General features: G+C 61.8%; 39 protein-coding genes (1 of these 39 running past the window's edge). 14 read left to right on the forward strand and 25 right to left on the reverse strand.

The window, feature by feature from the left end; genetic code table 11:
* Nucleotides 1–207: 207 nt before the first annotated feature.
* Nucleotides 208–1,671, reverse strand: coding sequence for a pyruvate kinase (pyk, locus tag HMPREF2749_RS03195; protein ID WP_049342096.1), 1,464 nt, complete (start codon nucleotides 1,669–1,671; stop codon nucleotides 208–210).
* A 521-nt stretch (nucleotides 1,672–2,192) separates the two neighbouring features.
* Here pyk and HMPREF2749_RS03200 point away from each other — a divergent pair.
* On the forward strand, nucleotides 2,193–2,765 hold the full coding sequence (locus tag HMPREF2749_RS03200; protein WP_049327782.1) for a flavodoxin domain-containing protein: 573 nt from the start codon (nucleotides 2,193–2,195) through the stop codon (nucleotides 2,763–2,765).
* A gap of 629 nt (nucleotides 2,766–3,394) precedes the next feature.
* The gene (locus HMPREF2749_RS03205; protein WP_070593409.1) at nucleotides 3,395–5,341 is read left to right on the forward strand and encodes a GH25 family lysozyme; all 1,947 of its coding nucleotides are present in this window, start codon (nucleotides 3,395–3,397) and stop codon (nucleotides 5,339–5,341) included.
* Between the two features lie 947 nt (nucleotides 5,342–6,288).
* Here the strand turns inward: HMPREF2749_RS03205 and adhP are convergent.
* The 6 genes from adhP to HMPREF2749_RS03235 form a co-directional block, all read right to left on the reverse strand.
* The gene (adhP, locus tag HMPREF2749_RS03210; RefSeq protein ID WP_049349127.1) at nucleotides 6,289–7,314 is read right to left on the reverse strand and encodes an alcohol dehydrogenase AdhP; all 1,026 of its coding nucleotides are present in this window, start codon (nucleotides 7,312–7,314) and stop codon (nucleotides 6,289–6,291) included.
* Nucleotides 7,315–7,765: 451 nt separating this feature from the next.
* Nucleotides 7,766–9,148, reverse strand: a complete 1,383-nt coding sequence (locus HMPREF2749_RS03215; protein ID WP_070593410.1) for a phosphoenolpyruvate synthase — start codon at nucleotides 9,146–9,148, stop codon at nucleotides 7,766–7,768.
* 323 nt (nucleotides 9,149–9,471) lie between these two features.
* A complete protein-coding gene (gene lgt, locus HMPREF2749_RS03220; RefSeq protein WP_070593411.1) occupies nucleotides 9,472–10,500 on the reverse strand; it encodes a prolipoprotein diacylglyceryl transferase in 1,029 nt (342 codons plus the stop codon).
* The gene (gene trpA / locus HMPREF2749_RS03225; protein WP_070593412.1) at nucleotides 10,500–11,354 is read right to left on the reverse strand and encodes a tryptophan synthase subunit alpha; all 855 of its coding nucleotides are present in this window, start codon (nucleotides 11,352–11,354) and stop codon (nucleotides 10,500–10,502) included. The genes lgt and trpA overlap by 1 nt, the downstream gene beginning before the upstream one ends.
* The gene (trpB, locus tag HMPREF2749_RS03230; protein ID WP_049342101.1) at nucleotides 11,354–12,688 is read right to left on the reverse strand and encodes a tryptophan synthase subunit beta; all 1,335 of its coding nucleotides are present in this window, start codon (nucleotides 12,686–12,688) and stop codon (nucleotides 11,354–11,356) included. The genes trpA and trpB overlap by 1 nt, the downstream gene beginning before the upstream one ends.
* 326 nt (nucleotides 12,689–13,014) lie before the next feature.
* Nucleotides 13,015–16,329, reverse strand: a complete 3,315-nt coding sequence (locus tag HMPREF2749_RS03235; protein WP_083301082.1) for a chromosome segregation SMC family protein — start codon at nucleotides 16,327–16,329, stop codon at nucleotides 13,015–13,017.
* 321 nt (nucleotides 16,330–16,650) lie between these two features.
* On the opposite strand from HMPREF2749_RS03235, the gene HMPREF2749_RS03240 reads away from it, so the two are divergent.
* The 3 genes from HMPREF2749_RS03240 (at nucleotide 16,651) to HMPREF2749_RS03250 (ending at nucleotide 22,069) form a co-directional block, all read left to right on the forward strand.
* On the forward strand, nucleotides 16,651–17,703 hold the full coding sequence (locus HMPREF2749_RS03240; protein WP_049342102.1) for a 3-oxoacyl-ACP synthase III: 1,053 nt from the start codon (nucleotides 16,651–16,653) through the stop codon (nucleotides 17,701–17,703).
* 85 nt (nucleotides 17,704–17,788) lie between these two features.
* Entirely contained in the window at nucleotides 17,789–20,779 is a 2,991-nt protein-coding gene (locus HMPREF2749_RS03245) for an alpha/beta fold hydrolase (protein WP_049342103.1), read from the forward strand.
* Between the two features lie 33 nt (nucleotides 20,780–20,812).
* Complete coding sequence (locus HMPREF2749_RS03250) at nucleotides 20,813–22,069, forward strand: NAD-dependent epimerase/dehydratase family protein (protein ID WP_049342104.1); 1,257 nt, start codon at nucleotides 20,813–20,815, stop codon at nucleotides 22,067–22,069.
* A 207-nt stretch (nucleotides 22,070–22,276) separates the two neighbouring features.
* On the opposite strand, the gene mutM is transcribed toward HMPREF2749_RS03250, so the two are convergent.
* The 14 genes from mutM to murA form a co-directional block, all read right to left on the reverse strand.
* On the reverse strand, nucleotides 22,277–23,341 hold the full coding sequence (mutM, locus tag HMPREF2749_RS03255; protein ID WP_049342105.1) for a bifunctional DNA-formamidopyrimidine glycosylase/DNA-(apurinic or apyrimidinic site) lyase: 1,065 nt from the start codon (nucleotides 23,339–23,341) through the stop codon (nucleotides 22,277–22,279).
* 75 nt (nucleotides 23,342–23,416) lie between these two features.
* Nucleotides 23,417–24,106: a ribonuclease III gene (gene rnc, locus HMPREF2749_RS03260; protein ID WP_070593414.1), complete on the reverse strand. Its 690-nt coding sequence runs from the start codon at nucleotides 24,104–24,106 to the stop codon at nucleotides 23,417–23,419.
* A 16-nt stretch (nucleotides 24,107–24,122) separates the two neighbouring features.
* A complete protein-coding gene (gene rpmF, locus HMPREF2749_RS03265; RefSeq protein ID WP_005505656.1) occupies nucleotides 24,123–24,326 on the reverse strand; it encodes a 50S ribosomal protein L32 in 204 nt (67 codons plus the stop codon).
* A gap of 30 nt (nucleotides 24,327–24,356) precedes the next feature.
* Nucleotides 24,357–24,965: a YceD family protein gene (locus HMPREF2749_RS03270; RefSeq protein WP_012903341.1), complete on the reverse strand. Its 609-nt coding sequence runs from the start codon at nucleotides 24,963–24,965 to the stop codon at nucleotides 24,357–24,359.
* Between the two features lie 239 nt (nucleotides 24,966–25,204).
* The gene (coaD, locus tag HMPREF2749_RS03275) at nucleotides 25,205–25,681 is read right to left on the reverse strand and encodes a pantetheine-phosphate adenylyltransferase (RefSeq protein ID WP_049349056.1); all 477 of its coding nucleotides are present in this window, start codon (nucleotides 25,679–25,681) and stop codon (nucleotides 25,205–25,207) included.
* A 110-nt stretch (nucleotides 25,682–25,791) separates the two neighbouring features.
* Complete coding sequence (gene rsmD / locus HMPREF2749_RS03280) at nucleotides 25,792–26,457, reverse strand: 16S rRNA (guanine(966)-N(2))-methyltransferase RsmD (RefSeq protein WP_049349054.1); 666 nt, start codon at nucleotides 26,455–26,457, stop codon at nucleotides 25,792–25,794.
* 110 nt (nucleotides 26,458–26,567) lie between these two features.
* A complete protein-coding gene (locus HMPREF2749_RS03285; protein ID WP_083301079.1) occupies nucleotides 26,568–30,185 on the reverse strand; it encodes an ATP-dependent DNA helicase RecG in 3,618 nt (1,205 codons plus the stop codon).
* Nucleotides 30,182–31,522 carry a DAK2 domain-containing protein gene (locus HMPREF2749_RS03290; RefSeq protein WP_070593415.1) on the reverse strand — a complete coding sequence of 447 codons (1,341 nt, stop codon included), beginning with the start codon at nucleotides 31,520–31,522 and terminating at the stop codon, nucleotides 30,182–30,184. The genes HMPREF2749_RS03285 and HMPREF2749_RS03290 overlap by 4 nt, the downstream gene beginning before the upstream one ends.
* Before the next feature lie 254 nt (nucleotides 31,523–31,776).
* Nucleotides 31,777–33,144: a thiamine-phosphate kinase gene (locus HMPREF2749_RS03295; protein WP_070593416.1), complete on the reverse strand. Its 1,368-nt coding sequence runs from the start codon at nucleotides 33,142–33,144 to the stop codon at nucleotides 31,777–31,779.
* A gap of 78 nt (nucleotides 33,145–33,222) precedes the next feature.
* Nucleotides 33,223–34,788 carry a PT domain-containing protein gene (locus HMPREF2749_RS03300; RefSeq protein WP_246823493.1) on the reverse strand — a complete coding sequence of 522 codons (1,566 nt, stop codon included), beginning with the start codon at nucleotides 34,786–34,788 and terminating at the stop codon, nucleotides 33,223–33,225.
* Nucleotides 34,789–35,448: 660 nt separating this feature from the next.
* Nucleotides 35,449–36,567 carry a D-alanine--D-alanine ligase family protein gene (locus tag HMPREF2749_RS03305; protein ID WP_070593418.1) on the reverse strand — a complete coding sequence of 373 codons (1,119 nt, stop codon included), beginning with the start codon at nucleotides 36,565–36,567 and terminating at the stop codon, nucleotides 35,449–35,451.
* A gap of 225 nt (nucleotides 36,568–36,792) precedes the next feature.
* Nucleotides 36,793–37,911: an NAD(P)H-dependent glycerol-3-phosphate dehydrogenase gene (locus HMPREF2749_RS03310; RefSeq protein WP_070593419.1), complete on the reverse strand. Its 1,119-nt coding sequence runs from the start codon at nucleotides 37,909–37,911 to the stop codon at nucleotides 36,793–36,795.
* A 110-nt stretch (nucleotides 37,912–38,021) separates the two neighbouring features.
* The gene (locus HMPREF2749_RS03315; protein WP_070593420.1) at nucleotides 38,022–38,879 is read right to left on the reverse strand and encodes a lysophospholipid acyltransferase family protein; all 858 of its coding nucleotides are present in this window, start codon (nucleotides 38,877–38,879) and stop codon (nucleotides 38,022–38,024) included.
* A complete protein-coding gene (gene murA / locus HMPREF2749_RS03320; RefSeq protein ID WP_049349036.1) occupies nucleotides 38,879–40,312 on the reverse strand; it encodes a UDP-N-acetylglucosamine 1-carboxyvinyltransferase in 1,434 nt (477 codons plus the stop codon). Before murA ends, HMPREF2749_RS03315 begins: the two co-directional genes overlap by 1 nt.
* A gap of 691 nt (nucleotides 40,313–41,003) precedes the next feature.
* On the opposite strand from murA, the gene HMPREF2749_RS03325 reads away from it, so the two are divergent.
* Nucleotides 41,004–42,455 carry a transcriptional initiation protein Tat gene (locus HMPREF2749_RS03325; RefSeq protein ID WP_070593421.1) on the forward strand — a complete coding sequence of 484 codons (1,452 nt, stop codon included), beginning with the start codon at nucleotides 41,004–41,006 and terminating at the stop codon, nucleotides 42,453–42,455.
* Nucleotides 42,456–42,614: 159 nt separating this feature from the next.
* Here the strand turns inward: HMPREF2749_RS03325 and leuD are convergent, their stop codons facing one another.
* Nucleotides 42,615–43,208 (reverse strand): 3-isopropylmalate dehydratase small subunit, encoded by a 594-nt coding sequence (gene leuD / locus HMPREF2749_RS03330; RefSeq protein WP_070593422.1) that lies wholly within the window; start codon nucleotides 43,206–43,208, stop codon nucleotides 42,615–42,617.
* A 26-nt stretch (nucleotides 43,209–43,234) separates the two neighbouring features.
* Nucleotides 43,235–44,677 (reverse strand): 3-isopropylmalate dehydratase large subunit, encoded by a 1,443-nt coding sequence (leuC, locus tag HMPREF2749_RS03335; RefSeq protein WP_049356655.1) that lies wholly within the window; start codon nucleotides 44,675–44,677, stop codon nucleotides 43,235–43,237.
* 410 nt (nucleotides 44,678–45,087) lie between these two features.
* On the opposite strand from leuC, the gene HMPREF2749_RS03340 reads away from it, so the two are divergent.
* Nucleotides 45,088–45,984 (forward strand): IclR family transcriptional regulator, encoded by an 897-nt coding sequence (locus tag HMPREF2749_RS03340; RefSeq protein ID WP_371325931.1) that lies wholly within the window; start codon nucleotides 45,088–45,090, stop codon nucleotides 45,982–45,984.
* Between the two features lie 112 nt (nucleotides 45,985–46,096).
* Here the strand turns inward: HMPREF2749_RS03340 and HMPREF2749_RS03345 are convergent, their stop codons facing one another.
* A complete protein-coding gene (locus HMPREF2749_RS03345; RefSeq protein ID WP_070593423.1) occupies nucleotides 46,097–47,974 on the reverse strand; it encodes a GTPase in 1,878 nt (625 codons plus the stop codon).
* 48 nt (nucleotides 47,975–48,022) lie between these two features.
* Nucleotides 48,023–49,978 (reverse strand): dynamin family protein, encoded by a 1,956-nt coding sequence (locus HMPREF2749_RS03350; RefSeq protein WP_070593424.1) that lies wholly within the window; start codon nucleotides 49,976–49,978, stop codon nucleotides 48,023–48,025.
* A 651-nt stretch (nucleotides 49,979–50,629) separates the two neighbouring features.
* Between HMPREF2749_RS03350 and HMPREF2749_RS03355 the strand changes: the two genes are divergently transcribed.
* The 7 genes from HMPREF2749_RS03355 to epsC all read left to right on the forward strand — a co-directional run.
* On the forward strand, nucleotides 50,630–51,451 hold the full coding sequence (locus tag HMPREF2749_RS03355) for a DUF6318 family protein (protein WP_246823494.1): 822 nt from the start codon (nucleotides 50,630–50,632) through the stop codon (nucleotides 51,449–51,451).
* Nucleotides 51,452–51,719: 268 nt separating this feature from the next.
* On the forward strand, nucleotides 51,720–52,922 hold the full coding sequence (locus HMPREF2749_RS03360) for a DUF6318 family protein (protein ID WP_070593426.1): 1,203 nt from the start codon (nucleotides 51,720–51,722) through the stop codon (nucleotides 52,920–52,922).
* 267 nt (nucleotides 52,923–53,189) lie between these two features.
* A complete protein-coding gene (locus tag HMPREF2749_RS03365) occupies nucleotides 53,190–54,032 on the forward strand; it encodes a DUF6318 family protein (protein WP_070593427.1) in 843 nt (280 codons plus the stop codon).
* Nucleotides 54,033–54,132: 100 nt separating this feature from the next.
* The gene (locus HMPREF2749_RS03370; protein ID WP_070593428.1) at nucleotides 54,133–55,113 is read left to right on the forward strand and encodes a DUF6318 family protein; all 981 of its coding nucleotides are present in this window, start codon (nucleotides 54,133–54,135) and stop codon (nucleotides 55,111–55,113) included.
* A 117-nt stretch (nucleotides 55,114–55,230) separates the two neighbouring features.
* Entirely contained in the window at nucleotides 55,231–56,007 is a 777-nt protein-coding gene (locus HMPREF2749_RS03375; RefSeq protein WP_012903318.1) for a DUF6318 family protein, read from the forward strand.
* 401 nt (nucleotides 56,008–56,408) lie between these two features.
* Nucleotides 56,409–57,344, forward strand: coding sequence for a cysteine synthase A (gene cysK, locus HMPREF2749_RS03380; RefSeq protein WP_005505601.1), 936 nt, complete (start codon nucleotides 56,409–56,411; stop codon nucleotides 57,342–57,344).
* Between the two features lie 298 nt (nucleotides 57,345–57,642).
* Nucleotides 57,643–57,671: the 5' portion of a serine O-acetyltransferase EpsC gene (gene epsC / locus HMPREF2749_RS03385; protein ID WP_005505599.1), read on the forward strand. 556 nt of this gene lie beyond the right edge of the window; only the first 29 of its 585 coding nucleotides appear in the window; its start codon is at nucleotides 57,643–57,645; its stop codon lies off the right edge, out of view.

Consider the following 57,671-nt stretch of genomic DNA (forward strand, 5'->3'; position numbering starts at 1 on the left):
GCGGGAAAGTTTGAAGCTTTCCCGCCGCTTTTCTGTATCCGCTTCTATACCCTTTGTACCCCACCCGCGCATCGGATGCGGCAACAATAAAGGCACAAGAAACCGCCGCCCGGCCGTGAGAGTTCACGACCGGGCGGCGGTTCTATATACCGGGCGTACAGGCGAAGGATTACCCTCAGCTACGCATCGGAAAGATTGGTAAACGGCTTAGCGCTTGACCTCGTTCTCCTCGTAAGGACGCAGAGCCTCGCGCTCGCCCTCAGCACCGTAGACGCGGTGTACCTGAACCATGTTGGTGGTACCTGCGCGGCCTGCGGGAGCACCGGCAGCAACGACGACCAGGTCGCCAGCTTCTGCCAGACCGTTCTTCAGCAGGTACTCGTCCACGAAGTGGAACAGACCTTCCTGATCGGTAATCATCTCAACCTGCTCAGCCTCAACGCCCCACAGCATGGACAGGAAGGAGCGAACCTTCGAGCTGGTGGTGAACGCGACAATCGGGGTCTCGGGACGCAGACGTGCCAGACGACGTGCGGAGTCACCGGACTGGGTGAAAGTAACGATGAGCTTTGCATCCAGCTGGTCAGCAATGTTCACAGCTGCGCGGGTGATTGCGCCACCGCGGGTGCGGGGCTTGCGGTCCAGCTCGGGCACGCGGTACAGACCGCCCTTTTCGGTATCCTGAACGATTGCAGCCATAGCCTGCAGGGTCAGGATCGGGTACTTACCGACCGAGGTCTCACCGGAGAGCATCACAGCGTCTGCGCCGTCGAGGATTGCGTTAGCGCAGTCAGAAACCTCTGCACGGGTGGGGACGGGGTTGTCGGTCATGGACTCAAGCACCTGGGTTGCCACGATGACGGGCTTTGCCCAGCGACGTGCCATGTCGATTGCCTTCTTCTGGACGAGGGGAACCTCGGAGAAGGGCAGTTCAACACCGAGGTCACCACGAGCGACCATGATGCCGTCGAACTTGTCGATGATGTCCTGCAGGTTCTCAACTGCCTGGGGCTTCTCGATCTTGGCAATGACGGGTACGCGAATACCCTCTTCGTCCATGATCTTGTGGACGGGCTCAACGTCTGCACCGGTACGGACGAAGGAGAGTGCAATGATGTCTGCACCCATCTTCAGTGCGAAGCGCAGGTCGTTTGCGTCCTTCTCGGTCAGTGCGGGCAGGGAGACTGCAGCGCCGGGCAGGTTGATGCCCTTGTTGTTGGAGATGGGGCCACCCACGATGACGCGGGTGCGCACGCGGGTGGGGGTCACCTCGATAGCCTCGAGGCGGATCTTGCCATCGTCGAGCAGGAGCTTGTCGCCGAGCTTTACGTCGCCGGGCAGGCCCTTGTAGGTGGTGCCACAGATTTCTGCGGTACCTTCAACGTCTTCGGAGGTGATGGTGAAGTCTGCGCCGGGCTCAAGGTATTCCTTGCCGTTTGCGAAACGCTCGAGGCGAATCTTGGGGCCCTGCAGGTCGGCGAGGATAGCAACGTCCTTACCGAGCTTTGCAGACTGGTCACGGATGGTGTCGTAGCGTGCCTGGTGCTCGGCGTGGTCACCGTGGCTCATGTTCAGACGGGCGACGTTCAGGCCAGCCTTGATTGCCTCGGAGATCTTCTCGGGGGACTCGATTGCCGGACCGATGGTTGCAACGATTTTTGCGCGCCTCATGTACCTAACCTTTGTGTGTTGTTTTGTGTGACCCCTGAGGGTTCACACTGATTTTCCGGGGAAGACTAACGTCAAATTCCCAATTATTCCCACGTGCTCCAACATGTAGCCACGTGCCGGATGCGTGGGTTTCTTATCTAATTATAGGGGTTTTAGTGTCATTTGGGTATGCTTCTCCCGCCCCTTTCAGTCAGAAGAATAGTGTTTCAGGTCGCATTTTGAGTACAACTTCTCCCCATCAATCGCATCCCAAGAATCCAATTTTTACCCCCACCACCTCCAACTCGCCCGGAAAGTAAATTAGGGTGCTTTTTACCCATATCTAGCCAGTACTGCGCAATATTTAGTCTCGTTCGAGAACATTCGAGCATATTTCAAAAACATAGAGACACTCAGAGTGGGCTATGAGAAGATAGATGGGGCATCCAAAAGCTGGGCGATTTCACATTTTCGCGCGCCTAGCCTATATTGGAACCCATAATTAGTATTTGAAATGCGAAATATATCTGGAAGGTTCACAGATGACTACTCGCGTGCTGATTATCTTCGGCTCCACCTACGGCTACACCGAACAGTACGCCACCTGGCTGGCAGAAGATCTGCGTGCACTCCCGCAGGCCCCCGAGGTTGAGACTGTCCCCGCCTCCAAGGTCACCCCCGAGCAGGCTGAGGCATTCGACGCTTTCGTCATTGCCGGCAGCGACTACGGTGGATTCCTCAACGGCGCACCGGCACTTCGCAAGAAGATTCTGCCGATTATTGCGCCCAAGAAGAACCGCACCGCATTCTTCACCGTCTCCTTCACCGGTGAATACTCCAAGAAGCTGCTGGACAAGGCCGTCGCCAAGAGCTACACCCCCGAACTGACCGAAGGTCGCCCCGTCTACCACCTGCGTGGCGGCATCGACTTCGACAAGATTTCGCTGGCTCACAAGACCGCCCTGAAGGGCCCGGTGCGCGCATGGCTCATGGCTAACCCGCACCCGAACGAGGGTATTCAGCAGATGCTCGAATGCTACAAGACCGGCAAGGCTGAGTACATCGATCGCGAGACCCTCAAGCCGCTGGTCGAGGACATCGCAAAGTTCCTCTAAGCCTTTCGGGAAACACAAGCTTTCGCCTCTTCCCACCCGTCTCTTTCAGCCGGACATCAGAACCTGAAGGAGCGGGCGGGAAGAGCCGAGATAAACGTGCCAACAGGCACCATATACGTGGTCGATGACTCTTCATCTCTCCTGCATCGACCATGCAACTCCGGGTGCCGGTGCGAGGCCGCGCCAGATACAGTACCCGGAACATGAGGGGTGGGTCTTTGTGTGTGCGGCCCACCCCTTTCCTTATGCCCGCAAGCCAAAGCCCCTGCAGCGTCCCCTCCGACAGAGCAGTCCACAGAATGAAATTCACAACGCTCCGGCGTGTCGCGCACCTAAAATTTTTCACAAAAAACTGAGCCCATAAATGCACCGACAAGCCACAAAACAAAACAGGTCCCCCAAAGACGCCGATTTACTGTGCACTCCGTGGAAATTATGCCGCCAGGATGACACCCCAAATCATTGCGCACAGCGGTGCAGGTACCGTAGGCTGATAGCTGTGCCGGTCGCTTGACGCGGCAACAATTGACACATAAACCTCACCCAACTGCCCCACTATTCACTCGTGCCAGAAGCCCCCACACAGGGCCACATCGACACATCCACCTCTCAAACACAGGCAAAAACCTATGAAGAAACTCCAGACTGCCGCGCGCTCTGCGGCAGCCCGCTCCATCATGGCGTCCGCAGGTGCACTCTCCCTCGTCGCCGCATCCCTCACCTCCGTTCCCGCCGCATTTGCCGCCCCCAGCGCAAGCGCAGCCGCAGAGGTCAACCTCGGCGCATCCTACGAGGAGCTCAGCTACGCTCCCGCCCCGGATGCGTCCCTGGTCGAACGCTCCAACCCCGCCATGGGTGCGGGCGAGCGCGAACGCCTGGGCACCGCCAATGCACGCACCGGTGCCATCTCCCCCGCTTCTACCGCAACTCTGAGCGGTATTTCCGCGACCCAGAGCTCCGCGCAGGGTCTGGGAGCTGGTCGAGCTCCGGCAGCCGGTCAGGCACTGGTACCCGGTCAAGCGCTGGCACAGGGCCGCTCCGCATGGACCCCCTCCGGCGGCACCCTCGGTATGGACGTCTCCTCGCACCAGCAGAACGTGGACTGGGCGAGCGCCTACGCCGCAGGTTCCCGCTTCGCCTACGTGAAGGCGACCGAGGGCGGCTACTACACCAACCCCTACTTCGGTCAGCAGTACAACGGCTCCGCCGAGTCAGGCATGGTGCGCGGCGCCTACCACTTCGCGAACCCCCGCACCTCCTCGGGTGCCGATCAGGCACGCTACTTCGTGCAGAATGGTGGCGCGTGGACTGCCGACGGCAAGACCCTGCCCGGTCTGCTGGACATCGAGTTCAATCCCTACCCCGCCTACGGCAACACCTGCTACAACATGACCCCGGCGCAGCTGACCGCCTGGACCCGCGACTTTGTGGACACCTACCGTTCACTGACCGGTCGCGCCCCGATGGTGTACACCGCAACCTCCTGGTGGTCGCACTGCGTGGGTTCGCCGCAGTTCGGCGCTCTGCCGCTACACCTGGCAAGCTACTCGACCGTGGTCGGTGCGATTCCGGCGGGTTGGAGCGGCTACGACATTTGGCAGTTCACTGACTCGGGCCCGTTCGTGGGTGACTCGAACTTCTTCCCCGGCACCGTGAACGATCTGAAGGTTCTGGCAAAGAACCCCAACGCGGTGCACCGCAACTGGTCGAACGGCCAGGATCGCGCAGCGGAAGACCGTTCGGCAGAAGACCGCGCGGTACAGGATTCGAACGTGGTGACCACCGCGACCGGTTCCATTGATATTCGCACCGGCATCGGTAACTTCTGGAATAAGAATCGTTCCTTCTACGGCAACCCGATTGGCACCGAGTACACCCTGACCAACGGCGTGTACGCGCAGAAGTTCACCAACGGCAAGACCATCTACTGGACGAACTCCCACGGCTCGCACTGGCTGGTCACCAACGGCGGCCTGGACCAGAAGTTCCGCTCTGATATTGCGCGATTCCGCGGTCTGACCACCAACGAGGAAACCCGCTCCGACACCATCGCGGTATCCTTCGCCAACGGTGAGGGCGCCTACTGGTCCAACGCCTACGGCACCCACATTATCAACGAGCGCGGCTCCATCTACGCGACCTGGCGTGCAGCTGGCATGAGGGGTGTGCCCACCACCGATGAGCAGAACCTGGGCAACGGCCTCATCAAGCAGGAGTTCACCGGCAGCACCACCTACGTGTGGTCCGCGCAGACCGGCACCCACCGCATGCACACCGGCGGCGCGTTCTACCACCGCTTCCTGCAGCACCGCGGCGCCTGGGGTGCACCGGTGACCGACGAGACTGTCACCTCCACGGGTGCTCAGATTCAGTTCGCCTCGGGTAAGGTACTGCTCTGGTCGGATGCGTACGGTGCGTACGAAACCAACGGTAACGGCGCGATTTTCAAGCATTGGGAGAAGAATAGCGCCCGCTACGGTGCGGCACGCGGCGACGAATCCTACGTGAACGGCGTGTACTACATGGACTTTGAGCGCGGCACGATCCGCTGGACCGCGCAGCGTGGAATCTACTAAACAGCGTGGAATCTACTCAACAGCACGGCAGCTAATAAACACTACAACGTGCATATAAAAACGAGGGGCACCTGGCAGAGGTGCCCCTCGTTCTTTTGCTACAGGAAGCATCTTCTGAACAACACAAAAATCAAGATGCGTTCTGCAGCGGGTGGGTTACCGAGTGAGTAGAGAACCCGGCTATGTTACCCGTGCCGGCAGGTAAATTTATGGCGTGGCGGGCGTGCCGCCTCGAAGTCATGCAATGTCCTAAAAGCCCCGGATTAGTGTGGCGGACATAGTCCCCATTGACTATGTCCGTGGGGCCCACACTAATCGTTGGTGAGACCTCAATCCGAAGGTGTCTAAAGGGGCGCCTGGCCGGAATTAAGGACTCAACGGTGAATAACGGCACGGTACGAAGATGCTGAAATTCACCCGGGTATGGCGTTCCGGGAGAAGGAATCGATATCTAGGAGGGCCGAAACCTTCACACGTCATATCCCGTTACATCTAGGGTAGGTGTAGGCGCACGCGAAACCTATCTCTTCGGCAAATATTACGCCTCAACCAGTGGTTGAATGTTTACAATACAAGTATGCATTTTGAGGCCTATAGATGTCAAACAAGATACTCTATTGAACTAATTTAGTGAGAATTTTGAGATATTCCCCGAATATTTCAAAAATAAATTCCTGCGTATATTACGTTTAGGTGCCTAGTACTCACAGAGATTTTCGGCTCCATACGATAACGGCTCTCAAAAACCCGGCACTAAAACATCTAGTTAAAAAACACTAGTTAAAACACTAAGGCGCACCCCGCGTCGTATGCACAGCAGAAAGAGTACCCATACTCCCCCGCCACACGGGATGCGCCCTAGGCGCTATAACCATCGAAACTACCGGCAAGACCCCAGTCGAGTGAGACCTTGAAGCCCTACCGGGCGCCTCGAACCATCCGCCAGCTTAGAGGCTAGCGAAGTCCAGAACCATACGGCCGGTAATCTTACCAGCAGTCATTTCCTCGAAGACAGCCGGTGCCTCGTCAACCTCACGCAACTGAACCACCGGAACCACGAGGCCGTCAGCACCGAACTGGAACGCCTCCGCCAAATCCTGACGGGTGCCCACCAGGGAACCCACCACGCGGATACCGTCCAGAACGATCTTCACAATGGACAGCTCCATCATCTCCGAAGGCAGACCAACAGCCACCACGGAACCGCCCGCACGAACCGACTCGATAGCCTGGTTGAACGCAACCTTCGACACAGCGGTCACCACAGCAGCGTGAGCGCCGCCGCCGGTCAGCTCGCGAATACGAGCCGGAACGTCCTCAACCTCACGGCCGTTGATGACGTGATCAGCACCGACCTTACGAGCCAGAGCCAGCTTGTCGTCGTTGATATCAACAGCGATAACCTTGGCACCGAAAACCTTCTTAGCGTACTGAACAGCCAGGTTGCCCAGACCGCCAGCGCCGTAAGCGACCAGCCACTGACCCGGGCGAACCAGCGACTCCTTGGTTGCCTTGTAGGTGGTCACACCAGCGCAGGTAATGGAGCTAGCCTGCGCCGGGTCAAGGCCCTCGGGAACCTTCACAGCATAATCAGCGGGCACCAGGGTGTACTCGCTCATGGCGCCGTCGACGGTGTAGCCGGCGTTCTTGACCGAACGGCACAGGGTCTCACGACCCGAGGTGCAGTACTCGCAGTGGCCGCAGCCCTCAAAGAACCAAGCCACCGACACGCGGTCGCCTTCCTTCAGGGACTCAACACCCTCGCCGACCTTGACGACACGACCAACGCCCTCGTGGCCCAGAATACGGCCCGGAAGCTCACCGAAATCACCGGCAGCCACGTGCAGGTCAGTGTGGCACACGCCCGAGTACTCAATCTTCACGAGCGCCTGGCCGTGACCAACCTCCGGAACGGGGACCTCACGGACAACAACCGAACCGTCAACCTTCTCAGGGACAACAACAGCCTTCATGGTTTCCTTGCACATGATCTAAACTCCTTTGTCATTGGTAGCCGCACTCAAGCCGCAAGCTGCAAGCTGCAATCTGCAATCTGCGCTTTGCAACCTAGCGGGGTGGGCGCGCATATTCTTTACATTTCCACAGTACAATGATGAGCTGCCAGTCTAAAGGTTTACCCCCGAATATGACAGAGAGGTTAGATAGAGGCGTTCTCACGAGCAAGGATGAGCTTTCGATAAGGTCCATTCCGACCAATGCGCTAAACCGCCAAAGGTTGATATGACGCTATGACGAAACAACACAGAAGATGAGAATGCCTCCCAAACAAGCGGCTTGGGAGGCACTCAGAAAAAATTTAAATATTAAGTTTGAGGCGCATACCACCCTAAAGAAAGGGTTCAATCTGCACCTATACGATTCCTACAGGCTCACAGGAACTCTTAGCCGATGAGACTTAGCTGCCTAGAAGCAGAAAGCAACCTCAATATAACCAGCACCGCGCTCACCCGGACCATTCGGAGCATTCAACGCCCAACCCAGATCCATGATGCGCACCGTAGAATCCATGAACGTACCGCCGCCAGCGCCACCGCCAGCCAGCTGCACCGAACCCACCGCATAGCGGGCACGAGCCGAATCGTTATTCCACTTCTGCGACACCACACGAGCCGAAACGCTCAACGCAGCGCCGGAACCGCCGCCGCCATAACCGGCGCCACCGCCTCCAGAAACCACAGACTGGTAGCCGTTAAACAGCTCGCCAGCGTTCGACGGGCGGTTATCGGCACCCTCCGGAGTCTGATCCCACTGGTACGAATAGCTCGCCACACCATCGGCGCCCTTCGCACGGAAACCGCTCGCACCCGCCGCACCGGCAGTCGCAGTGCTCACCAGCTTCTGGGTGGAGGTGCTCGAAAAACCAATCACCGAACCATCAACAGCCGGCGGGTTCAGCTTCTCACCGCCGGCACCGCCCACACCACCGGCGGCACCCGAACCCGGGTTCACCGTCAGAATCGGATCAGACTGCGCCTCGTACGAGGTGAAACCAACAAAACCGGGCGAACCGTCGCCGTCACCTGAACCAGCGCCACCACCGGTGCTGAACTGGTGCTCGCCACCGGAGCTATCGAGCGAATAGTGCGCGGTCGGGCGCACAGCACCCGCATTCGCGGGATTCGGCAGAACCGTCGCATACGACGCCAGCACACCGGCACCGCCGCCGCCACCGGCAACAATCATGGGCACACCATCCACCTCAATAGCGGAGGAACCACCGCCGGACGCCGAATACAGCACAGCGCTCATGCCGCCGCGACCGGTCACACCGCCAGAAATGCGGGTCAAATCATTAATCGCAGAAACAACGTTTGCGGGAACCGGCGAAGAAGCCTTCGAGGAGCCACCCACACCGTAGCCGTCGCCGCCCTCAGCGGGCTTCAGCTCACCATTACCAATACCGCCCGAACCGGCCGTCAGAGTAATAGTCTGGCCGCCGCGCACAGCCATAGAACCCTCCACCATGGCACCGGAACCGGCATCAGCCACAGTGTAGTTCGTGCCACCGGCACCGCCCACAGCGGTAAAACGCATACGCTTAGCGCCCGCAGGAACCGTCAGCACGGCTACCTTCTTCACGCCGTCACCGGCAGTGATCATCGTCGAATCCTCGTAAGGTCCGGTGCACTCGCCTTCCTCATCAGACGCCGCATACGCCGGAATCACCGATGACGCCACAACAACCGGGGCAGCCCACGCCGCACCAGCCACCAGACGACGACGGGTCAGACCCGGACGAGAAGAAGGAGAAATGGGGCGCGAAGAATCGCCGGCAGAAGAGCTCACGATAAAAATCCTGTACGTTGAGTGGGTGTTTCTAAACGCAGACGCGACGGGCGTTCGAAGAGCCTCATACTCCTTACACGGAGCCTCATACTCCTTACGTGGGTGCCCGCCACACGCAATACCTCTATTATGCCTTCTCAACAGCCCAAATCCACGCAGGGTCCCGGCACATGCCACCATGAGAACATCCACCAGCAAGAAACAGACAGCAAGCACAAATAGCGGGCACAAAAAACCGCCGGACAGGGGCGCTCCCCCATCCGGCGGTTTTTCTATGAAATTTAGATGGAGCTAGAAGATGAAAGCTAGGAGCCCTTTGTCAGCTAGGAGCCCTTCGTCGAAGACTCAGAAGAGTCAGAATCCTCGGCGGGCTCTGCCTTCTCAGATGCCTTCTCGGATGCCTTCTCGGATGCCTTCTCCTCAGCGCCCTCTACAGACTCATCTGCGGCAGGCTTCGGAGCGAACTCCGCCGGAGCCGGCTCAATACCCGCAGCAGCCTTCGCCGCAGCACGACGACCAGCCACCACAAAACCAGCAGCACCCAGCAGAACCAGCAGCAGAGCAGTCCACACGTGAATACGAACGCCCCAGAGCATCTCCGAGGTATCAATACGCAAGAACATCTCAATGAAGAGGCGACCCACACCGTAGTAGAACACGTACAGCCACAGGGTCTGACCCAGCTTCAGCACGCCCTTACGGCCCAGCCACAGCAGCAACGCCACACCCAGCAGGTTCCACAGCGACTCGTACAGGAACGTCGGATGGAACAGCGTACCCGCCGGATACTGCGACGGGAAATTACCGCTCGACGCGCTAATCTCCAAGCCCCACGGCAGAGTCGTCGGCTTGCCGAACAGCTCCTGGTTGAACCAGTTACCCCAGCGGCCAAACGCCTGAGCCAGCAGAATACCCGGCGCTACCGCATCCGCAAAAGCAGGGAAATTCATGCCATAGCGGCGGCAACCATACCAGGCGCCCAACGCACCAACCGACACGGCACCCATAATGCCGATGCCGCCCTCCCAAATCTTCAGGAAAGCCCACGGATCAGCAACATTCGGACCGAAATAGCTACCCGGGTCAGTAATCAGCACATGGTAGGCGCGGGCACCAATAATACCCGCCGGAATAGCCCACATCGCCACGTCAAAAACGCGCTCAGGGGTACCACCCGCCGCCTTCCAACGGCGAGAACCCAGCCACAAGCACACCGCCATACCCGCAAGAATACACAGGGCATAGAAATGCACACGGAACGGGCCCAGCTGCAGGTACGAAACGCTCGGAGAGGGAATCGAAGCCAGCACGTTAGCTACCGGCACGCTCGCCAGCGACAGCACATCAGACATTAGCCTTCACGCCCCGCCAGCTCACGGGTCAGCTTAGCCACCGCCTCAACACCGCCAGAAGCCAAAGCCTTCACTAGCGCAGTACCGACAATCACGCCGTCCGCATACTCGCCAATCTCCTCAACGTGGGCACGAGTCGAAACGCCCAGACCCACGCACGCACGAGGCGCACCGGCAGCCTTAATGTCCGCAACCAGGGTGCGAGCCGCCTCCGACACGGAGGTGCGGGCACCGGTCACGCCCATCACCGACACGGCGTACACGAAGCCGCTCGACGCCTTCGCAATAGTCGCCAGACGCTCCGGCGAAGAAGACAGAGCAGCCAAGAAAATACGGTCCAGACCGTACTCATCAGAAGCTTCAAACCACGACGACGCCTCATCAGGCACCAGGTCCGGGGTAATCATGCCCGCGCCGCCGGCAGCCGCCAAATCACCCGCAAAATTCTTCACACCGTACGCCAGAACCGGGTTCCAGTAGGTCATCACAACAACCACCGCGTCGGTAGCCTCGGTAATGCGGCGGACCGCCTCAAACAGCTGAGGAAGCTTGAAACCGTTCTCCAGCGCCACGCCGGTAGCCTTCTGAATCACCGGGCCATCCATGACCGGATCAGAATAAGGCACGCCCAGCTCAATAATGTCCGCGCCGTTATTGCCCAGAGCAATCGCCGCGTCAATCGACTCGTCCAGGGTCGGGAAGCCCACCGGCAGGTAGCCAATCAGCGCCGCACGGCCCTGCTTCTCGCACTCAGCCAAACGAGCCGCCAGAGGCGACTGCGCATTCGGAGCGGGGAAAGAACCATCCAGCACCGTAAAAGGTGCCGACTGAGAAATAGCGTCCTGGTAGCTCATTACTTAGCCTCACTTTCAGCCTGTGCGTTCTGTGTAGCGGATGCGGCAGCTTCCTTATTACCGGTCATCAGGGTCGAGGACGGAATCGCCTTACCCAGGCCGAACCACTTCAGCGCGGTCTCCATGTCTTTATCGCCACGACCGGACAGGCAGACAATCATCGTCTTCTCGCGTGCCGCCTCCGGATCCTCAGCAACCCAACGCTGGCACACGCGCAACGCGCCCGCCAGAGCGTGCGAGGACTCAATCGCCGGGATAATACCCTCGGTGCGGCAGAGCAGACGCAGAGCGTCCATCGCCTCGGTGTCAGTCACCGGCTCGTAGGTCACGCGACCAATATCGGACAGGTAGGAGTGCTCAGGACCCACGCCCGGGTAATCCAGACCAGCAGAAATCGAATGGGACTCAATGGTCTGGCCGTCCTCATCCTGCATCAGGTAGGTCATCGCGCCGTGCAGCATGCCCGGGCGGCCCAGAGTAATGGTCGCCGCGTGACGGCCGGTCTCCACGCCGTCGCCGCCAGCCTCGAAACCGTAAATCTCGACCGAAGAATCATCCAAGAACGCGTGGAACAGACCAATCGCGTTCGAACCGCCACCCACGCAGGCAGCAATACCATCGGGCAGGCGGCCGGTCTCAGCCAGAATCTGCTCGCGCGCCTCCGAACCAATAGCGTCGTGGAAGAAACGCACCATCGCCGGGAACGGGTGCGCACCCGCCGCGGTACCCAGCAGGTAGTGGGTGTTCTCAACGTTCGCAACCCAGTCGCGCAGCGCCTCATTAATGGCGTCCTTGAGGGTGCGGGAACCGTTCTGAACCGCAATCACCTTCGCGCCCAGCAGCTGCATACGAGCCACGTTCAGCGACTGACGCTCAGTGTCTTCCTCACCCATGTAGACCACGCACTCCATACCGAAGAGCGCAGCCGCAGTCGCAGTCGCAACACCGTGCTGACCCGCACCGGTCTCAGCAATCAGACGGGTCTTACCCATACGCTTAGCCAGCAGAGCCTGACCAATCACGTTATTAATCTTGTGGCTACCCGTGTGGTTCAGGTCCTCACGCTTGAGGAACACACGCGCACCAGCATGCTCAGAGAACTTCGGAACCTCAGTCAGTAGCGACGGACGGTTCGAATACTCAGCAGAAAGACGCTGGAACTCAGCAATGAACTCGGGGTCGTTCTTCGCCTCGTTAAAGGTTGCCTCCAGCTCATCCATGGCGGCAATCAGCGACTCGGGCATCCACCGCCCGCCGTACTCACCAAAATAGGGGCCGGGGGCATTCTTCAACGACTCGCCGTTGAGGAAAGCATCTGCCAGGTTCTCGCTCATCACTATTCCTTCCCTGGATGGTTGCCGCCGGATGCGCGCCGCGGGTAGGGCGGGGCATCAGGCCTGATCACAGCGAAACACCACGCCAACCGTGAATAGGTGGACGGTGTTCGCACATATCCCCCTATAGTACCCGGGTGCAGGCGGTGACCTGTACCCCGGAGTGCACATGACCATTCCTAGGACATGTGACGTTCGCCGGGGTGGGTGTGCTCGCGGGTATGGGCGGCTCGCATGGGAAGGTTTAAACGCTGGGAAGAAGCGGCGAGGCAGGGGCGCTCGGCTGGGTCTGGCCGGGTCGGGCAGGGTCTGGCAAGCGCGGCGGGCTACAGCAGCTCGCGCAACTCCTCCATCTGCTGAGAAAGCACCGTCGACACACCACCGCGCATCGACACCCCGTACAGGGTCTCCGCAATCTGCATCGTGCGCTTCTGATGCGTCACCACAATCAGCTGCGAACGCTCCCCCAACTCACCAATCACCTGCAGCAGGCGCGAGAGGTTGCGGTCATCCAGCGCCGCCTCAACCTCATCCAGGGCGTAGAACGGCGACGGGCGAGACATATAAATCGCAATCAACAGCGCCAGCGAAGCAAGCGAACGCTCACCGCCAGATAGCAACGACAGGCGCTTAACCTTCTTACCTGCCGGGCGCGCGTGAATCTCCACACCCGAATTCAGCGGATCGGACGGATCGTCCAGCTCCAGGTGGCCCTCGCCTCCCGGGAACAGGGTCTCAAAGATGCGGCGGTAGTGGGTGTTAATGTCCTCCATCGCGGCGGTGAACACCTCCGCAATGTGGCTGCTGACCTCGTCCATGACCGTGTTCAGGTCGCGGCGGGTCGCCTTCAAATCCTCAATCTGCTGGTTCAGGTAGGCGTGGCGTTCGGACAGCGCCTCGTACTCCTCCAGCGCCAGGGGGTTAATGGCGCCCAGCGCCTCCAGTTCGGCGCGGGTTGCCTTGAGGCGAGCGCGCACGCTCTCGGTGGAAGCTTCGGTAGTCTCTGATGCCGTTTCGGTAGCAGTATTTTCGGAAGCGGCGTTTTCGGAGGCTACGTTTTCGGAAGCCTCCTCAGCGGGCACATCAACCGGCAGCTGCTCGGAGTACTCCTCCTCCAGCTGCTCCAGGGTCAAACCGGTCATCAGGCGGGCACGCTCAGCCAGCGCCTGCACGCGCTCCTGCACACGTGCCGCCTCCGTCTGGGTGCGCGCCAGCAGGGTCAGCGCCGCCGCGTGCGCTGCCTGCAAATCCTGCGCCTCCTCGTTCGTGCTGGTCAGACCCTCCTGGGCGTTCTTCAGGGCGCCGCTCAGCTCGTGCAGCTGCTGCTCACGCTCGCCCACCTGCTCGGCAAGCACCTCACCCAGACGCTGGGCGCGGTGCTCAATCTTTGCTGCGGGAGCCTGCTCCCCCGTGCCCGCCAGGTAGGAATCCTCGCGGGTGCGCGCCGATTCGTAGGCGGTGCGCGCTTCGGCTACGGATTCCTCCGCGGCGGTGAGGCGCTCGTTCAGTCGGGCACGCTCGTTCTGAATGTTCTGTGCGGAGGCTTCCAGGGACTCCGCCTGGGCACGGGCGCGGGCATGCTCGGCGCTCGCCACGCCCGCCGCCTTCGCTGCCTCACGTTCTGCTTCGACCGCCGATTCTGCCGCGGTCTGAGCCTGCTGAACGGTCTGTTCGGCTTCATCCAGTTCGGCGCGGGTGCGGGTCACGACCTGGGAGGCGGCGCGGTATGCAGCGGCAAGTTCCAGGGGGCTGGCACCCTCAGCCGGGTAGAGCAGGCTGTAGCGGGTGTGCTCGGTGCCTGCGGGGTCAAAAATACGCCAGATAGTGCGCTGACCTGCGAGGGTATTCTCTGCGAGCAGGTGCAGGGCTTGCTCTGCGGAGGCGGCATCCGGCGCGAACAGCACACCCGCCAGGCGCTCACCCAGCGCCGCGGTGACGCGTGCCAAGGCGTGCTCGTCGATGCCGGCGAGCGCGGCAGCGTCCTCGTTGAGCGGTTCAATCATCTCGGTTGCGGGACGGATACCCAGCTCGTGCAGCTCGGTGGCGCAGGATTCGGGCAGGGTGGTTTCGGGCAGTTCTGTTAAAAGTTCCGTCGCGGCAGATTCGCTGCTTTCGTCCCCCTTATCACCGCGCAGCTGCGACACCTCGGCGCCCTCAACCGGCGCGCTCAACGCCGCGGTCGCCAGCGAGGTCAGCGCCGCAGAAGCCGCACGCGCATACTCGGGGTCAATCTGCACGGCATCCAGCACGCGCAGCAGGCTCGTGCCCTCGCTCGAAGAATCCATGAGCTCGCCGGTCTCGGGGTCGAACACCGCCTCTGCAGATTCAGTGTCCAGTTCGGCGGGTGCTTCGCCCAGGCTCTGACCCAGCGCCTCACGCAGGGTTGCGGCACGCTCAGCCGCCGCCGCGTAGGCGCGGGTCGCCTCCACCACAGCGGCGCGGGCGGCATCCAGCTGAGCCTGCGCGCGGGCACGAGACTGCGCCGCCTCACCCGAGGCGCGCTCAGTCTGCGCCACCTCGGACGCTGCCTTCTCAACGTTCTTCAGCGCCGCATCGTAGCGTTCCTCAAAGCTGGCGTAGCTTTCCACCGCGCGCTCTGCCTCTTCGCGGCGCTCCTCCAGCAGTTCCAGGGCGCGTTCGTATCCGGCGCGGGCGGCGGCGGTTGCCTCGGTCAGTTCCACGCGGTAGGTGCGCACGCGCTCGGCGGCGATGGACTGCACGGTGCGCACGCGCGCGGCGGACTCGCGCAGGGTCGACACGGCCTTCTGACAGGCGGTGACCTCGGCGTTCAGGCGGTTCTGCTCCTGCTGATGCTTCGCGGATGCGGCACGCGCCGCCTCCAGCTGTTCTTTCAGGGCTTCGGCGCGGCGGGTACCTTCCGCCTCGGAGGCGAGAGCCTGCGTCTGCTCAGCCTGCAGAATACCCAGCTGACGGGTCAAAAGCACCGCCTCCAGCTGGCGGATGCGCGCCTGCAGCTGGCGCGCGGTCGCGGCGGATTCTGCCTGCTCGCTCAGCGGCTGCAACTGCGAATCCAGCTCGGCAACCAGGTCGCTCAGGCGGGTAACGTTCGATGCCACAGACTCCAGCTTGCGGCTGGTCTTCTCCTGGCGGCGGCGGTACTTGACCACGCCCGCCGCCTGCTCGATCATGTCGCGGCGCTGCTGCGCGGTGGCGTGCAGGACCGCATCCAGCTGACCCTGGCCGACGAGCACGTGCATCTGCTGACCCAGACCCGCCTCCGAGAGCAGGTCCTGAATGTCGGCAAGGCGCGCCGGGGAGCCGTTAATCTCGTACTCGCTGCCGCCGGAGCGGAACATGGTGCGCGAAATCTGCACCCGATCAGCGGGAATGCTGAGGGTGCCATCAGAATTATCGAAAGTCAGGGTGACTTTGGCGCGGCCCAGGGGTGCACGCTGGGCGCCGTCGCCCGAACCAGCCTCACCGGAGCCCGCGAAGATAACGTCCTTCATGCTGCCGCCGCGCAGGCTCTTAGCGCCCTGCTTACCCATGACCCAGGCGAGCGCATCCAGCACGTTGGACTTGCCGGAGCCGTTGGGGCCGACCACCGCGTTAATGCCGGGGGTGAACTCAAAAGTGGTTGCGGAGGCGAAAGACTTGAACCCGCGCAGGGTCAGCGACATCAGGTGCACAAGGGGCCTTTCTGCAGAAGAACTGGTGTGTGCCGGGCACGTTCTGTGGTGCGTGGCGGCATCCCTCTAGTGTACGCGGTGCGGCGGGCGGGCGGCGTGAACGTGCACGGGGTGAAGGGGGTTCAAAGTTCCTCATTCTGCATCATCTTACGCGCGGGGTGAACGGGCGCGTTCATATTGGGTCTACGGATACGGGTTCGCCCGGTCGGTGCGGTAGATTGGAATGAGCATCACGAATTCTGCGGGGCCGCTGTGCGCATCCCCGCCGTCTTTGTATCCCACTGACTTCTATTTACAAGGGCCACACCATTGATGAATGCATCCGCCGATAAGGTCGGCACAAACTCTGACATTCGCCACGCTAACGCAGCTCTGCTGTCTATTACCCATGAGCTGCCTCCGGAGGTCGTCACGAGCGACTACTTCGATGAGCAGCTGGCCCAAACCTACAAGCGTCTGCGCATGCCGAAGGGCCTGCTGGAGCGTCTTGCCGGTATTAGCACTCGCCGCGGTTGGGCTGAGGGCCAGACCTTCGAGGACGGCGTTGTTGCCGCAGCCGAGAAGGCTATCGAGCAGGCGGGTATTGACCGCTCCCAGATTGGCCTGCTGATTAACGCTTCGGTGACTCGCGATAACTTTGAGCCCGCCGTTTCGGTGGGTGTGCACGACCGTCTGGACCTGCCGCGTCACGCCCTGAACTTCGATATTACGAACGCCTGCCTGGGCTTTGTGAACGCGATGACTGTCGCCTCCACCATGATTGATGCGGGCGCTATCGACTACGCCCTGATTGTCGCTGGCGAGGACCCCTCCCCGTGGCACCGTACCGCGGTGCGCATCCTGAACAACCCCGATTCGACCCGCGAGGATGTGCTGGCTCAGTTCGCGACCCTGACCCTCGGTTCGGGTGCGGCAGCGGCTGTGATTGGTCGCGCTGACCGCCACCCGGAAGGCCACCGCATCGTCGGTTCGGTGTCCCGCGCGGGCACTGAGCACCGCAACCTGTGCATCGGTGGCGAGGCGGATCAGGGCATGAACACTGACGCCGAGGGCCTGCTCAAGCACGGCCTGGAGCTGGTGGCGCAGGCGTGGGAGCAGGCGCATCAGGACGGCTGGGAGTGGAACGATATGACCTCCTACGTGACCCATCAGATTTCTAACGCCCACACAAACGCCATTATTGAGGCGGTCGGTATTGAGCGTGAGCGCATCCCCATGACCTTCCCGAAGTGGGGCAATGTGGCTGCGGCGGCTCTGCCGATGACTCTCGCCGAGTGCGCGCCGACCTACAAGGAGGGCGACCGTATTCTGTGCATGGGTGTGGGTTCTGGCCTGAACACTGCCCTGCTTGAGATTCAGTGGTAACCCGTTAGCCAGCAACCTTTAGCCGGTAACCCGTTAGCTTTTGCGGTAGACATTCACCGATTCGATCCGGAAGGATTCCCCCAGCATGCGCCATTTGAACTTCCCTAAGGCTCAGCCCCCGTATAACCCGGAGGAATGGGCGGGCGTGAACCCGCGCTACTCCCACCTTCTGGAGGTGCCCACCTCCGCCCCCATTGAGCAGCGGGCGCAGCAGGCTGGCGCGCGCCGTTGGCACTACCTGGATAACCTTCCGGTGCTGGTCGAGCAGGGTTTGGAGCCGATTGGCACGATTCTGTGCGTGCACGGTAACCCGACCTGGTCGTACCTGTGGCGTACCGTGCTGGATGCGGGCGTGAATGAGCGCGCCCCGTGGCGTGTGGTTGCGGTTGATCAGATTGATATGGGCTATTCGGAGCGCACTCACCTGGATTTGGAGGGTGAGCGCCGCAGCCTGGAGGACCGTATCGCTGACCTGGGTGATTTCACGAAGGCGCTCGGTCTGGATGAGACCGACAAGCCGGTCGTGACCCTCGCTCACGACTGGGGTGGCCTGGTGTCCTTCGGTTGGGCGCTGGAGCATCGTGAGATTCTTTCGGGCGTGATGCTGACGAACACCGCGGTCTACCATGACGGCATTGAGAATATCCCTGCCGCCCTGCGCCTGGCGTTGGGTGTGCACGAGTGGGGTACTCACGATTCGACCGCATTTATTGATGTGACCTTGGGTTTGGCTCAGAATGAGGGTCGCCTGCCCGCGCCGGGTTCTGCCGGTGCCGGGGCGCTTGATGGTGCCCTGCCGCAGCCGGTGGGTCAGCAGCCCAAGCGCCTGTACCCGAGCCCTCTGAACGAGGCGATTTACCGTACGTACCGTGCGCCGTACGCTCATTCGGCGTGGCGTGAGGGTGTGCGTAATTTTGTGGGCGATATTCCGACCGGCGCCGACGTTCCCTCCTATGCGCCCATGCAGCGTATTGCCGAGCAGATTCGCGGTCTGGATGTGCCCGCGTTCTTCCAGTGGGGTACGAAGGACCCGGTGTTCCAGCGCCGCTACCTGTTCGACCTGATGGAGCGCATGCCGCAGGCGAAGGTGCACCGCTACGAGAAGGCGTCGCACCTGGTCATCGAGGATTACGATATTGCCTCCCCCATGATTTCGTGGCTTGCGCAGACCTTCGGCACAAGGGAGGATGGCGCTCTGGTGCCCCCGCACAACGTTGAGGCGGAGCATCGTGCCGCCCGCGCGCGCCGCCACAGTCTGACTACCGGCGAGGGCGCTACCGCTGAGGGCGCTGTTCCCGCGGCGTTCCGCCCCATGCTCGCAGCCCTCACCGAACGCGCCAATGACGCCTCCACCGCCGTGGTGGACATGGACCCCAAGGGCGACGGCACCTCCGTTTCTGTGACCCTGACCTGGGCTGAGCTGAACCAGCAGGTCAACGCCGCCGCAACCCGCCTACACGCCCTGGGTGTGCGTCCGGGCGACCGCGTGAACCTGATGGTACCTCCGGGTGCCCGCCTGACCACCCTGATTTACGCCTGCATGAAGCTGGGCGCTGTCATTGTGGTGGCTGATACCGGTCTGGGTATTCCGGGTCTGACTCGCGCGTTGAAGGGCGCTAACCCGAGCTTCCTGGTGGGTATTCCCGCCGCGCTCAGTGCCGCCCGTACCCTGCTGTGGCCGGGTGTGCGTATTTCTGTGGAGCCGCTGGGTTCGGTGCAGGAGAAGCTGTTGGGCGTTGCCGGTTCGGTGTTTACCGCGCCCTCCGCTGACGGTACTCCGGGTGCGCCGGTGCCCACCCCGACCGTGGTGGAGTTCCCCTCCCCCGTGCCGGATGCTGATGCGGCGGTGCTGTACACCTCCGGTTCGACCGGCCCGGCTAAGGGTGTGGTGTACACGCAGCGTCAGCTGGCGGGTATGCGCGACGCCATTGCGAATACGTACGGTTTTGCACCCGGTAGCGGCCTGGTGGCTGGCTTCGCGCCGTTTGCGCTGTTGGGCCCGGCGCTGGGTGCTACCAGCGTGACCCCGACGATGGATGTGACCCGCCCGAAGACCCTGACGGCTTCTGCTTTGGCATCGGCTGCGGCGGCTATTGATGCGTCGGTCGTGTTTGCATCCCCCGCCGCCCTGGTAAATGTGGTGGCGACCGCCGATGAGCTGAACGCTGAGCAGCGTGCGGCGTTGGCTAAGGTTCAGACCGTGCTGAGTGCTGGCGCGCCGATTCCCGTGCCGCTGCTGGAGGCGCTCTCCGCCCTGGTGCCGAACGCCTCCCTGCACACCCCGTACGGCATGACCGAGGGTCTGCCGGTGACCGATGTATCTTTCGAGATGATTCGCCAGGCGATTGCTGAGGGCACCCCGAACGCCGCCGGTGAGGTGCTCGACCCGTTCGCCCGTGACGGCGTGTGCGTTGGTTTTGCGGTGTACGGTGCGGCGGTGGCCATTGCCCCGCTGTTGCAGGACGGTTCAGTGGCGGATGAGCTGACCCATGAGCCGGGTGTGACCGGTGAGATTCTGGTCTCGGCACCCCACGTGAAGGACCGCTACGACACCCTGTGGGTGACCGAGGAGCAGTCCATTAGCACTCCGGGTTGGCATCACACCGGTGATGTCGGTCATCTGGACGCTTCGGGTCGCCTGTGGGTTGAGGGTCGCCTCGCCCACGTACTGCTGACCTCGCAGGGCGTGCTGACCCCGGTTGCGGCTGAGCAGTCCGCCGAGTCCCTGCCCGAGGTGCGCCGCGCCGCCCTGGTCGCGGTGGGTCCTGCCGGTACTGCCGCCCCGGTGCTGGTCATTGAGGCTTCCGCGAACACCGCCGCCCTGGAGGCGCGCCAGTCCGCATCCGCGTTCAAGCGCGCCCTGCTCGATCGCGTGCCCGGCCGCTTCCCCATTGCGGAGGGTGTGGCGCCCTTCGAGCTGTCCCAGCTGGTGCGTCAGAAGGTTGCCGAGGATACCGGCGTGGAGCTTGCCGCCGTGCTGGTGGTGCACGAGCATCCGACCGATATTCGCCATAATTCGAAGATTGACCGCCCCGCCCTGGGTGAGTGGGCGTCGAAGGTCCTTGCGGGGGCGTAAGCGCCTGCCGGATCCCTAAGTCTAAGGAGTATGATGTCCCCTCATTCTTCGCGTGAGTCCTCTTCCCACGAGCCCGCACCCCGCCAGTCTGCGTCCCGCCCGTCTGGGTCCCGCCTGTCAACTTCGCATGCGGTGAGCTCCCCGACGGCTCGGTTCCGCAAGCCTGCACAGCCGCTAGCGGCACGCTACACCGACCCCGCCCCGCGTTCCCTGCGCGCCGTCGAGGAGTCGGACTTCGCGCCGCGTATTGGCGAGCGCATCCTCTTTACCGGCGCGAGCGGTCTGCTGGGTCGTGAGAGCGTGCTGGCGCTGCTGCGTGCCGGCTATGATGTGCGCGTTTTTCAGCGTGGCGATTCGGGTATTGCGGCGCTTCTGCCCGATTCGATTCGCCCGCGTTTTGAGCAGGTGCGCGGCGATATTACGAACGCGCAGGCTGTTGATTTGGCGATGACCGGCGTGAACGGCGTGGTGCATGCCGCGGCGAAGGTTTCGGTCAGTGGCGAGTGGGCTGATTATGAGCGCATCAATATTGAGGGCACCCGCACCCTGTTGCAGGTGGCACTGAACCATTCGGTGGGTTCGTTCCTGTATATTTCTTCGCCGTCGGTGGCTCATGCCGGTGCGGCGATTGTGGGTGACGGTGCCGGCGTGGCGTCCCCGGAGCATGCGCGCGGCAACTATGCGCGTTCGAAGGCTGCCGCTGAGCTCCTTGCCCTGGAGGCGAACGGCACTCCCCTGCCCGGTGGCGGGGTTTTGCGCGTGGGTGCGTTGCGTCCGCACCTGATGTGGGGTCCGGGTGATACTCAGCTGGTGGAGCGTATTCTGGAGCGTTCCGCCGCGGGCCGTCTGCCGCTGCTCTCTGGCGGTACGGGCCTGATTGATACGCTCTACATTGATAACGCCGCGGACGCCGTGGTGCGCGGATATCAGCGCCTCGACGCTTTTGCGGGCAAGGCGCTGGTGGTGACAAACGGTCAGCCGCGCACTATCGCTGAGCTACTGGGTGGTTTCTGTGAGGCGGTGGGCGTTCCCGCCCCGCGTTTCTCGGTTCCGGCGAAGGTTGCGGCTCTGGCGGGTAAGGTCATTGAGCGCGTCTGGGAGCGTCTGCCAAAGAACGTGACTGCCGGTGATGAGCCGCCGATGACGGAGTTCCTCGCCGAGCAGCTGTCGACCGCACACTGGTTTGATCAGCGCCGCACCCGTGAGCTTCTGCAGTGGGAACCCGCCGTGTCGATTGAGGAAGGCTACGAGCGTCTGGGCTTGTTCTACGGCGATAGGTACAGCCGCTAGGTGCAGGCGATAGGTACAGCCATCAGTTGCTTCTTGTCGGGGTGGCTTTCGGGTTGACTCCCCCGCCCCCGGTTTATACAACTGAGGTTTAAACGAATGACGGCGTAGCTACATCCCCCGTACGGGAGGAACGTAGCTACGCCGTCATTCGCATATCTAGCGTGAGCTTGTGCCTATCGTAAGCCTTTACCGACCGAGAGCCTTTATCTAGCGAGAACGCGGCGCCCGCTGGCAGTGCGGGCAACGGTAGGACGAACGGTTCTGGAACGGTTCGCGCACCATCAGGGAGGTTCGGCCCGCCTCCGCGCAACGGTGGCAGGGCTTCCCGGCACGACCGTAGGCGTTCAGCGAGCGCTCAAAGTAGCCAGACTCGCCCAGCACGTTCACGTACAGGGCATCGAAGCTCGTGCCGCCAGCCGCCAGGGACTCGCGCAGCACCTGCGTGACCGCCTCCAGCAGTTCGCGGGTTTGCGCGGCGCTGAGGGTGCGTGCGGGCTTCGCGTAGTGCAACCGCGCACGCCACAGCGCCTCGTCGGCGTAGATATTGCCCACGCCGGAGATGACCGACTGGTCCAGCAGCACCTTCTTAATGCCGCTGGAGGTGCGCAGGAACTTTCGGCGCACCGCCGCGGGGTCGAAGAATTCGTCCAGCGGGTCGCGGGCAATGTGCTTGACCGCTTCCGGTACTAGAAAACGCTCCGGTACTTCACCCGCCGCAGCTTCATTCACTGCAACTGCCGCGGGTACGTCCGGCACCAGCCGGCTAAGGAACATGCCGCCGAAGATGCGCTGGTCCACGAAGAGCAACCGCTGCCCGGTGCTCGCCCGGTCGGTACTCGCCCGGTTGGTGCTCGCCGCGCTACCGGTAGCTCCCGCCGGTCCTAGCTCGAGCGCCACGCGCAGGTGCCGCGGCTGCTCATCAAAGGCCGCGCGAGCCTCCGACTCACTGCCCGAGTCGCTGCCGGAATCACCGCCCGGTTCATCGCCCGGTTCATCGCGCACGAGCAGCTGACCGCTCATGCCCAGATGCACCACGAGCGCCTCGTCGGCAAGCGTGCCATCCGACTCGCTCAGGGTCAGCCACAGGTATTTGCCGCGGCGGTATGCACCGCGCAACGTCCTGCCGGTGAGTGCCGCCTCAAAGTGGGCGGGACCGGGCAGGTGCCTGAGCAGCGAACGGGCATCGACCACGCGCACCGCCTGCACGGGCCGACCCAACGAATGGTCGGCTAGACCTGCGCGAACGGTTTCCACCTCGGGCAGTTCGGGCATGGTTCCCTCCAATCAGCGGGGCTGCAGAATCAAGAGCCCGCAGAGCTAACAGACCTGCAGGATGCTTGATTGAGCCTAAACCAGGATGCGGTACGCCTGCTCAGCGGCAAGGCGCTCCGCCTCCTTCTTGCTCGGACCCACACCGGTACCGGCCTGCTGGTTCGCCACAATAGCGACCGCAGTGTACACGCGCGCGTGGTCGGGGCCCTCGCCGGTGACCTCGTAGCGCACGTCTCCCCAGCCGCGGGCGGTGGCAAGGTTCAGCAACTCGGTCTTCCAGTCGCGTCCAGAGTTCAGGACCTTCTCATCGTCGAGCAGCGGGGCAATCAGGCGCAGCACCAGGTCACGAGCCGCCTCGCGACCGCACTCCAGGTAGGTCAGCCCGAAAATCGCTTCCATGGTGTCGGCAAGGATCGAGTCCTTATCGGCGCCGCCGGTGTGAATCTCGCCCTTACCGAGCAGGATGTACTTGCCCAGGTCCAGGTCGCGTGCCACCTTCGCCAACGCCACCGTCGACACCACCACGTGGTGCAGCTTCACGAGCTCACCCTCGGGCAGGTCGGGGTAGCGTCGGTACACTTCTTCAGCGATTGCCAGGGAAAGCACTGAATCGCCCAGGAACTCCAGGCGCTCGTTATGCTCCACTCCGGGGTTCTCGAAGGCGTAGGAGCGGTGGGTTAGGGATAGCAAAAACGTCTCGGCGTCGATATCGACTCCGAGACGTTTACGCAACTCCCTAGTATCAACACTAGGAAATTCAGTCATAAGGATTCACCGCTTCTTAGGCGTCTGCAACCTTACGGCCCTTGTACTCCAGGAACAGGGCGTTGCCTGCAGCGTCGGTTACAACCTTTGCCTGGTGGGGCAGGCTGTAGGTCACGCGACCGTTTTCAACGGTCTTAACCAGCTGGGGCACGGATGCCTTCCACTGGGAACGGCGTGCGCGGGTGTTAGCGCGGGACATCTTGCGCTTGGGAACAGCCACAGCTATCTCACAATCTCTAGTAACAACAATTTAGTTTTCGGTATCTGCACCGAGCAGGCCCTGTAGGGCCGACCAGCGCGGATCCAACACCTCGTGATGATGCCCGGGGTCATCCTCCAGGCGCGCACCGCAATCGGCGCACAGACCCTGGCAGGTGTCCCTACAAACAGGCTGGAACGGCAGTTGAAGGATTACTGCGTCCCGCAGAGCCGGTTCAAGGTCGATGGAATCATCCTCAACGGCGTACTGCTCATCTACTTCGTCTTCGGGGCCGCCAGCCGGGGCCTTCTCAAAGACGAAAAGCTCTTGAATATTGGCCGACATCTCGTAATCAATCGGATCCAAGCAGAGGCTACACTCGCCGTGTACATCCACAACGACGGAGCCGGTTACTAGGATACCATCAACAACAGACTCCATACGAATATCGAGGTCAATATCCGAACCCTCTTCCACGCCGATGAGCGTGTTACCCAGGTCTGCCGGTGCGGGCAGAACCTCAGTGAGAGTTTCCATGGTGCCGGGGCGGTGAATCAGGTTAGTGACCGATACCACCAGCGGCGATGCGTCTGCACGTGAAATGGCGTTTCTCCTTACGAAATGTATAAACCAAAGTCCCATTTTAGGGGTCATTCGCACCGTTAATCAAGATTAAGCGCCTTTTAAATCTCTTTAAGTGGCGCTCACCTCTTAAATATCCCCTTAAGGAGGCGCCGCGCGGCATTTAATCGGCCGGTCGGGGCTACTACTGGGGGATTTTAAGTGCCCGGCCGGTGGTGCAAGTTATTCTACCGGAGCCCTGCCGGTGGGCATGTCGGGCGTGTCGGGTGGGTGCACACATGGGTTGCCCGGGGTGCCCGGGTTGATGAGGCGTTTTCCTAGGCGCTCTTCAGGGCGCGGGCAACCGCCTCCGGCACGAAGGGAGTCACGTCACCCCCCAGCGACGCCACCTCACGAATAATCGTGGACGACACCGCACCGTAGCGGTCCTCACCGGCCAAGAACACCGTCTCAACCTGCGCCAGGTGACGGTTCATGCTCGCCATCGGAGCCTCATAGCTATAGTCCGTCGCAGAACGCAGACCCTTCACCAGCACCTTCGCACCACGCTCCGCCGCGTACTCGGCAAGCAGCACGCCTGGCGGAATCGGCTCCACGCTCACGCCCTCAATGCCGAGCTCCTGCAGGGATTCACGCACCAGCTGCACGCGCTCCTCCAGGGAGAAACGGTACTTCTTGGAGTTATTGTGCGCCACGCCCACGATCACCTCGTCAAAGAGCTGAGCGGCGCGGGCAATGATTTCCAGGTGGCCGTGGTGCACGGGGTCAAAAGATCCGGGGCAGAGGGCAATCATGGCGGTCCCTTCACGAATAAATATCAGAGGTTGGAATGGCTGGGGGCGGGTGGGTTAGAGGGGTTGAGCTCGCGGGGGATGCGCGAGCGCAGGGTTGCGCGAGCGCGGGCTTAGGCTGCGAGCTCTTCAGCGTCCTCGCCGGGCTCAGTATTCTCGCCGGACTCGTCGCCCGCCTGCTCCTCCGCCTCGTCAGGCTCCACGTAGTAGAGCACCGTCTCGCCGTGCTGACGGGTCGAAAAACAGTACAGGCCCTCGCCCCACACCGGCTCCGCATCGCGCGAAGAACGCTCCACCACGACCACGGCACCCTCGGCAAGCTTGGGGGTGAGCGCCTCCAGCAGCTCGCTGACCTGCTCGTTCGGCATGGCGTAGGGCGGGTCAACAAACACCAGGTCCCACGGACCGGAGGCGGATTTTACGTAGGTCAGCGCCTGAGACTGCTGCACGCGCGCCGCAGAACCGGTAGCGCCAGAAGAACCAGAGCCGGTGCGCCCCATCGCCTTCTCCACCGCGGCAACGTTCTTGCGAATCACCGCAACAGCCTTCGGGTAGGTGTCCAGCAGAGTCACGGAGGCCGCACCGCGCGAGAGCGCCTCGCAGCCGAGCGCGCCCGAGCCGCCAAAGGCGTCCAGCACGCGAGCGCCACGAATAATGTCGTAGCTCTCCAGCTTGGAGAAGAGGGATTCCTTCACCCGGTCGGTGGTGGGGCGAGTATTATCCCCCGGAACCGAGGCAAGGCGAACGCCTCCGGCGGCACCGGAAATAATACGGCTCATAGGGTCTCTCCTCTTAACTAGTGCGGTGTGTTGAAGTCACGGTTTCAGTCGGTGGCGGGCAAGGCAGATTGGTGGGCACAACTGGCAGAGCGTTCTGCCCTGTGGGGCGCTTATCCCCTGCCGAGGAACGCCTCACGGTCAGCGTCCAGAGCGCGGTCAATCGTACGCGCCAACGACGGATGCTTAGCCAGCGTCGGGTCCTTCTCCACCACCGAGCGGGCATCCTCGCGGGCACGCTCAATAATGTCAGCATCGGCGAGCGCCCGCAAGAACCGCAGGGTGCTCTTCGAGCCCGATTGTGCAGCACCCAGAATATCACCCTCACGGCGCTGCGCCAGGTCGATGCGGGAAAGCTCAAAGCCGTCCGTGGTGGAGGCAACCGCATCCAGGCGCTCGCGGGACACGCCGCCCTCCTCCTGGCGGGTGACGAGCAGGCAGGTGCCCGCGTAGCCGCCGCGGCCCACACGACCGCGCAGCTGGTGCAGGCCCGAGATGCCGAAACGGTCGGCATCCATGATGATCATGAGCGTGGCGTTCGGGACGTTCACGCCCACCTCAATGACGGTGGTGCTGATGAGCAGGTCAATCTCTCCGCGCTCGAAAGCGGTCATGACGGCGGTCTTCTCCGCCGGGTCCATGCGGCCGTGCAGGGTGCCGATACGCACGCCGACGAGGGCGTCCTCAGCGCTCAGGTACGAGTACATTGAGGCGACCGAGGTCAATTGAACCTTGCCGTCGCTACTGGCGCTACCGCCCTGCCCGAAATAGCCCTGGGCAGAGTTGCCCGCGCCCGCACCCGCACCGTTCAGGCTGGATGCGCCAAAGAACGCGGCGCCTTCCTCCATGCCGTCGCCATCCTCCCCGATTTTGGGTACGACAACATACACCTGGTGGCCCGCATCGATTTCTTCGCGGGCGCGCCTCCACAGCCGGGACGCCCAGGCGGGCTTCTCGGCAAGGGGTACCACGTGCGTTGAGATTTTCTGGCGACCGGCGGGCAGGGTGTCGAGCACGGACACGTCCAGGTCACCGAACACGGTCATGGCGACGGTACGCGGAATGGGCGTTGCGGTCATGACCAGGCGGTGCGGCAGAACGCCGTCGGTGCCGCGCAGGCCGTCGCGCTGTTCCACGCCGAAGCGGTGCTGCTCGTCCACGACGACCAGACCCAAATCGTGGAAGCTCACCTCATCGGAGAGCAGGGCGTGGGTGCCAATCACAATCTGGGCGGTGCCGTCGGCGAGCTCCTGCAGAACCTTGCGCTTGGCGCGGGTACCCATGGAGGCGGTCAGCAGGCGCACGCGCACACGGCGGGGTTCATCCCCGCTCCTCGAGGGAGTTTCCTCGGCAGAACCGGCGGCTGAATCGTCAGAGTCTTCGGGCGCCGCCATATCCCCCAGGATGTCCAGCACCGAACGCAAATGCTGCTCGGCAAGCACCTCGGTCGGGGCGAGCATCGCGGACTGGCCGCCCGCATCGGCCACCTGCAGCATGGCGCGCAGAGCCACCACGGTCTTACCGGAACCCACATCACCCTGTAGCAGGCGGTTCATGGGCGATTCGCTCGACAGATCGGCGGCAATCTCAGCGCCCACCTTCTGCTGCCCCTCGGTTAGCTCGTAGGGCAGAACCTGAAGCAGCTGATCGGCGAGTCCACCCTCCACGGCGGGGCGCGGCTGAGTCAGGTGCGCGGCACGCGCCGAATGCAGGCGGGCGAGCGCGCTCTGCAACACGAATGCCTCGCGGTAACGCATCTGCGCCTGCGCGGCACGCCAGGTGTCCTCCGAATCGGGGGTGTGCAGGGCGCGGTACGTCCACTCCAGGGAGGGCACCTTGCGGGCGCGACGAATCGTGTAGGGTACCGGGTCTTCGAGTTCTTTGAGCGGCACCTTTTCGAGCAGCTGCACCATGTAGCCGCTGATGCGGTCGGTGGGCAGCTTCACGGGGGCGCGGTAGACGGGCACGGGGGCGGTGGCGGCGTCGGTGACGTCCGCGCCGGAGGCATCCTTCGAGAGCAGGGCGTAGTGCGGGTTGGTGAGGGTGTATTCGCCGCGGTAGATGTCGACCCTGCCCGAGAACATCATGGTTTCGCCCTCGTGGATTTCTCGGGCGGCGGTCCAGGCGTTGAAGAAGGAAAGCTTCATCTGCGAGCCAATAAGCGCACCGGGGTTCGTCATGCTGGGCGCGGGCACGCCAAAGAGGCCTCCCTGCACGAAGCTATCCTGTGCAAAACTATCCTGGCCGTAGCTATCTGCGTAGCCGCTATAGGAGGCGGGCTGGGCTCCCCTGCCTTGGGCGGTGTTAGCGAGCGCGTTAATGCGCGGGTTGTGCATCCCGGTTGCCTGCCAGTTCTGCGCGGGCACACCGGATACGCTGGATGCACTGGAGGAACCGAGGCGGTTAGCGCGCCCGGGCACCACGGAGACGGGCCCTCCAGCGCCAAAACCGCCAGCCCCAAAACCGGCGGGTGCGTCCTGCCCGGTGGCGTCGGAAAGCCGGTCGGTGATGGTCACTTCCGTGATTTTGCCGCGGCGCGCCGCCATGGTTCGGGTGCTCACGTGCACCACGCGGGCAATGATGGTGACGTCCTGGCCCTCAACGAGTTCGGCGAAGGAGCTGAGCTCGCCGCGCGGCAGGTACTTGCGCGGGAAGTATTCGAGCATCTCCCCGACGGTGTGCAGGTCCAGGTGCGTGGAGATTGCCTTGGCGCTGGGCGCGGGCAGGTACTTTTTGAGCGGCGCATTTTCGATGCGATCTTCGGAGGCGTAGCGTGCCAGAGCACGGCTCTTAGCCTCCGCGACGGCTGATGCGGGCTTCTCAGCCGCAACTGTCTTAGTAGTAGCTTGCTTAGTAGCTGTCTTCTTCGCGGAAGCTTTCTGGGCGGACGCTTTCTTCGGCGCGGGGGTTTTCTGTGCAGGCGTTGCCTTCTTGGAGGCGGTTTTCGGCGTAGCGGTTTTAGGCTTTGTCGGGGTTTTCGATGCCGGGGTTCTCGATGTCGAGGCTTTGGAAGCAGGAGCTTTCTCTGCGGGCACAGTCTTCTTCGCTACAGCCTTTTTGGGTGCAGACTTTTTGGTCGCGGACTTTTCAGCTTCTATCTCGGGCGCACTCTTCTTCGGCGCAGGCTCCTGCTCGACCTCTTCGCTTGCCTTCGTTACCTTTTGCGGGCGCGCCGGAATATCCCGCGCGGCAGTTTCACTCTCCTGCGGGCTCGGTTCGTTCTGAACTAGTTCTTTCTGGGCAGGTGCCTTCTGAACCGTCTTCTTCTGAGCGGGTGCCTTGCGGGTTGCCTTCTTACGGGCGGGCTCCTCCGCCTGAGTTGCCTGTCGTGCCGCCAACGCAATATCGACCAGCTCGTAGAGAGCATCGTCGGTCATGGTGTGCGCGGCGGGACCCAGCGAATGCTTGAGGGCCTTGAGCGCCTTACGGTAGGGTGCGCTGGCGCGCTGTGCCGCGCGTTCGCTCAGTTCGGCGCGGCTCACCTCGCCGCGGGCGTAGGCGGCAAGATCGCGCACGGTCAGCTCGGCGGTGGTGCGGAGCTGCTCATCGCTCAGTAGAAGCGTAGCTTTTTTCCCCCGCTGAGCGCGGGTAGGCTCGACAGCCGTTGACTCTGCGGGTTCACCCTGCGCTGCCTCGGCCTTCGCAGGTTTAGTCTTAGCGGGCGCAGGCTCGGGAAGCCCCAAATCCAGGGCTTCCTGCTGCGGGTTTACGGAATGTCGGGCGGGGCTCATGCGCCGCCCTCCGCACCGCACGCGTGGTCGGCGTGACGACCATCCGCCAGGGAGGAAATACGCTCATCCGCCCACTGCCCGTAGCCCATAATCAACTCGCGGGCGGGATCAATCTCGGGCACGTGCACGTGCAACGCCCAAAGCCCAGCCGCCATGTCCAGGGGCGTAATGAGCAGGCTGTCGCCCATGGCTTCAAGTTCGGGGCGCAACTGCGCCAGGGCGAGGGGCTCGCAGGTCAGGGTGCCCATGAGCTCCCAGCCGCTCTGCCCCTCACTTTCTGCGTGCTCGGCAGGTTCAGCGTCCGCCTGTTCAGAACCCACTCGTGCCGCAGAACCAGCTACAGAAGTCACACCGGCAGAGGGCGCACGCAGCATGGACTCCACCTGCGCCTCGTTCAGGGTCGCCCCTTCCCAACGCGGGTTGGAGTGCACCACGGCAAGGTAGAAGCCGAGCGCGCCAGCATCCACGAAACCTGCAAGCTCGGGTGAGGGCGGGAACTGCGCGGTACGTTCCAGGGCGGCACGCATCAGCGCACGTCGACGCTCTTTCAGCACATCGTCAGCAGCTTCTGCGTCCTGCGATGCATCATAGTGTGCGTCCAGGCGGGCGAGCTCCACCATGACCGACAGCATCGTGGAGGGCACCATCTGCTCCCCCACGCTGGCACGAATACGCTCAGCCGCGAACGCCATCGCGCGCGCCTCCGCGTGGGCGTACTCCAGTTTCACTTCGCGGTGCTTCGGCAGGGAACCGCCAGCCAGCACACGCTCGTAGTCTGCTTCCAGGGCGCGCACGAGCGGCAACTCGGCAGCCGCATCGCCAAGCTCCTGGGCGAGGTTTCCGGGCAGGAACCAGTAGCTGCGCACCGCCTCCAGCGCCCAGGCGCAGAGCAGGGTACCGGAATTGCCGCGTGCCACGCGGGATGCGCGCATAATCGCGTGCTCGTAGATTCCGCCCAGCTGAATCCACAGGTGGGCGAGGGTTTCCTCTTCGGAGGCGCCCGCCGCCTCGGGCACGCACGCACCCTCCCCGACGGGAATTTCGCCAGCGGGAAGAACCTCGCTGGGCAGAACCTTACGGGGCAGATCCTCACTGGGCAGAACCTGTTCCATGCCCCGCTCAAACTCTTCGGTCAGGGTCAGCAGGGTGTGGGCAATATTGGAGCCGGTGTCCTTATCGGGCACGGGGAACCCGTTGAGTTCGTTGAGCGCCTCGCGGTAGCGTTCGATGGTGGTGCGGGCGGCGGTGGACCACGCTACGCCGAAGCGGTAGGCGCGCACGCAGGCGCGGCGGTAAATCTCGCGTTCTTCGGTGCGCTGGTTCTGTTCTGCGTTCACGCTACCCTCCTCGTCGGTTTCGTCAGTTTCGCGCGGTTCTCGGCTGAGTTTGTGGCTAGTTCCCGACTGATTTCCCGGTTAGTTCCCGACTGATTTCTCAGCGCCCGCGGCACGGGCGGGATCCAGCCTATTTCGTACTTCTATTCTAGGCAATTTCGGTTAAATGTACGGTATTGTCCGTCGTCTATCCCGCGGGCTGAAAGCACGGACTAAACATATAAACCGCACGCACCTCGCGGCACTCGGTGAAGCTCCTACGCGGAAGCCCCGTAGTGCTCCCAGCCCATGCCGTCCAGGGAGCGGCCGTCCATCACCACCGCGGCGCCGGTCACCGTATCATGGCGGCGCTCGGAACCGTAGAGCTCGGCGCTCAGCCCGCGCTCCGGGGCATCCGCAACACAGGTTCCCAGGGGCACAAATTCTTCGGGCACATCGCCGGGGAAGGTCGCCAGCAGGCCGTGATCTTCTCCGCCAACCAGCACAAAGGTACGCGCCAGGGATGCGGGACTCTCCCCCACCTCGTTACGCTCACCAATCACCAACAGCAGGCGCGCCAGGGGCAGCAGCGGCTCGGCAAACGCATCCACGGCGGCGCGGTCGAGGCGCATCTGCACCCCGGATGCGGCGGCAACTCGTCCAGCATCCTTGACGAGCCCGTCGGAAAGATCCAGCATGGAGCTCGCCCTATGCTGGCGTGCCACTTCACCGGCGGGGATGGGGCTGACCGGGTGGTGCTGTGATTCGACGGCGCGCTCGCAGACCGCAATCATGTGCGCGGCATCTTCGGGGGTGAGGGTGCGGGCGAGCTCGATGAGCCCCTCGGGAAGAGCGCCAGCAGGAGGAGCACTAGTACCTTCAGGTTGCTTCTCAGTTTGCCGCTGAGCCCACGCCTGTCCCACCGCATCCAGCGCCGCCTCAGCATCCTGACCTGCGGCGATGGCGCGCAGTAGTGCCGTGGCGGGCAGGGAGAGCGGGTTGAGCAGCAGGCGCAGACCGGCATCGGACCAGGCGGTACGCCCCGCCAGGGCGATAGTGTCGCCGGGGCGTGCACCGGAGCGCAGCACGGCGCGGTCCGTGTAGCCGAGGGCGGTGACGGTCACCGACATTTCGGTGGAGTCGCCAATATCGCCGCCGCCAATCACACATTCGGTGGCTCCGCAGGCGTTGATTCCGTCCACAATGCCGTGGGCGAAGCCGTCAATCCAGCCGTAAGGAGTGCTACCGGGCAGGCTCAGTGAGATGAAGAGACTCGCCGGGCGCGCACCCATGGCGGCAACGTCGGCGAGGTTCTGGGTCGCGGCTTTGCGCCCCACATCGTAGCCGCTACTGCGGGCGGGGTCCAGAATGAACTCACCGGCCTCACCCGCCCGTGCGATACCACCGGGCCACAGGTTCATGAAGTCTTGGTCCTCAACGAGAGTGTCGGTGGTGACCACGGTACGCTGACCGGGCGCGGGCTCGGCGAGGACGGCACAGTCGTCACCGGGGCCCACCTCGAGGGGTTCGATGCGCCCCGCCTGGCGTGCCGCTGCGGCAACCTGCTCGTTGTGGGCGTTGATAATCGGCATGAAAGCGCGCAGAACGCGGGACTCCCCCAGCTTTGAGAGAGGTGTCTCTCGCATGGGGTTGTCCCGCGTTTCGCTAAAAGTCTGAGGATTCACATCCTCTATTATCGCGTATTCTTACGCGTTATGTTCGCCTTATGCTCCGCGGCTGAAGTAGCGGATTGCCAGAGCAATCAGCACCAGACCGATGAGCGAGAAGAGAATCAGCGGTGCAATACCGGAAAGTCCGGAATCGTCCGCGTCCGCATTCTTCACGGCCTGCTCCTGGGCGGCATTCGCGCCGTCAGCCTTTGCCACGCTCTTTGCAGAGCGGCTGGCGCTAGCCGAGGTGGAGGAGGAGCTAGGCGACTTCGAAGCCGATACCGAGCTTGAGGAGTTCGAGGGGCTTGCCTCGTGGGAGTGGTCCTCCTCTGTCTTATTGCGCGAGAGGTATCCAGCAACCCAGTCAGCCGCACCCGGAATGGAGTCATTCGAACCGTTATTAGCTGCGATTCGTCCGAGGGTGGTGCCACCAGAACGCAACGGATCGTCATCCTCGCCATCAAGCCTGTCGCTCGGTGCCTTGCTCGGTGAAGAGCTCGAAGATCCCGAAGAGGAACTTGAGGAGTCAGAGGAGCTGCCCGGTCGCGGAAGCTCAATGGAGATGATGACATCTTCCCCAGAGACTTCCTGACGATTGCCGGGGACGGTCACAGGGTTGTTCGCCGGAGGAATCGGAGCAACAGGTTCGGTCTCAATCGGGGTAACCGATTTGGAGTCCGAGCTGTCCTTGTTATCCTCTACCGGAGCTACGGGAGCTACCGGAATCACGGGGATAACCGCATCCTTGGTCGGCTCGTTAGTCGGCTCCTGCTTAGCTTCCTTGGAGGGCTCCTGAGTCGGATCCTGAACCGGGGCCGGGACTACCGGAACCTGAGAAGGATCCTGGGTGGGTGCCTCAGTCGGTTCCTGAGTCGGCTCGGGAGTTACGTCCTTGGTCGGTTCAGGAGCGGGCACCGGATTCGGTTCCGGAGCGGGGTCCTGGGTCGGCTCCGGGGTCGGTTCGGGAGTTACGTCCTTCGTCGGCTCGGGAGTAGGTTCAGGGGTAGGCTCTACCGTAGGCTCAGGAGTCGGATCCTGAGTAGGCTCAGGAGTTGCATCCTTGGTGGGTTCTGCGGTGGGCTCCACAGTAGGCGCAACGGTCGGTTCCGGAGTGGGAGCAACAGTAGGTTCTGCCGTCGGCTGGACCGTAGGCTCCGCAGTCGGAGCTACAGTCGGCTCAGCCGTCGGAGTTGCAGTAGGAGCAACACTCGGTTCGGCACTTGCGCTAGGAGCTACGGTCGGCGTAGCAGTAGGTTCAGCGGTCGCCTCCTTAGAGGGCTCTGCGCTAGGACTCGCCGTAGCACTCGGGGTTGCGGTAGCACTCGCAGAAGCGGTGGGCTCGGCAGTAGGCTGCGCGGTAGCGTTCGGGCTGGGCGTAGCACTCGCGGAGGGCTCGGCGCTAGCGGTGGGCTGAGCACTCGAAGAAGCGCTAGGCTGAGCGGTGGGCTCTGCCTGCGCTTTGTCAGTCTTATTGTCCCCCTGAGCGGTGGGCCATGCGCTCACGGTTGCGAGCGTGGGTACTGCCGCCTGAGAGGAAGATGCCGCGGCCGCGGCGGGGTCCAGGGTTTGGCTTGCGGTGCCGACAGGGTTCGGCGGAAGCTGTGACGCTGCCTCCTGCACATCTTGAGCAAATGAGGCTACGTATGGACTTCCGGAAGCAACCAGTGCTGTCGCCAGACTCGCAGAGACCACCTTACGGTTTCGTTTTCCCAAAGGTTGTCCTTGACTTTCTAATACGTTGTGAGTGAATAGATACCCAATCGCTAGGGCAGATTGGATATGCCTTCATCTATTCTACCGAATCGACTTTTTCTTCATTACTCATTTTAGCGCTTTCATACCAATCTTTGAGCTTCAAGATGTGCAACGACCATCAACAACATCTTTTCGTTACCTAGAAGCATCATTTCATGCACTTATGAGCAGAATTACGTTTTGCCTTATCAATACCACTTTAAAACTTGCACTCCACTATCCAAGCAGCCCCGAGGTGGGTGTAAGTGATTTTTCTCATGAGTGAAAAACGAGCGATTCTCATAAGCTTTTGGGGCTCAATACGTACCAATTACCCCTCCCGCACAGACTGAACTTGCCCACCGCGCAAAAAGCGCCCCGGCGCGAATCCCTCAAGAATCCGCACCGAGGCGCCTTACAGCAGGGGCTACTCCCCCACCGTTACGTATTCAATAACTGAGCGCAGTCAAAACGACAGCGTGCCCAAGAACTAACGCAGCTTCAAGAACAACTAACGCAGTCTCAGAACTAACGCAGCCTCAAGAACTAGCGCAGACCCAGGGGTCGTTCCATCGCCAGGGTCAGCAGCTCGCTAATCAGGTCAGTGTAAGAGATGCCGGTGTTCTCCCACATGGTCTTGTACATCGAAATCGGGGTGAAGCCGGGCATGGTGTTCACCTCGTTGATGACCAGGCGGCCATCCTCGGTGTAGAAGAAGTCCGCACGAGACAGACCTTCACCATCCAGCGCCAGGAACGCCTTCACAGCCAGCTCACGCAGACGATCCTGCACATCCTGCGGCAGGTTCGCCGGGCACACGGTCACAGCGGAAGACTCAGAAACATACTTCGCCTCAAAGTCGTAGAAGCCGTGGTCCTCATCCACAACCTCAATCTCACCGGGATAGGATGCGCGGGGCATCTCGCCGTGGTGGCCGTCGAGCACAGCGCACTCGATTTCGCGGCCCACAATACCCGCCTCAATAATGATCTTCGGGTCGTGGCGGCGTGCCTCTTCAATCGCGGGCACGAGCTCTTCCACCGAATCCACCTTGGTAATACCGAAGGAAGAACCTGCGCGGGTCGGCTTCACGAACAGGGGGAAGCCCAGCTTCAGCACGCGCTCCAGAATCTGCTCGCGGTCCTCGTGCTCCCACTGGCGGTTGGTGACAACCTCGTAGGGGCCGACCTCCAGGCCAGCGGATTCGAAAGCAACCTTCATGAAGTGCTTATCCATACCCACAGCGGATGCGGTCACACCGCAACCCACATAGTGCAGGTCAGCCATTTCCAGCAGACCCTGCACGGTGCCGTCCTCACCGAAGGGGCCGTGCAGCAGCGGGAACACAACGTCCACCGGTGCGGTGCGGGTAACGTTACCCTCAGCATCCACCAGGGTCAGGCGGGAATCGCCGGCGCCCATCGGCAGGAACACCTGCTGGGTACCCTCGGGGAACTCTGCGGTACCGCGTGTGCCAGCGGTCAGCTCAGCGAGCTGCTGCTCATCGGTCAGGTACCAGCGGCCGTCACGGGTAATACCGATAGTGATGACGTCGTAGGCGGTGCGGTCAATAGCGCCCAGAACGCCGGCAGCGGTAATGAGCGAAATCGGGTGCTCGGAGGAGCGGCCACCGCACAGCAGGGCGACGGTCTTCTTCTCGGTCATATATTTCTCCTAGTCAATGTTCCCCTACCCTTAGGTCCGGAAGGTGGAACGGCAATGCGTCAATAATCCTAACGCACGAATACCGTCGCGGTCACTGATGCGTTTCTCACGCACCGGTTTTCCGCAACGGTATCCGTCCTTGGATGTTTACATTCAATCTTCTTCTAGTATGTCCTGGCACACAACCCGAATCAAGGGGTGCCAGCACATCAGAAAGCTTTAACCCTAGTGCCCCTCGTGCTTGAGGCGGCGGCCCAGCAGCTTCGGGGCGAGGTCCTCAATGCTGATGCGGCCCGAAAGCACCGCCACCACGGCCTCCACGATAGGCATTTCCACGCCGTGGCGGCGAGCCAGCTCGGCCACCACGGGAGCCGACTTAATCGACTCAGCGGTCTGGCTCATGTGCTCATGCAGGCGGTCAGGGGTAATGCCCTGGGCCAGCAGGCGGCCCGCCGTGTGGTTACGAGACAGCGGCGAAGAGCAGGTCGCAATCAAGTCACCCATACCGGCAAGACCACTCATCGTCGCAGCCTCGCCACCCAACGTCACCGCCAGGCGGGTAATCTCCGCCAGGCCGCGCGTCATAATGGACGCCTTCGAATTATCGCCGTAATTACGGCCCTCGCAAATACCCACGCAAAGCGCAATCACGTTCTTCACCAGGCCGCCAATTTCGGTACCCACCACATCCGTGTTGGTGTACGGGCGGAAGTACGCGCACGCAATCGCGTGAGCAACAGACTCAGCCACCGGCAGGGTACGAGCCGCAACCACGGAGGCGGTAGGCTCCTCCCCCATGATTTCCTTCGCCAGGTTCGGGCCCGAGAGCACGCACACGCGGTGCGGAATATGACCGATCGCGCGCACATCAGCACCGCGCAGAGCCATAGCCTCTTCCAGCTCCTCGGTAATGACCTGCGACATGCGCAGACCCGTACCGGTCTCCAGGCCCTTCGCCAAAGACACCAGCATGGCGTTCGGCTCAATATAGCGGGCGAAGCTCTGCAACTGCGAACGCAGAACCTGCGCAGGCAGGGCAAGAACCACGATATCGGCGCCGGTCAGCGCCGCGGGGGCATCCGCCGTGAAGTGCATGTTGTCCGGCAGCTTCATTCCCGGAAAATAGCGGGCGTTCTCGCGGGTGCGCTCGCACTCAGCCATCACCTGCTCATCACGACCAATGAGGGTCACACGAGTGTCATCTCCACGCTCACGGGCAGCATCCGCCGCGATCTTAGCGAAAGCGGTGCCCCAGCTACCGGCACCCAGCACCGCAATAGACTGTACGGTTGCCGGAGGGGTAAATTCAGGGCTTGCTGCGGGGGTGCGTCCAAAGAAAGTCACGAAAACACCAGCCTCTCTTCCTTGCGAGCTTATTGTGCGAGTCCCTGACAGACGCCTCAGCAAATAGCCGCGGCTCCTATCAGGGCCTCACGATTTTCCCAGTTGGGATGCTACTTTTCGTCCGGTTCGCCGAGCGCGCCACCGACCGGCCCCGAAGGGGTGCCGGGGGCTTCACGACGCTTAGTGCGCGGATTCCAACGCCCCTCAGGAGCCTTCTCGCCGCGGATTTGCTCCAGCTCGGCGGTAATAGCATCCAGCATGGCGTCGGTGACCACGCCCAGTTCGGTGCGGGTGTGCTTAGCATCGGGGCTGGCATCCTCAACGAGGGAGGCAATATCCAGTGCCTTGCCAACCTTCACGCGGACGGTCTTGCGCGGGAACAGCGAAATCTTACGCTTCTCCTTGATGCGGCCGTCCTCGCCAGGCTCATCCACGTAGCCGAGAATCTGCTCATCCCCCCAGTGCGCCACCGGGAAGACGGGCGCGCCGGTCGCAAGAGCCAGACGAGCCGCACCGGTACGCGCCTGCATGGGCCACAGCTGCGGATCATGGGTGGTGGTGCCCTCCGGGAAAATCACGACGGCACCGCCAGCCTCAACAATCTTGCGGGCAGTAATCAGGGACTTACGCGCATCCACCGAACCGCGAACCACAGGAATATGCGCGAGCTTGCGCATAATGTAGCCGAGCACGGGGGCGCGGAACAGCGAATCCTTCGCCAAGAAGCGCGGCAGGGCGCCCTCAACGAAAGCAGGGAAAGCCACAGTCACCGGGTCAAGCTCGGTGGTGTGGTTAGCCACGATAATGTACCCGCCGCTCTTAGGCAGGTTCTCACGGCCGGTAATCTCAACGCGCGCGATGAGCTTGTACAGCCCGCGCGCAGCGTTACCGAGCACCTTGTACAGAGCATCACCGGAGGCGGTGGGCTCAATCTCAGGCAGAGCCTGCTTTCCCTGCTGTCCGCTCACTAGTCCTGAACCTCAACTTCCTCGGGCTCAACAACGACGATTGCTGCATCGGGCTTGGGAGCCTTCGACGCCTTGCGTGCCAGCACCTCAAAGTTGGCACCCAGGCCCTTGAGCTTCTCCTCGAAGTTCTCGTAGCCGCGAGCAATCAGCTCAACACCGCTCACGTGAGAGGTGCCCTTAGCAGTCAGAGCAGCAATAATGTGGGAGAAGCCGCCGCGCAGGTCCGGAACCTCAATGTCGGCACCGGTCAGCGGGGTGGGGCCAGAAATAATAGCGGAGTGACCGTAGCCCTTACCCTCGAAACGGCAGGGCGTGCCGCCCACGCAGTCACGCATGACGACAATATCTGCGCCCATCTGCTTCAGCGCGTTGGTGAAGCCGAAACGCTCCTCGTACACGGTCTCGTGCACGATGGACGCGCCCTTAGCCTGAGTCAGCGCCACGACGAGGGGCTGCTGCCAGTCGGTCATGAAGCCGGGGTGCACGTTGGTCTCAAAGACGATGGGCTTCAGCTGAGCTCCGGGGGTGCGCTGAGCCGGGTGGGTAAAGCGGATGCCCTCGGCGGTCACCTCGTACAGGCCGCCCATCTTGCGGAACTGGTTCAGGAACGCGGTCATGTCCTTCTGGGCTGCACCGCGCACGAAAATGTCGCCGCCGGTAGCCAGCGCCGCAGAAGCCCAAGAAGCAGACTCGTTACGGTCGGGCAGGGACGCGTGATCGTAGCCGGTCAGCTCGTCCACGCCCTCAATGACGATGGTGCGGTCCTCGTTAATGAAGATGATGGCGCCCATCTTCTGCAGAACAGCAATCAGGTCAATAATTTCGGGCTCAATCGCTGCATTGCGCAGGATGGTCTTACCCTTAGCGCGCACACCGGTAAGCAGAACCTGCTCGGTAGCACCCACGGAGGGGTAGTTCAGCACAATCTCTGCGCCCTTCAGACCCTCTTCGGGAACAATCAGAGTGGTGCCGGTTTCATCATCCTTTTCAACGACTGCACCGAACTTGCGCAGAGCCGCCATATGGTAGTCGATGGGGCGGTCACCAATCTTGCAACCACCCAGGTTGGGGATGCGTGCGGTACCGAGGGTGTGTAGCAGCGGGCCCACCATCAGAATCGGGATGCGGGAGTTACCACCGAAGAGCTGAATCTCCTCTGCGTTCTTTGCAGCGGTGGTTGCATCCTGTGCGGGGTTGAGAGTCAGAACACCAGCGTCGCGGTCATAGTCGACCTTTGCACCGTGCAGCTCCACGAGGGTGGTAACGATTTCGACATCGCTCAGGTCAGGGACGTTACGCAGGGTCGAGGGGGTCGAACCATGCAGTGCTGCGACCATCGCCTTGGGCACCAGGTTCTTGGCGCCTCGAACGTGAACCTCACCAACGAGCGGAGTGCCACCTTCAATGCGAAGCTTGCTGATGTTCTCAGTCATTAAAAATCCTTTGTGGAGTCGGCTGGTTTAGGCCGAACTTTAACAGTGTGCCGATGCGCCGCGTTCTGTCGTGCCGCGCCCCTGCCGGTAGCAGGGCGAAACGGGCGCATATATTCATCATTATTCTAAGCCCTGCGTAAAGGTGCTCCAAACACTGAAGAACCTTTGGAACTCGTGACTGAGATTTTGCTCTGTTGTGTATGTGAAAAACCGCTCTGGCCCCCTCAGATTCAGAGCCAGAAAAACAAAAAGATACACAAACATTCACACTAATGCAAACATTTTCTGTTTCTTCGCCGAAATTTGACGTTAGTTTCGTCTTTTTAACGTCCGAATTTGAACTTGAGAGCAACCTCACCCCTACAATAACGTGCACACTCGTGCCCACTGAACGGCGCCTCCGCTCTCACGGAGGAGCCAATCAGCTCTACACTGCGGCATAGGCGCCGGCACCGACCTTGCACCCGCGCAGTACAGAGCCTCACGGGAGGGCGCGTGGCGTGCATTCACTGCATAAACCTTTGCGATGGTACCCAACCAAAACGGTTCGGCTTCCTGATTCACTTTAACTTCAAAAATTCACTTCAACATCACCGTAAATATTCGAAAGTCAACTAAAAACCAGGGCCCATCGCAACCAACCACAGGTCGCTTCGCGGCTGCATCCGCGAACTACCGGAGGACCCCAAATATGACACATCACAACACTGCATCACGCATTTCGCGCCGTCGCCTCGTACAGGGTGCGGCGTGGAGTGCTCCCGTTATCCTCGCCAGCGCAACCGTCCCTGCATGGGCGGCAAGCGGCGAGCCCACCTGCTCCCCCGCTCTGACCCTCAAGCCGACCGCAACCGGCTTCGACGACAAGGCTGGCGCATACACCGAATGGCTCGTCCCTGAAGGCGTTGGACGAGTACGCTTCGACCTCGTGGGAGGTGCCGGCGGTGCCGCATCTTCCTTCACTCCCCGATACCTGACCGACGTCACGAACGCGGCCCTGGCTGGCGGCGGTGCCGGTGCACAGCTCAGCGGTGTTCTTGCGGTCAAGTCCGGCGACATCCTGCGCGTCTGGGCGGGTAACGGCGGCGTCGGCTCCGCAGCCGGCGCACAGCCCGCACTCGGAGGCGAAGGCTACGCAGCAGGCGGCGACTCCACCGGCTCCAGCACCGCAACCGGCGCAGCGCAGGTAGTAGGAGGCACCGATAGCGGCTACGTGTACGGCGCGTCCGGCGGCGGCTCCTCCGCGGTCGAGCTCGTCCGCGACGGCGCAGTCACCGTCGTAGCCGTTGCCGGTGCTGGCGGCGGCGGCGCGCAGCTGGGCACCCTCACCACCCACCAGAGCCTCTTCAACGCCCAGCCCAAGGATCAGCTGAACCCGGCACTGCGCGTGGCGCTGGACGGTCGCGATGCATCCACCACCGCAGGCGGCAGCGCGGGCGGCGACCTGGGCACCGACAACACCGGTCAGGGCGGCATGCTCATGGCAAGCCCCTACCAGGAGTTCAAGCCCCTCGACGAGGACGATAAGACCCTCGACATGCGTTTCATGGTCACCGGCGGTACCGCTGGTCGCTCCGGCGTAGCTGGCACCCTCGGTGAGGCACTGGCAGGCGTCCTCGACGAGAACAACGAGCTAAAGCTCATGCCCATGTCCGAATCCTGGTTCGACTCCTACGATTTCCCGCGCTACTACCGCTACGAGGGCGACTCCGTGAGTGATAAGGAAAAGGGAACCGGCGGTGCGGACGCTACCGGCTCTTACCGCGGTAAGGGCGGCTCGGGCGCGCTGCTCTCCCACACCTACGGCAAGCTCTCCCTCACCTCCGTAGCATCCGGTGGCGGCGCCGGCTACGGCGGCGGCGGCGCAGGCCTGAACATCTGGACCGTTGGCTCATACTACGAGGCCGTTTTCGGCCGTCAGGTGCAGTTCGAGGGCGAAGGCAACATCTACTCGCTCAGCGCCCTGAGCAGCGGCGGCGGCGCAGGCGGCAGCTACATTAACCACGAGGTGGTTTCTGACTTCGCTCTTGCCACCGCACAGAACGCAAACCCGACCGCGGGCGTGCGCTCCCCCGGTTCTGCAACGCTGTACGGCTGCACCGAGAACGCAACCCTGAACACCCCCATCACTGAGGGTGCCTAAGCTCTAGGTCGTCAATAAATGCGCCTCCCCGGAAGCTGATGCTCCGGGGAGGCACATTCATATGTGTGCTAGGTTTTTGGGTACAGAAAAGCTCGAAGGCGGCAACTGAATCAGTCGCCGCCTTCGAGCTTTATATCTCTAGGTTTTAGAGCTCTCGGCTTAGAGTTCCTGAGTACGGGGCATCCAGGAGGGGCGCTTCGCCTCGTACGCTTCAATAGCTTCGAGGTTCTGCAGGGTCAGACCAATATCGTCCAGACCCTCCATGAGGCGCCAACGCACGTAGTCGTCAACCTCGAAGGGAACAACCAGCGCACCCACGGTTACGGTCTTGGACTCCAGGTCAACGGTGATTTCGGTGCCGGGCTCGTGCTCCAGCGCCTTCCAGATCAGCTCGATATCGTCCTGTGCAACCTGCGCGGTAACCAGGCCCTGCTTGCCCGAGTTGCCGCGGAAAATATCGGCAAAACGAGCAGAAATAACGACCTTGAAACCGTAGTCGCGCAGCGCCCACACGGCGTGCTCACGCGAGGAACCGGTACCGAAGTCCGGGCCCGCAACCAGCACGCTACCGTGCTTGTAGGGCTCCTGGTTCAGGATGAACTCGGGGTCCTTACGCCAGTTAGCGAAGAGGGCGTCGTCGAAGCCGGTCTTGGTCACTCGCTTGAGGTAGACGGCGGGAATAATCTGGTCGGTGTCAACATTCGAAGAACGCAGCGGCACGCCAATGCCGGTGTGCTTAATAATGGGTTCCATAATGGCTCCTTAGCTATAGCGGCGTGCTAGGCCACGACGTCGGACGGGGCGGACAGGGTACCGCGCACAGCGGTTGCGGCGGCAACCACCGGGGAGACCAGGTGGGTGCGGCCACCCTTGCCCTGGCGGCCCTCAAAGTTACGGTTCGAGGTGGAGGCGCAACGCTCACCGGGCGCCAGCTGGTCGGGGTTCATGCCCAGGCACATGGAGCAGCCGGCAAAGCGCCAGTCGGCACCGAAGTCCTTGAAGACCTTGTCCAGGCCTTCTGCTTCTGCCTGCGCGCGGACCTTCTGGGATCCGGGCACGACCATCATGCGCACGTTCTCGGCGATGGTGCGGCCACGCACGATGTCTGCGGCGGCGCGCAGGTCCTCAATGCGGGAGTTGGTGCAGGAGCCCAGGAAGACGACGTCCACGGGAATTTCCTTCATGGGGGTGCCCGCCTCCAGGCCCATGTATTCGAGGGCGCGTTCTGCTGCAACCTTGTCGTTCTCGTCCTCGAAGTCATCCGGGGAGGGAACGGCGTGGCTCAGCGGAATACCCTGACCGGGGTTAGTGCCCCAGGTGACGAAGGGCTCGAGCTCGTCAGCGTTGATGAAGATTTCCTTGTCGAAGACGGCGCCTTCGTCGGTGGGCAGGCTCTTCCAGTACTCGACTGCCTTGTCCCACTCTTCGCCCTTGGGTGCGTGCTGGCGGCCCTTGATGTATTCGAAGGTGATCTCGTCGGGGGCGACCATGCCGGCGCGTGCGCCCGCCTCGATGGACATGTTGCACATGGTCATGCGGCCCTCCATGGAGAGGGAACGGATTGCGGAGCCGCGGTATTCGAGCACGTAGCCCTGACCGCCGCCGGTACCGATCTGCGCGATGACAGCGAGGATGATGTCCTTTGCGGTCACGCCGGGCTTGAGGGTGCCTTCAACGTTGATTGCCATGGTCTTGAAGCGTGCCAGGGGCAGGGTCTGGGTCGCCATGACGTGCTCCACCTCGGAGGTGCCGATACCGAACGCGAGAGCGCCGAACGCACCGTGGGTGGAGGTGTGGGAGTCGCCGCAGACGATGGTCATGCCGGGCATGGTCAGACCCAGCTGCGGGCCGACCACGTGCACGATGCCCTGTTCCTCGTCACCGAGGGAGTGGATGCGCACGCCGAATTCCTTGGCGTTGCGGCGCAGGGTCTCGATCTGGGTGCGGCTGGTCAGGTCGGCGATGGTGCCGAAGATGTTGTCGGTGGGGGTGTTGTGATCCTCGGTGGCGATGGTCAGGTCGAGGCGGCGCAGGGGGCGGTTCTCGATGCGCAGGCCTTCGAATGCCTGGGGGGAGGTCACTTCGTGCAGTAGCTGCAGGTCGATATAGAGCAGGTCGGGCTTGCCGTTTTCGCCGGGGACGACGACGTGTGCGTCCCAGACTTTTTCTGCCAGGGTGCGCGGACGGGTGCCCGCGGTGGTTGCGTTCTGTTCGCTAGTCATGCTTTCTCCTGCTTGATGCGTTCCTACGGTGGATGCGTTCGGTGTGGTGCGTGCCGCAAGTTTGCGGAGTTGAGGGGCGGATTATGTACCCGATGGGACCCTCAAATCGGTATTTCCCTGCGGCGTGTCGCATATTTTTTCACGGATTCTTAGCCTGTGAGACGGCCTAGAAACACCCCGAACTAGCGAGTGTTTTTATGTGGGTTTACTCTATGACTCCAGGGTAATTTTGCGAGATTATTCGCATTTTTCTGCGTCTTTTCGCATATTTTCACCCATAAACCCACACAAACACTTATTATGAAAAGTTCACAATTTATCCCGTAGGGGGTGATTCCATCTTCAGCTCTGCATCTCAAAGAGTCCATGAAGTCCGGGGTATCTTTCATATTCTGAGATAGAATATAAGAATGACTCCTTCCGCCTCACGTTTTAACGCACACGGAATGCGTCACCCCAACGCATCCACATACCACAACGCACCGATTGTCGACCCCGTCAAGCCGCCCGAACACATGGCCGCCGACGAGCAGATGGTAGAGGTAAACTCCCACGGCTCCTCCGGCGTTGGCGTGCTCGACAAGGCGACCCTCATTCTTGATTGCCTCGAGGCAGGACCCGTATCTCTGGGTGACCTCGTCAAGGCAACCGGTCTGGCGCGCCCCACCGCACACCGCCTCGCCGTGGCGTTGGCACACCACCGCCTCGTAGCCCGCGACGTGCAGGGACGCTTCATGCTCGGACCCCGCCTGACCGAACTCGCATCCGCAACCATTGCTGACGAGCTCATCACCGTGGCAGACCCGATCCTGCAGAAGCTCAGCCTCGAAGCTGACGAGTCCACCCAGCTGTACCGCCGCCAGGGTGACTGGCGCGTGTGCGCAGCCACCTCCCCCCGCCCCTCCGGCATGCACGAATCTATTCCGGTCGGCACCCAGCTGTCCATGCAGGCTGGTTCCGCCGCCCAGGTTCTGCTGGCTTGGGAAGACCAGAACCGCATTGTTGAAGGCCTGCGCGACGCCCACTTCAGCGCCGCCATGCTCGCGGCTGTGCGCCGCATCGGTTGGGCGCAGTCCGTGGGTGAGCGCGAGCGCGGAACCGCCTCGGTCTCTGCTCCGGTGCGTGCGCCCGGCGGCAAGGTGATTGCGGCAGTGTCCATCTCGGGTCCGATTGACCGCATGACCCGCCAGCCGAACCGCAACTACCCTGAGCTGGTCGTTATGGCTGCTCAGGCGATTACGGACGGTCTGCGTGAGCTTGCGGCGTCTCAGCAGGCTCCCTGCGGTGAGAGTACTGAAGAGGACTAAGCTTCAGTAGCGTGTAGATTTAACGAAAAGAATCCCTCCCCGCCTCGATTGAGGTGGGGAGGGATTCTTTTGTGCGCTCTTAGTTTGATGCGGTTTCTCGGATGATACGCCGCTAAATGTCCAGCGCCTTGCGGTAGGCGTTGAGGCGCTTTGCTTCCTGCTGTACCGGGGCGACCACGCAGGACTGCACTGCCTTCTCCACGCCGGTCTGCAGGCGACCCCGCAACTTACGTGCGTAGTAGCGTGAACCCATGGCGGTAAGTAGCCTGCCCACACCCGCCGAGGCGATACCAAGCAGGATACCCAGCAGCAGAAGCAGGGTCGGCAGGGGCACCGGGGAGCCTTCGGGGGTCGGGGCGGGCGGCAGCTGAATCTGCAGGTACGCCATGCCGGAAATCAGGGTCAGCCAGCCGACGCCTACCAGGGCGCTCAGTAGCGCGATCCACTGCAGGGCATTGAAGATGACCCAGGGGGCGCGGGTGCGGCCCAGACCGTAGTCGATGCGCATCATGTCGCGTTCGAGCAGTTCGGGTAGCTCAGCCTCGCGGGAGAGGGCGGCTTCCTTCATGCTGCGTTTCCACGGTTCGTCGATGCGGGCCGCCATCTGCTTGCTGTATTGGCGCACGGCGTTTGCCATGCCAGCCTTCTGCGCGGCGCTCAGCGGAGGTAGCGAGGATGCCACCAGCTCGGGTGCGTTCTCGCTATCGGAACCGAGCATGCCCGCGGACTTCTCGGCCTTAGACGTGCTCTTCGTTTCGTCTTGCTGCCCCAGGTGCAGGCGGCGCAGGGGGTCAGCTTTCAGGCGGCTCATCCAGCGGGTGAGGATCCAGCCGGTGTGCTGACCCGCGGTGCGGCGGTAGGAGGCGGTTGCCGCCTGCAAAACCTGCTCTGCCTGGCTGGAGGTGTAGCATGCCTTCACGAGCTTCTGCTCCGCTTCGAGGGCGTAGGCTCCGGCGAGTACGGTGCCCTCTCCCCCGGCGTAGGTGCGCAGCTGGGAGGCGGTGGCGTGCAGCTGCGCGTCGGTTCGCTGCAGGGATAGGCTCTTGGCGGCGGCTACCTGGGCGAGCAGGTCGCGGAGCACGTCCACGCCCTCACCGGTTCGTGCGGAGACGGCGATGGGTGCGGCAAGCAGGTGCGCTTCGGTGCCCTCAGCCTGGAGCAGGCGGGTGAGGGATGCGAGCACGGCGGGCACCTCGGCGGGCGCGAGTTTGTCCGCCTGGTTGAGCACGCAGAGCGCCTGCGCGCCGGATGCGGCAAGCGGCACCATGAAGTCGCGGTGGATGACGGCGTCGGCGTATTTTTGGGGGTCGACAACCCAGACGAGTACGTCCACGTAGCGCATCATGCGGGCGGCGAGGTCGCGGTTGGTGGTGGTGACCGAGTCGAAGTCGGGCATGTCCAACAGGATGAGGCCGCCGGTGCGGGTGCGCATTTCGCCGCGTCCGCCTACTGCGCGGCGGATGCGGTTGAAGAGTCCGGGCGCCGGTTCGGTGACGGTATTGGGTGCCGCTACTCCCCCGGTTGCCTTATTACCCTCGGTTGTCTCTCCTTCGGCGGCGAGCGCCTGAGTTTGCGGGTAGACGCGCTTGTCGATGCCGAGCCAGTCAAGTAGCTCTTCGCTGCCTTCTGCTTCCCAGATTGCCGCCTGCACGGTGGAGGTGGTCGGGCGTGTGGGCGCGGAGAGGGCAATGTTCTGCCCGGCGATGGCGTTGAAGAGCGTGGATTTGCCGCTGCCGGTCGCGCCGAAGAAGCCGATGACGGTGTGTTCGGTGGAGAGTTCGCGGCGTTGGCTGAGGCGTTCGAGGGTTGCGGCGGCGTCGAGCAGCACGGTTTCGGGGACTCGTCCTTCGCCGTAGCTGATGGCGTCCTTGAGGGATGCGACGGAGCGCGCGAAGGGCGAGGTTGCCACGGCGGGGGTGGCGCCTCGCTCGGTGTTGCGCTCAGTAGTATTGCGCTCGGCGTTCTCGAGTTTCTTCTCGGGGGTAGTCATAGTGCGTTATTTCTTCGTCTGTGGTGCGGGGTGCCTGTCCGGAGTGGTTTAGCGAGCAACCGTGCCGTTAGTGTGGGCTGCGGCTTGGCGCTGTGTGGTTTGACTCTGGGTGCTCATTTCTGCGGCGATTGCCTGCACCTGCTCAGCGGCGCGGTGAATGTCCTCGGCATCAGCCTGCGGGTCGGTTTCTTCCAGTACGGCGGTGAAGGGCTGAGCGTGCTCAGTGAGCAGCCCCGACATGCGTTCGAGCAGGTCGGTGCGGGCGCGGGTTGCCATGCGGCGCACCGCGTCTTCACCGAAGATGGACTCGAGCAGTTTGGTGCCGACCACTCCGCTACCGCCGGCGATACCCGCCTCAATACCGGTGATGCCGCCGGTGAGGCTGAACGCGGCAACCATGAGCATCACGGCGGTGGCGTTCACGCCCAGGGAGAGGAAGCGGGCGCGTTTGCGCTTGTCGGCTCCTTCTTCGCGGATCATTTCGAGGACGGATCCCTGCCAGAGGCGAATCTGTTCGGCAACGGCTGCGGAGAAGATGTCCTCGGCGGACTGCACTTCCCCCTTCGCTTCGTTGCCCTTTGCCTCGCCGTTTGCGCCTACGTTCTGTTCGGGCGCGGCGGAGGCCGTCTGCGGCGCAACAGAAACAGCCTGCGGCGCATCAAGGCGCGCCAGCAGGGAGCGTCCGGCGCGGCTGGCACGCCAGCGGGTGCGGGTATTTTCGGAGGCGCGGGCGGCCGCATCCAGCACGACGGCGTGGATGCCGCTTTCGAGGGCGTCTTCTACCTTCTGGGCGGCGGCGGGCTGGCCTCGCAGGGCGGAGCCGACGCGGTCGCGCAGGCGACCGATGGTGCTGTCGAGGGAGCGGAAGAAGTCGCCGGTTCCCACGAAGTCGTGCCAGCGCGAGAGCACTTCGCCGCGTAGCAGGGAGCCGTCGGAGAGGGCGCCGTCGATGGTGGTCAGCGCGTCCTCGTATTCTTCGGCGACGATGGTGGCAAGCGACTGGTGCGCCGCCTGCTGGCGTGCCTGTTCGGCGGCGAGCACCTGCAGGTTTCCGGCGAGGGTTTCGACGGCACCGGCGAGGGTCTGCCGGGCGATGGCGGCGCGGGCGGGTGCGTCGGCGCCAAGTTCGCGGATCCACAGGGTCAGCGGGGCGAGGCTGACGGGGGCGAGCATGCCGCTTGCGTCGCGGGGCTGTTCGGTGACGGTGTGAATCAGTACGGCGTGGATTCCCGCCTCGTCGAGCATGCGTCGCAGGTCGTTTTCGATGGCTTCTTCGTCGCCTTCGGGCACGCGGTTGAGCACCACGGCGATGGCGATGGAGCGTGCGGCTGCTTCGTGGAGCAGTTCCCAGGGCACGGCGTCGGCGTAGCGGTTGGCGGTGGTGACAAAGAGCCACAGGTCAGCGGCGGAGAGCAGTTCCTTGGCGAGGGTGCGGTTTTCCTCGGAGACGGAGTCGATATCGGGTGCGTCGATGAGCGCGATGCCCTGCGGTAGCGCCGAGGTAGTAATAGGAATGAGGGCGCGCGCAATCTTCGGGTCAAGGCCCGGTAGTGCCTGCGATCCGGCGTTCATGCCGGAGGTGCGGGTGCGCGGCAGGGTGGGCAGGAAGCGTTCGGGTGACAGTGCCGCCTCGTCTTCTGCGCGGTGCAGGAGTACGGGGTGGCGGGTGGTGGGTCGAATCGCGCCGGACTGGGTGAGCGGTTCGCCGAGCAGGGTGTTGACGAGGGTGGATTTGCCGGCGCCGGTGGAGCCGCCGACCACGATGGTGAGGGGGTTATCGACGCTGGCGCTGCGCGGCAGGATGTAGTCGTCGAGTTGTCGTGCCATGGCTGCGAGCAGGGTGCGTGCGGTGGCGGTGCCGTGCTCTGCGGTGCCGTCGTGGGTGACGGTGTAGGGGGTGCCGGGGGTGCCGGGGGTTTCGCCGGCTTCTACGTCGAGCGGGAGGGGGATTCGAGTGAGCAGTTCGCGAGCTACTTTGAGCTGCGCATAGTCGGTGGTAGTCACAGCGCTATTGTCCCATAGGGTGCACCTGCTTCATGCCATGTTTGGGCGTTGGCGCGGTCGCGTTGTAGCTAGATTGTGCGGATGGGGGTGCTGCGGCTGTGCGAGGGGCTGTTTTTGATAGGTGTTTGGACAACCTTAAGGGGTTGAGATACTACTTGCACCCAGAGCGCAATAACTCCAATTTATGATTTATTCACAAGAAGAAAAGATTAGAAAATCCCTAAGTTTCCGCGGGAAAACAGCGCATCTTATTGCGGTTATCTCGAACACATTGGTACGTTTTATAACCCGCATAAAACGGGCAAATATTAAGATTTGATAACTTTTTACGCTCAAGCGCAGATATGGTCATTTTGAACCTGAAAGTACGCTTAGAATCGTTGAGCACGACATACAGGCAGGTCATAATCCACACCGAATCCCCAGGAGGTTTCTGACCTGCCCTTCGTATCGCATCCGTACTCACCGCGGTATGCGATACCCACCGGGAATGCTCACCGAACCCTCACGCAACTGCAATCAACTGCCGTTGAGGTTCACTGCATCCGAGCTACCCGCATACTGTCTGCCCATCTTTACTCTTGCGAAAGGTTGCGTATGTTCGGTTCGCTGTCACGGCGCCATCTTCTTGCTCTTTCTTCCGGAGCAGCATTGAGCGCACTCGCAAGCGCTTGCAGCCCCAGCGCAGTTTCTCGCCCTCAACCACTCGCTAACCCTTCCCCTACTAAGGCTGCTCCTCAGAGCTCCCAGACCAAATCTGCGACCACCACGCGCAGCATTACGTACGCCGAGCCCCTGCCCGCATCGGCTCTGGACGGTCGCGGACCGGCTCTTCTGCCGGATCAGTTCTTTGAGCGTTCCGGAAATTTCTCAAACGGCACCCTGAGCCATCGAGCCGTCAATGTCCCCCGCCCCACCATGCCCCCGGAAGCTAAAGAGCGCACCGTCGAAGGTCTGCACGCCTTCCTGCAGTACTGGGGTGCGGCACAGAACTACATGCTCCTCACCGGTGACACCAACCCCTTCATGAATCTGCCCGGCCAGGAGCACTTTAGTCAGATGGCGCAGATGTACCGCGATATCTACCGCTACAACATTGGCTGGCTGGTCTCTAAGAACAACCACCCCATGTGCATTAACCTGAGTTCCCCGCAGCCGGTGCCCGCTACCGAGCAGGACGTCTACTGCTGGAAGGCGACCCTGAAGGTGGACGAAAACGCGTTCCTGTTCAACCATGAGACCCGTCAGCGTGAGCAGCTCACCGGCATCTACGGCAGCAATCAGAAGGCTGACGCTTACGTCTACTTCGGTGCAGACGGCTGGCAGATGCTGGAGGATCCCAAGGGTTCCCCGAGCGCTACCGCCACCTCCGCGGCCAACCCTGAACCGTCTGCGAATACTCCGAGTGCGCACCCGACCCCGAATGAGAGCGCCTCTTCTAAGACGACTCGTTATATTCGAGGCTCAGCCTAAAGCTTCTTTACATCCGTGCCTCAAAGAACCCGTCATATTGGGTGATATGAGGCACGGATGAGGGCTTTTATTTGTGTGCCACGCGTGAAATCTATAGGCTAGGGCTAGATGAGGTCCGCCCATTTTCGCCTCAGTGCGTGTCTACCCGCCCTGCGGGTGACTGCTTCGCGCCCTCCTGTAGGGGCGTGATGTTAGGCTGAGAATTGGAGCGTGAGCTCTTCACTTATCACCGATACTTCCGCATCACAGCACATTCAAGGGGATCACTATGATTCACAGCCGCCGCCACTTTATTGCGCTTACGGGCACCGCCGCCCTGGGTTCGATGCTTGCCGCTTGCGGTTCCAAAAAGACTGAGGAGGCGACCGCCTCCCCCACTGCTTCCGCTTCGATTGCGGGTGCCTACGACAACCTGTCGGGCGAGCTGAAGTGGACTAAGTACGTTGCGGGCAACGGTGCAGCCCCGATGAGTAGCACCGACCCGGAAACCGGTCAGGTCTACACGATTGAGCCAACTGCCGGCCCGGCAAGCGTTGATTCTAAGGCGAGTGCCGTGCCCATCCCGATTGAAGATGAGAGCATGTACGACAAGAACGCCCGCGGTTTGCGCGCCACCTTCGCGTATTTTGCGGCGGCGGTGAACTATGCCCGCATGACCGGTGACCCCGGTCCTGCTCTGCAGGTGGTTCAGGCTCAGAACTCTACCGACCGTGCGGCGCTGGAGAAACTGCGTGCGTTCTATGCGCCCGGCACGAACTGGCTGGTTGATGGTGAGTGGACTTTCCGTCTGACCGATAAGCAGCCGACGACCCGCGGCACTAAGTATGCGTGGGCGTGCACCGTAACTCAGGCGCACGGTATGCAGGTTGAGAAGGCGACCAATACGACCAAGCCTCTGGAAGACACTGAGGCACAGGAGATTAAGGCTCTCTACGCTGAGTACGATGAGGAGGCGAAGCGCTGGGTCGTCATCTCGCCTCAGCAGTACGATCCCGCGTTGACTCCGAAGCCGACGCAGACTCCGCGTGCGCATCCTTCCTCGACCTATACCCCGACGGTGACTGATGACAGCACCGTGGCGGCTAATGCTGGCGCACACACCGGCGCGAATACTTCGGGTAACGGCGCGGCTCAGGGCACTGCTCAGAATGGTGCCGCGCAGAACGGTGGTGCGCAGGCTCCTTCCGCCCAGAACGGTTCCCGTCAGTACACTGGCTCCCAGAACGGTGGTGCGCAGAACGGTGGCGCACAGACCGGCACCGGTCAGGGTGGCGCGGCTCAGGCTCCTCAGCCTGCCGCGACCCAGGCGCCTGTGGCTACCGCTCCCGCACAGCCCGTGGCGACTCAGCCTGCAGCTGCGACGGCTCAGCCGACCGTAGCGCCCGGTGCCCCCGATGCGGGCGGTGCAGCTGGCGGCGCTGAGGCACCTGCCGGTGTTCCCGGTGGTGTCCCCGGTGAGGGCGCCCAGTAGCCCCTCCCCCTATAGACGATGAACGCGTCCCCTCTTTCACCCCATCTGGTGCGATGCTCCCGCTGGTTCCACTGAGTTCACTGGCTGCGGTAAGTTCGCTGATGGGCGGCATATCACGCTCCTTTGAGCGCTGGTACGCACGGGTGTGAAGGCGGGGGCGCGTTATACTTAGGACTGTCTCTAGAGGGATGTCCGCGTGTGATATCCGCTCGTCGAGGCGCACTCTCACTCGTCTCTCACCTGAGATTCTCACTCGAAAGGTACTCCGTGGCGCTTTTCCCCATGACCTCCGGGCTTCCCAGTTCCACTACCGGCATCAGCCGCCGTTCTGCTCTGCGTTACGCGGGTGCGGGCGTTGCGGGCGTGTCTTTGAGCGCCCTACTGGTTGCGTGCGGTGGTTCTTCGTCCACCAGCGAAAACGCTGATGCGGATACCCCTCAGATTTCCCCTTCGGCTTCTGCGCGTACTGATTTTAGCGGCGAGGTCACCTTCGACAACTATGAGAAGAAGGGCACTTTCGTTCCGGCGACCGAGTCTGCACCCGCTCAGAACGTGCCGTTCCCGAAGCGCCCGGCGAGTGCGTCGGAGAACTCGGTGCAGGGTCTGTACGATTCGATTGCGTTCGTGTATGCGGCGATTAATTACCTGGTGCTGACCGGTGATGCGGCTCCGTTGCGTGAGTCGAAGGCTGATGAGAAGTTCGTTGCGTCGTTCTCATCGTTTATGGATGAGTCGAATGAGAGCTCGCAGAATCGTGACTGGTATGTGTCGCCGAAGGTGACGATGTCTGCGTTCACCGCTGTTCCGACTCTGGTGAAGAAGAGCGTGCAGTGGACTTTTGATCTGGTGATTGATTTGGGTCCGACCGTTGTGGTTGAGGGCGCTCCTGCGGAGATGTCTGAGAAGGTTCGCCGCACTGAGCGTGGCCTGGTGGTTACCGGTGTGCGCCACGATAATGATTGGACTTTGACTATTCAGGATGAGTATGAGGCGCAGGCTTCGGCTCAGCCTAAGAATGGTGGCACTAACGGTGGCGGCGCTAACGGCGGTAATGCTGGCGATTCCGGTAACTCCGGCAATGGCGGCAATTCTAATGGTGACAACCTTTAAGCCCTCAGATGGATGAGGCATCATGCCCTAACTCGCACTCGGGTTAGGGCATGATCTGTTTTACTCTGGTAGTACCGGTCTTTCGATTCAAGGTTTTTGTATGTCTTCTTTTTCTCAGTCTTTCTCGCGCCGTTCTCTGCTGCGTTTGGGCTTGGGCGCATCCGCTGTTGCGGGTTCTGCGGCGCTGTTGAGCGCTTGCGGTTCGGGTGGCTCTAGCCAGCAGTCTGGTTCTCAGGGCGGTAGCCTGAACGGTTCGAAGTCGAGCGCTAACCCGAATGGGTACAGCGATGATGGTCAGAACTATTCGGGTCTGGTGGAGTACACCCACTATGAGGGCACGCTGAATTATGAGCAGGGCACGGTGGAGCATCCGCCGCGTAACGCTCCGAAGCCGAAGGTGACTGATGCTCTGTCGGCGAATACGGTGACGGGTTTCCATGAGGCGATTGCTTATTTTGCAGCGGCTATGGATTACCTGGTGAAGACCGGTAGCACGGATGCGTTCTCGACCGGTATTCAGCTGTCGTCGAAGACTCGCTCTGAGGTGGATGCCCTGTCGGCTTCTATTCTTGCGGGTGTGGAGAAGGGGTCCTGGTATGTGAATCCGTCGGCTTCCTATGCGCTTTCGAGTGCGCAGCCGTCCATTATGAGTGATGGCAACCTGCTGTTTAAGGGCAAGTACACCCTGGACTTCGGTACGGAGGCGGTGGCGGAGGGCAAGATCCAGCCGGTGGTTACCTCCGCGAGCGCTTCTGCTGAGCCTACTGAGCCTTCTGAGGATGCGCTGGTGTCTGACGCGGCGTCCCCGAGTGCTTCTGCTTCTGCTACTGCTGCGGGTCTGGCTTCTCAGGTGACGGTTCAGGAGTGCGATTTCCGTGGCCGTTACCATGCTGATTCGAAGATGTGGGAGCTGAGCGTGGCGTACGGTGCTACTGTTCAGGGAGGTACCGCCCAGGGAGGCGCGTCCACCGCGAGTGCTGCGGCGTCCGGCGCGGCGTCCGGTTCGGCTTCCCCGTCTACTTCCGAGCCCTCTTCTGCTGAGGCTTCCGTTGAGGCTTCCGCCACCTCCGCGGCGTCATAGTCTGTCATAACGCTTTTATCAGCGAGGCGCTTCTCACGCTTCGTCCACTCAACTCTGTATCCTGTTGGGTTTGCGGCTAAACTGGTTGCAATCACCGACTGACTGAAAGGTATCACTATGTCCGAGAACCTGACCCGCCGCGCGGCGCTGGGCGTACTGGGCGTCAGCTCCATGGCTTTGCTGGCGGCTTGTGGCTCTAAGGCTACTTCTGAGGCGTCTGCTTCCGCTTCTGGCTCTGAGAGCGCTTCTGCTGCTGCTTCTGAGTCTGCTACCGCTTCGCCCTCTGCTTCTGCATCGGCGTCTGCTTCCCCTTCCGCTTCCGCTTCGGCTTCGGCTACTGCAACGAACTCTCCGCTGCCTAACGACAATAAGGATTACAGTGGCGTAGCGAAGCTGGAGAAGATGGAGGATCACGGCGAGTACCAGCCGGGTAATGCTGAGCACCCGCCGCAGAACGTGCCGTCCCCGATTGTTCCGGAGGCTATGCACCAGAATTCGGTGGCTGGCTTCGCGGCGGCTCTGGCGTACTTCGGTGCGGCGTTTGAGTACCTGCTGCGTACCGGCGATATGCACTACATGAACGAGGTCAGCACCGACCAGGAGACCCTGGCGGCGATGAAGAAGTACGCGGATTCCACTAAGGCAGGTATTGACGAGAAGAAGACCTGGTACGTGAACCCGACCGCTACCTTGACTATTGGTACTAAGCAGCCGGTTCTGGCGCAGGGCGCGTACAACTGGACCGTGACTCTGAATGTTGATCTAGGTGAGAAGCTGTTCAAGGACGGCAAGGAGCAGACTGTGGCGGCTGATAAGCGTCACGTGAAGATGTTCGGTGAGGCTGTTGGCCGCTACCTGAACAACAAGTGGGATCTTCACATGGACATCAACTAGTCCTCTGAGGCTGGTTTTCTCCCCCGCTTTTAGCGTTGCGCCATCTCAGGATGCGGTTTTTTACTGTTTTTTCCATTGATGGCAATAAAATTTGTGGCTCCAGCTTGCGGTGAACAGAGTTCACCACTACTCTTATATACAGAGGTTGTCTTTTGGGCTACATAATGTTTCTAGAGAGCGCCGCACATTCATCATCCTTTGTCGAGAAAGGGTTTGTGCGGCGCTTTTCTGTACCCTCTTTCTGAACCTCGTTCCTTGAGGTTTTTCTCTGGCATTATTACGAACTGTGACCGCAGGTTTAAACCTACTGCCGGTGAGTAGTAGAGTTGCCACGTAACCGATTATTCATTGCGGAGACCCCATCGCGGCTGGCCTCCCCCAAGCTCATGAAGGAGCACCCCATGGCAAAGATTCTCAACAGCATTGTTGAAGCAACCGGCCAGACCCCCCTGGTTAAGCTGAACCGACTGGACGAAGGTCTTCCCGGTAACGTAGCGGTCAAGCTTGAGTTCTACAACCCCGCTGGTTCGGTTAAGGACCGCATCGGCCGCGCCATCATTGACGCTGCTGAGAAGTCGGGTGCGCTGAAGCCCGGCGGTACCATTGTTGAGGGCACTTCCGGTAACACCGGTATTGCGCTGGCTATGGTGGGTGCTGCTCGCGGTTACCGCGTCATCCTGACCATGCCGGAGACCATGTCTGCTGAGCGTCGCGTGCTGCTGCGCGCTTACGGCGCTCAGATTGTGCTGACCCCCGGTACCGAGGGCATGCGCGGCGCTGTGGAGAAGGCTAAGGAAATCGTTGCGACCACCGAGAACGCTATCCTGGCGTCCCAGTTCTCCAACGAGGCGAACCCCACCATTCACTACAACACCACCGGCCCCGAGATTTGGGAAGCAACCGACGGTAAGGTCGACATTTTTGTGGCGGGTATTGGCACCGGCGGCACCATCTCCGGTACCGGTAAGTACCTGAAGGAGCAGAACCCGAACGTGAAGGTTGTTGCGGTTGAGCCGAAGGACTCCCCGCTGCTCTCCGAGGGTCGCGTTGGCCCCCACAAGATTCAGGGCCTGGGCGCTAACTTCGTTCCCGACACCCTGGACCGCGGCATCTACGATTCGGTAACTCCGGTCAGCGCTGAGGACGCTATGCGCACCTCCCGCCTGCTGGCTACCCAGGAAGGTATTCTGGGCGGTATTTCTTCCGGTGCGGCTGTGTGGGCTGCCCTGGAGGAGGCTAAGAAGTCTGAGAACAAGGACAAGCTGATCGTGGCTATCGTTCCCGACTTCGGTGAGCGTTACATCTCTACCGCTCTCTACGAGGATATCCGCGGCTAATAGACCCCAGTCTTCGGCACCCCTCCCCGTGAGGCCGCCATCTAGAACAGTACGCAGTGTTCGACGCTCCGTCCCGGTTGCATGCCGGGGCGGAGCGTTTGCGTTTTCCCGCGATACTCCCCCGCTGAGACCCGCCCGAGCCCGAATATTACGTTCCGCACGCAATTGTGACCGAGATGTTAAAGAGAGCACTCACTATGACGACGACAGAGTTCGGGAATAGGTGAATGAGCACCGTTGTTGGTACCTTTGGAAAGGTCGCATACACAGAGCACGACCGATGAGGGAAAGGGAACCCATGAGTTTTATTGCGCGTCTGCGTGAAGA

Source organism: Rothia sp. HMSC075F09, from assembly GCF_001810515.1.
Lineage (GTDB): Bacteria > Actinomycetota > Actinomycetes > Actinomycetales > Micrococcaceae > Rothia.

What these genes read in the sequence shown, in the direction of transcription:
- pyk (WP_049342096.1), bottom strand. Translation starts at nt 1,671, where the DNA reads ATGAGGCGCGCAAAAATCGTTGCAACCATCGGTCCGGCAATCGAGTCC.
- HMPREF2749_RS03200 (WP_049327782.1), top strand. Translation starts at nt 2,193, where the DNA reads ATGACTACTCGCGTGCTGATTATCTTCGGCTCCACCTACGGCTACACC.
- HMPREF2749_RS03205 (WP_070593409.1), top strand. Translation starts at nt 3,395, where the DNA reads ATGAAGAAACTCCAGACTGCCGCGCGCTCTGCGGCAGCCCGCTCCATC.
- adhP (WP_049349127.1), bottom strand. Translation starts at nt 7,314, where the DNA reads ATGAAGGCTGTTGTTGTCCCTGAGAAGGTTGACGGTTCGGTTGTTGTC.
- lgt (WP_070593411.1), bottom strand. Translation starts at nt 10,500, where the DNA reads ATGTCTGATGTGCTGTCGCTGGCGAGCGTGCCGGTAGCTAACGTGCTG.
- trpA (WP_070593412.1), bottom strand. Translation starts at nt 11,354, where the DNA reads ATGAGCTACCAGGACGCTATTTCTCAGTCGGCACCTTTTACGGTGCTG.
- trpB (WP_049342101.1), bottom strand. Translation starts at nt 12,688, where the DNA reads ATGAGCGAGAACCTGGCAGATGCTTTCCTCAACGGCGAGTCGTTGAAG.
- HMPREF2749_RS03235 (WP_083301082.1), bottom strand. Translation starts at nt 16,329, where the DNA reads ATGTCGCTGACCCTGCGCGGGTTCAAGTCTTTCGCCTCCGCAACCACT.
- HMPREF2749_RS03240 (WP_049342102.1), top strand. Translation starts at nt 16,651, where the DNA reads ATGAATGCATCCGCCGATAAGGTCGGCACAAACTCTGACATTCGCCAC.
- HMPREF2749_RS03245 (WP_049342103.1), top strand. Translation starts at nt 17,789, where the DNA reads ATGCGCCATTTGAACTTCCCTAAGGCTCAGCCCCCGTATAACCCGGAG.
- HMPREF2749_RS03250 (WP_049342104.1), top strand. Translation starts at nt 20,813, where the DNA reads ATGTCCCCTCATTCTTCGCGTGAGTCCTCTTCCCACGAGCCCGCACCC.
- mutM (WP_049342105.1), bottom strand. Translation starts at nt 23,341, where the DNA reads ATGCCCGAACTGCCCGAGGTGGAAACCGTTCGCGCAGGTCTAGCCGAC.
- rnc (WP_070593414.1), bottom strand. Translation starts at nt 24,106, where the DNA reads ATGACTGAATTTCCTAGTGTTGATACTAGGGAGTTGCGTAAACGTCTC.
- coaD (WP_049349056.1), bottom strand. Translation starts at nt 25,681, where the DNA reads ATGATTGCCCTCTGCCCCGGATCTTTTGACCCCGTGCACCACGGCCAC.
- rsmD (WP_049349054.1), bottom strand. Translation starts at nt 26,457, where the DNA reads ATGAGCCGTATTATTTCCGGTGCCGCCGGAGGCGTTCGCCTTGCCTCG.
- HMPREF2749_RS03285 (WP_083301079.1), bottom strand. Translation starts at nt 30,185, where the DNA reads ATGAGCCCCGCCCGACATTCCGTAAACCCGCAGCAGGAAGCCCTGGAT.
- HMPREF2749_RS03295 (WP_070593416.1), bottom strand. Translation starts at nt 33,144, where the DNA reads ATGCGAGAGACACCTCTCTCAAAGCTGGGGGAGTCCCGCGTTCTGCGC.
- HMPREF2749_RS03305 (WP_070593418.1), bottom strand. Translation starts at nt 36,567, where the DNA reads ATGACCGAGAAGAAGACCGTCGCCCTGCTGTGCGGTGGCCGCTCCTCC.
- murA (WP_049349036.1), bottom strand. Translation starts at nt 40,312, where the DNA reads ATGACTGAGAACATCAGCAAGCTTCGCATTGAAGGTGGCACTCCGCTC.
- HMPREF2749_RS03325 (WP_070593421.1), top strand. Translation starts at nt 41,004, where the DNA reads ATGACACATCACAACACTGCATCACGCATTTCGCGCCGTCGCCTCGTA.
- leuD (WP_070593422.1), bottom strand. Translation starts at nt 43,208, where the DNA reads ATGGAACCCATTATTAAGCACACCGGCATTGGCGTGCCGCTGCGTTCT.
- leuC (WP_049356655.1), bottom strand. Translation starts at nt 44,677, where the DNA reads ATGACTAGCGAACAGAACGCAACCACCGCGGGCACCCGTCCGCGCACC.
- HMPREF2749_RS03340 (WP_371325931.1), top strand. Translation starts at nt 45,088, where the DNA reads ATGACTCCTTCCGCCTCACGTTTTAACGCACACGGAATGCGTCACCCC.
- HMPREF2749_RS03345 (WP_070593423.1), bottom strand. Translation starts at nt 47,974, where the DNA reads ATGACTACCCCCGAGAAGAAACTCGAGAACGCCGAGCGCAATACTACT.
- HMPREF2749_RS03360 (WP_070593426.1), top strand. Translation starts at nt 51,720, where the DNA reads ATGATTCACAGCCGCCGCCACTTTATTGCGCTTACGGGCACCGCCGCC.
- HMPREF2749_RS03370 (WP_070593428.1), top strand. Translation starts at nt 54,133, where the DNA reads ATGTCTTCTTTTTCTCAGTCTTTCTCGCGCCGTTCTCTGCTGCGTTTG.
- HMPREF2749_RS03375 (WP_012903318.1), top strand. Translation starts at nt 55,231, where the DNA reads ATGTCCGAGAACCTGACCCGCCGCGCGGCGCTGGGCGTACTGGGCGTC.
- cysK (WP_005505601.1), top strand. Translation starts at nt 56,409, where the DNA reads ATGGCAAAGATTCTCAACAGCATTGTTGAAGCAACCGGCCAGACCCCC.